Raw genomic sequence first — 40,919 nt, forward strand, 5'->3', positions numbered from 1 at the left:
GGATCGCGGTATCGATCCGCGCGAGTTCACGCTGGTCGCGTTCGGCGGCGCGGGCCCTCTGCACGCCATCGCTCTGGCGGAGGCGCTGTCGATGCGGCGCGTGCTGATTCCGCCGGCGCCGGGCAATCTGTCCGCAACCGGACTGATCCTGGCCGATATCCGTCACGACCTCGTGCGCACCATCGTCTCGGATCTCGCTGGCGCCGACCGCGACCGGCTGGTCGCCGTGCTCGGTGGGCTGTTGGACGACGCCGAGGCGGCCCTGACCGCCGAGCAGGTGACGCCGGACCGGCGCGTGCTGCTCCATTCGGCCGATCTGCGCTACCAGGGGCAGAACTATGAGCTGAACCTGCCGATCACGCCCGACCTCCTCGCCGAGGGCCGGACCGCAGCGCTCGCCGAACGCTTCCACGAGCAGCACCGCGTCGCCTACGGCTACCATCTCGCGAGCCGGCCGATCCAGATCGTCAACCTGCGCGTCACCGCGCTTGGCGTGATGCCGCCGATCGTCTGGCCGCGCCATGCGCCGGGCAGCGGCGGCGCCGAGCCGTCGGAGCATCGGCGCGTGCTGCTGCCCGGCGGCGAGGCGGCCGAGACGCCGATCTACCGGTTCGTCACGCTGCGCCCGGGACATCGGCTCATCGGTCCGGCACTGGTCGAATACCCGGGCGCGACGCTGTTCGTGCCGTCGGACTGGACGGTGGCGTTCGACGACATGCTGAACGCGCGCGCCGAGCGGGGAGCGATCTGATGGACAGCGCCACCCTCACGACGCCGCGCACGGCCGCCCGCACGGGCGCGACCGTCGATCCCGTGACGCAGGAGATCATCCGCAACGCGCTGCGCGCCGCCGCACGGCGCATCACGCGGCGCATGATCCGCTCGGCCAACTCGTTCATCGTCAAGGAGATGGAGGACTGCTCCGCCTCCATCCTCGATGCCGACGGCCAGCTTCTCGCCGAGGAAGCCGGCCCGCCGATCCAGCTCAACACGGTCGGCATCTGCCTCAAGACCATCCTCGAGCACTACGTCCCGAAGGAGGCGTGGCGGCCGGGCGATGTCGTGCTGACGAACGACACCTTCGCCGGCAACGGCTCGCTCGCCGCGACGCACGGCAACGACTACCTGGTGTTCCATCCCGTGTTCTTCGCGGGCGAGCTGGTCGCCTTCACCGGACTGATGGTGCACCACCTCGACATCGGTGCGATGCACATGGGCACGCGCGGCTGGGGCACCGAGATCTTCCAGGAGGGCGTGCGCATCCCGCCGCTCAAGCTGGTCGAGGAGGGCCGCCTCGACCAGAAGGTGATGGCGATCATCCTCACCAACACGCGCACGCCCGAGGTGCACGAGAACGACGTTCTGTCGCAGCTTTCCAGCGTGCAGGCCGCGGCCGAGGACGTGCTGGCGCTGTATCGCAAGTACGGCCGCGAGACGATGCGTGCCTGCCTCGATGACCTGCTCGACTATTCAGAGCGCCGCACGCGCGAGCAGATCGCGCTGATCCCCGACGGCACCTACAGCCATGCCGAACCGGTGCTGGATGACGGTGCCTGCGGCGGGCCGTACTGGCTGCGCCTGAAGGTCGTGAAGTCGGGCAGCGATCTGCTGTTCGACTTCACCGGTACCGATCCGCAGATCAAGGGGCCGATCAACAGCCCGCTCGCCACCACGCTCGCCGCGATCTACTACACGATGAGCTGCATCACGGCCGCCGAGATCCCGAGCAACGAGGGCTGCAAGCGGCCGATCCGCGTCGAGGCGCCGCCAGGAACGCTCGTCAATGCGCGCTCGCCGGCGGCGGTGATGCAGCGCATGGTGGTATGCCACAGCATCGTCGATCTGATCATGGGCGCGCTCGCCGAGGCGGTGCCGGAGCGCGTGATGGGGGACTCCTGCGGCTGTCTCTACAACTACAGCATGGCGATCGACCCGCGCTCGGACCGTCGCGTGATGTTCGGCGAGGTCGTGCCGGGCGGGATCGGTGCGACGGTTGGCGCGGACGGCATCAACGTGATGGCGTGCCATGTCACCAACTGCCACATCCCACCGATCGAGGCGATCGAGACCGAATCACCGGTGCGCTACCTGCGCCGCGAGCTGCGCGAGGATTCAGGCGGTGCGGGTCGCAACCGCGGCGGTGTTGGACAGGTGCTCACCTACCGGATCCTCGGCGAGGATCCGCAGCTGCATCACACCTCGCAGAAGTCAGTCTCACGACCGCAGGGCACGGCCGGTGGCCTGCCAGGCGATGGCGGACGCTGGGTCATCAACGAGGGCACGGCCGAAGAGCGCCGGCTCGCCTATGCGATCGGCGACATCGAGCAGCTGCGCGAGGGTGATACGGTGACCCACTACACACCCGGCGGCGGCGGCTACGGACCGCCGAAGGAGCGCGATCCCGAACAGGTTCGCGCCGATGTCGAGGCGGGCCTTGTCTCGGTCGAGAACGCCGCAAAGCTCTATGGTATCCGGATCGATCCGGTCACGTTCGAGATCACCGGGCTCGACCGCTGATCGCGGCGGGCCCTCCTGGATCAACACGCAACAAGGAGGCATGCACCATGTCGAGGCGTACCCTTCTAACCGGCGCCGCCGCTCTGCTCGCGACGGCGGCGGTGCCGCGCTCGCCGGCCGGCGCCACCGAGTTCATCACCTTCGGCGGCGGCAGCACCGGCGGCTCGTTCCACATCGTCTCGGCCGGCATGGCGCGCGTGGTCGAGCAGCACGTGCCGAATGTCCGAGCCACCGCTCGCGTGACCGCGGCGACGATCGAGAACACGCGGCTGCTCGGGCAGAAGCGGATCGAGTTCGCGCTTGCCGCCTCGAGCGGACCCTACGCGGCGGTCAAGGGGAAGGCGCCGTTCGCGAACGAGCGCTACGACAACATCCGCTACGTCGCGACCGGCTACTCCTCGCCGTTCCAGATCATCGTTCCGGCCAACTCGCCCGTGCGGACGGTCGCCGATCTCGCCAATCGCCGGGTCGGCGTGCTGGTCGGCATCACCGCGCAGGACTGGTTTCCGCGCATCGCCGAGGTGTACGGCATCGCCGGGCGGTTCCAGCAGTTCCAGCTGCGCGCCGCCGAGCTGATGACGTCGCTGCGCGATGGCAACATCGAGGTGGCGGTGTTCTCCGGAGCGGCGCCGACGCCGGCGATCACCGATCTCGCCACCTCCCGGTCTGTGCGCTTCATCCCGATCGGCGAGGAGAGGGCGAAGCAGGTGCTTGAGACGCACCCGTTCTTCTTCGTCGCCGACATCCCCGCCAACATCTATCCGGGGCAAACCCAGCCGGTGACGTCGCTGTTCAACCCGATCCTGCTCGTGACGCGCGCGGAATTGCCGGAGGAGCTGGTCTACGCGGTGACGAAGGTGCTGCTCGACACGCACCACGCCGATCTGAAGGCGATCCATCCTGATGCCGGCCTGTTCAACGTCGAGAACGCCGGCAAGAGCATGGTGGTGCCGATCCACCCCGGCGCGGCGCGGTTCTATGCCGAGAAGGGGATCGCGCTGCGCTGATCGCGCGTGCCCGGCCTGCGCCGCCAGGGCAGCCTGCCGGGCCCGGCCCCCCTTGGGCCAGGCCCGGGGGGGGGGGGCCGGGCGGGCCCCGGCCGGCCGCCCCGGTCGCCGCGGGCGGCCCCCGCTGCGGCCGCCTGGGCGGCGGCGGGCGATCCTGACCCTGGTCAAGCCCGGAGACCGTCGTGCCCATGCAACGCCTGTTCGAGCGCCGCGAGTACCTGGACCGGATCGACCGGGTGAAGCGCAGCATGGCGGCGCGCGGGATCGATACGCTGCTGGTCGCCTCGCCCGCCAACCAGTTCTGGCTCACCGGCTATGACGGATGGTCGTTCTACACGCCGCAGATCGTCGCGGTCAGCCTCGCCGCCGAGGAGCCGGTCTGGATCGGCCGCAAGATGGACGCGGTGGGCGCGAAGTTCACCGCGTTCCTCAAGCCCGATAACGTCGTGCCGTATCCGGACCGGTATGTCGGCTCGGACGAGCTGCACCCGATGCAGTACGTTGCCGAGGAGCTCGCCCGCCGAGGCTGGGCCGGCGGCACGATCGGGGTCGAGACCGACGACTACTACTACACCGCGCGGTGGGATGCGCTGCTGCGGCAGGGACTGGCGAATGCGCGCTTCGTTGACGCCTTCCTGCTCGTGAACCGCTGCCGCATGCGCAAGTCGCCGCGCGAGCTGGAGTTCATGCGCCAGGCTGGCAGGATCGCCGCCGCCGCGCAGCAGGCCGCGTTCGAGGCGGCCGCGGTCGGCGTGCGGCAATGCGACGTCATGGCGGAGCTCTACCGCGTCACCACCGCCGGCCTGCCGGAGTTCGGCGGCACCTTCCCGTGCAAGCCGCCCAACGCCATGGTCGGCGAGCTGTGCTCGGCGCCGCATCTCTCCTGGACCGACGATCCGCTGGTCGAAGGCGACCTGTTCTACATCGAGATGGGCGGCGTACGGCACCGCTACCATGCGCCGCTGTCGCGCTGCATCTATCTCGGCCGGCCGAGTGCCGAGATGGACCGGATCGCCAGGGTGATCGCGGAGGGGCTCGAAGCGGTGCTCGACCGCGTGAAGCCGGGCGTGGCGTGCGAGGAGCTCGCCGCGGCGTGGTCGGCGGTGATCGCACGGCACGGCCTGGAGAAGGACAGCCGCATCGGCTACCCGGTCGGGATCGGCTATCCGCCGACCTGGGGCGAACTCACCGCCAGCATCCGCGCCGGCGACCGCACGGTGCTGGAGGAGGGCATGACCTTCCACTGCATCCCGGCGCTCTGGCTCGAGACGTTCGGGATCGTGATCTCCGAGACCTTCGCCGTCACCTCTTCCGGGGCGGAGTGCTTCGCCGACCACCCGCGCATCCTGTTCGCGAAGACGTAGCGCTCCGCCGGCCGGCCAGGCGCCACCCGCGCCGCGGCGCACTACCGCGCGCGCGCCACCGCGAAATCGACCACGTCCATCAGCGCGCGCCGCTCGGCCCCGTCGGGCAGGCGCGCGAGGGATGCCTTGGCCGCTGCACCGAACGCCTCGGCGCGATGCAGCGTCTCGGCGAGCGTGCCGTGCCGGCGCATCAGCCCCTGGGCGGTGGAGAGATCGTTCGGCCCCTGCTCCTGATCCTCGATCGTGCGGCGCCAGAACGCACGTTCGCTCTCGTCGCCGGCGGCGAAGGCGAGCAGCACCGGCAGTGTCACCTTGCCTTCGCGGAAATCGTCGCCGACGGTCTTGCCGAGCGTCGCCTGGTCGGCGTCGTAGTCCAGCACGTCATCGACCAGCTGGAAGGCGAGCCCGAGATTCAGCCCGAACGCATCGAGTGCCGCCTCGTCCTCCGTATCGCGGCCGGCCACCACCGCGCCGATGCGGGTCGCGGCCGCGAACAGCGCGGCGGTCTTGCCGCGGATCACGTCGAGATAGCGCGACTCTGTCGTTGCTGTATCGTTCTGAGTCACGAGCTGGAGCACCTCGCCCTCGGCGATCGTGGCCGAGGCGCGCGAGAGGATCGCGAGCACGGGCAGCGATCCGTCCTCCACCATCAGCTCGAAGCTGCGGCTGAACAGGAAGTCGCCCACCAGCACCGAGGCCTTGTTGCCGAACACCGCGTTCGCCGAGGCAAGCCCGCGCCGCAGGGCGCTCTCGTCCACCACGTCGTCGTGCAGCAGCGTGGCGGTGTGGATGAACTCGACGCAGGCGGCGAGCTTCACGTGCCGGTCGCCGCGATAGCCGCATAGCCGCGCCGCGGCGAGCGTCAGCATCGGCCGGAGCCGCTTGCCGCCGGCGGCGACGATATGCGCGGCGAGGCGCGGGATCAGGTCCACCGGGCTCTGCATTCGCGCGACGATCACTCGGTTGCACGCCTCGAGGTCCTCGCGCACGAGCTCGGTCAGCGCCTCGAGCGCATCGTCGCGGATCGCGGCCGGCCCGTCCTCCCTCCTCCGCTCGGCCACCGCGCGCACGCGCCACTCCTGTCCTTGCTTGACCCGTTCAGCCGGAACCCAGGATATTGGCCGTGCAAAAACCGGGTCAAGGCAAGGCCGCGCCCGGCACCCCGGGGGACCAGCGTGCGGGAGCTCCTGCGCACCAACGATACCGTCCGCCTTTCGTTCCTCCGCGTGCTGCTGCGCGACGCGGGCATCGACGTGATCGTGCTGGACCAGCACATGAGCGTGCTCGAGGGCTCGGCCGCGGCGATTCCGCGCCGACTGATGGTCGCCGAGGAGGACGAGGTGCGCGCCCGACGGGTTCTGGTCGAGGCCGGGGAGTGGACCGGCACGCCGCGCTGAGCGGCGGGGCGATGCGGATGACCGAGGATGCCCTGCTCGGCGGGCGGGTGCGGCTGTGCCAGCCGGCGGAGGGGTTCCGTGCCGCGATCGATCCGGTGCTGCTGGCGGCGGCGGTGCCGGCCCGGCCGGGCGATCGGGTGCTGGAGGCCGGCACAGGCAGCGGCGCGGCCGCGCTCTGCCTGCTCGCCCGCGTCGCCGGTGCGCGTGTGGTCGGCATCGAGCGCAACGCCGCGCTCGCCGAGCTGGCGCGCACGAATGCAGCGCTGAACGGCAACGGTGACCGTTTTCTGGTCGTCACGGGCGATCTGGCGACGCGGGCGACGGCGCGCGCCGCCGCCGCGCACGGCGCGTGCGCGCACGCGATGGCCAATCCGCCGTTCCATCTCGGCGGCACCGTCTCGCCACTCGCCCCGCGCCGCGAGGCCGGGCACGAGTCGGCGGAGGTCGCGCTCGCGCTCTGGGTTGCGGCGATGGCGCGAAGGCTTGCGCCGCGGGGTACGCTCACACTGGTCCTGCCGCCGGCCCGGCTGCCCGACGCGATCGCGGCGCTCGGCGAAGCGGGCATCGGCGGTCTCGCGCTACTGCCGCTGTGGCCGCGCGCCGGGGCGGCGGCGCGGCGCGTGATCGTGCAGGGGATCAAGGGCGGGCGCGCACCCTGCCGGCTGCTGCCCGGCGTGGCGCTGCACCGCGCCGAGGGCGGCTACACCGACGCGGCCGAGCGCGTGCTGCGCGAGGCGGACGCCCTGGCGCTCAGCTGAACGCGCCCAGTCAGAGCTGGCTCGCTTCCGGGTGGCGCAGGTGCCAGAGCCGCTCATGCGCGGCCACCAGGCTCTCCATGTTCTTGCGCCGGTTCGTGTCGGGGCTGAGCGGCCGGCGCGTCAGCATCATCTCCAGGATGTGCAGCAACTGCTCGGCGACCTCGAAGTCGCCCTGGTCGCACGCATGGTGGAAGGCGATGAGGATCTTGTCCGAGAGCCGGCGGCTGTAGCGCGGCGGATGCCGCGTGGCTTCGCGGTCGCGTGCCTCGAGCTGGACGTCTTCACCACTCATGGCAACCCCTTGCCCACCGATGGACGGCGCATGTCTCCTCCCACCCTCTCCGCGCAAGTCTAGCGCGAAACAGGCCGAGCGGCGACCCGAAAACCGCGCCCGGCCCGGTCAGACCCCGGGGCGGCGGAGATGCGCGGCAATGGTGGCGGCGATCTCGGCCGGGGCGGCGCCGTGGCGGAACAGGGCAGCGAACCGCCCCTCGGCATCCATCAGGTAGACGAACGAGGAATGATCCATGGTGTAGGTGGTCGTCTCGGGCGGATGGACCTTGGCGTAGTAGACGCGATAGGCGCGCGCCACCGCGTCGATCTGCTCCGCGGTGCCCGTGAGCCCGATGATGCGCGGATCGAACAGGTCGACATAGCGCGCCAGGGCCTCGGGCGTGTCGCGCTCGGGATCGACGGTGATGAAGATCGGTGCGACTCGGGCGGCATCCTCGCCGAGCCGGTCGAGCACCTCGGCCATCACCTGCAGCTCGGTCGGGCAGATGTCGGGGCAGTGGGTGAAGCCGAAGAAGATCAGCATCATCCGGCCGCGATAGCTGGAGTCCGTGACCGCCGTGCCGGTGTGGTCGGTCAGGCTGAACGGGCCTCCGATCGAGACCGACGGCGGCACCGACATGCCGCCGAGCCGCTGCTCGATCCCGGCGTCCTGCTTCAGCCAGAGCGTGGCCCCGGTGCCGACCGCGAGCATCGCGGCGAGCCCGTAGGCGGCGAAGCGGATCGTCCGCAGCCAGCGGATGGTCGCGGGCGGGGCCCCGGCGGGCGGCTTGGGGGCGGTCATCGACGAGGTCCATACGCCCCTGCGCGCGGGCCGCCAAGCGGACGCGCCAGGACGTGATGCGCCGGTGGCGACGCTGGGCGCGCTGGCCGCGCCCTCACCCTGTCCCTCTCCCTCTCCCGTGGGAGAGGGAACCTGGCGGCGACGTTGCGTCCCCTCTCCCGCCGCGCGGGAGAGGGACAGGGTGAGGGCGCCTCACGCCGCCGCGCGCCGGGCCAGCACCCCGGACGTCACCGCATCGTGGCAACGGTCGCAGAGGCCCGGATGATCCGGATGCGCCCCGACCTCGGGCAGCACCTTCCAGCAGCGCTCGCATTTCGATCCCGAAGCCTTGGCCGGCACCACTGCCACCTCTTCGATCCCCTCGACAGTGAAGGCATTGCTGGGCGCGGCTGCGGTGAGCATCAGGCCGGAGGTGATGCAGATCTCGGCCCACCCCTCCGCGTCGAGCAGGGAACGATCTGCGTCGGGTACGGCAAGCACGGGCGCGGACTGAAGCGACGACCCGATCCGCCCCTCGGCGCGCTCGCGCTCCAGCGCGCCGGTGACGACGCGGCGAATTTCGCGGATGCGCGCCCACCGCGCGGCGAGCGCGTCGTCGCGCCAGGACGCGGGCATCTCGGGGAAGGTCTGCAGATGCACGCTCTCGTCCTCGCCCGGGAAGCGCGCGAGCCATGCCTCCTCGGCCGTGAACACCAGCACCGGGGCGAGCCAGGTAACGAGTCCGCGGAACACGTGGTCCAGCACCGTGCGGCAGGCGCGTCGGCGGAGCGAATCCGCACGGTCGCAGTAGAGCGCGTCCTTGCGGATGTCGAAGTAGAACGCGGAGAGGTCGGTGGCGCAGAACCCGTGCAGCTCGGCGAACACGCCGGTCCATTCAAAATTCCCGGTCGCCTCGCGCACGCGGAGATCGAGCTCGGCGAGCCGGTGCAGCACCCAGCGCTCGAGCTCGGGCATCTCGGCGAGCGGCACGCGCTCGGACTCGTCGAACGCGTCGAGCGCGCCGAGCAGCCAGCGCAGCGTGTTGCGGATGCGCCGGTACAGCTCCGCCTGCTGCTTCAGGATCTCCTTGCCGATGCGCAGATCCTCGGTGTAGTCGGACGCCATCACCCAGAGCCGCAGGATGTCGGCGCCGTATTCGGCGATCACCTCCTGCGGAGCGACGGTGTTGCCGAGAGACTTCGACATCTTCCGCCCCTGCTCGTCGACGACGAAGCCGTGGGTGAGGATCGCGTCGTAGGGCGCGCGGCCGCGCGTGCCGCAGGCCTCCAGCAGCGAGGAGTGGAACCAGCCGCGGTGCTGGTCCGAGCCCTCGAGATAGAGATCGGCGGGCCATTTCAACGCGTCGTTGCCTTCCAGCACGAAGGCATGGGTCGATCCGGACTCGAACCAAACTTCGACGATGTCGCGGATCTGCTCGTAGTCCTGCGCGTCGTAGTCGTTGCCGAGGAAATCCTGAGCCGGGCGTGTCCACCAGGCGTCCGAGCCTTCGGCTTCAAAGATCGCGACCGTGCGCGCCATCACCGCGGGGTCACGCAGCGGCTCTCCCGTGCGCTTGTCGACGAAGATCGCGATCGGCACGCCCCAGGCACGCTGGCGCGAGACGCACCAGTCGGGGCGCGAGGCGATCATCGAGCGTAGTCGGTTCTGGCCCTGCGCGGGGACGAAGCGCGTCGCCTCGATCGCGGCCAGCGCCGGCGCGCGCACGCCGTTCTCGCCGTCCATGGCGATGAACCACTGCGGGGTGTTGCGGAAGATCAGCGGCGCCTTGGAGCGCCAGGAATGCGGGTAGGAGTGCGTCAGCGTCCCGCGCGCGAGCAGCGCGCCGGCGTCGGCCAGCGCGGCGCAGACCGGATCGGCGGCCTCGTAGACATGGACGCCGGCGAAGAGCGGCACGTGCGGTAGGAAAAGCCCATCTGGGCCAACCGTCTCGGGTATCTCAAGGCGGTGCTGCCTGCCAAGTTCCCAGTCGTCTTCTCCGTGTCCTGGCGCGATGTGTACGAAGCCAGTGCCGGCTTCGGTGGTGACAAAGTCGCCAAGGTACACAGGCACGCGGAAGCGATAGGCCGCCTTCAGATCTTGAGCCGGGTGCCGCTCAAACGGGTGATCAGCCTGGAAGTTCCAGAGTTCTTGTCCTTTCACAACGAGTTCGATGTGGTGAGTTCGTATCCCGATTGTTGAACAGAACTCAGGCAACAAACTCAGCGCGACGATCAGCCATTCACCCTGCTGAGCGCGTGACGACGGCTCGACGTCATCGACACGAAAGATGGCGTAGTCGATGTCAGCGCCGGCAGCGATGGCGCGATTGCCAGGAAGCGTCCAAGGCGTCGTCGTCCAGATCACGATTGATGGTTCATGCTCGCGCACGGTACGCGCGACGTGTCTGACCCTTTCGTCGTCGCCACGCCCTAAAGCCTCAAAAGTTCCCACCAAAGGAAACCGCACCCAAACAGTCGTGCTCTTGTGGTCGTGGTACTCGACCTCGGCATCGGCAAGCGCGGTCTTCTCGACGGGCGACCACAGCACGGGCTTGGCGCCGCGATAGAGCGATCCGTTCAGCAGGAACTTGCCGATCTCGTTCGCGATGATCGCCTCGGAGCGGAAATGCATCGTCGCGTAGGGGTTCCACCAGTCGCCGGCGACACCGAGGCGGATGAACTCCTCGCGCTGCACGCCGAGCCAGTGCTCGGCATAGGCGCGGCACTCGGCGCGGAACGCGATGACGTCCACCTCGTCCTTGTTGCGCTTCCGCTCGCGGTACTGCTCCTCGATCTTCCACTCGATCGGCAGGCCGTGGCAGTCCCAGCCAGGGACGTAGTTGGCATCGTACCCCGCCATCTGCTTGGCGCGGTTCACCACGTCCTTCAGCACCTTGTTGAGCGCGGTGCCGATATGGATGTTGCCGTTGGCGTAGGGCGGGCCGTCGTGCAGGACGAACTTCTCGCGGCCCTTGGAGGCCGCGCGCAGCCGTGCCCAGAGGTCCATGCGGTTCCAGCGCTCGAGCAGGGCGGGCTCGCGCTTCGGCAGCTCGCCCCGCATCGGGAAAGGCGTAGTCGGCAGGAACACCGTGTCGCGGTAGTCGCGCTTGCTGTCGGTCATCGGATCGGTCCGGTTCGGATTCGTGGCGTGGGGCGTGACCCGGCGCTCTAGCGGAGCGCCGGGGCCGTAATTCGTGCGTGCCGCGACCGGTGCATGAGGGAGCGATACCGCCCCGCACCGGGGCGGTCAACGAAGGGGGCGGTGACGACAGCGCTGCGCGCGGGAGCGATCAGGGCGTGATCTCCCTCTCCCCCCCGGGCGGGATTGGGTATCGGGCGGTCTGCCGCGGGCGACGATCCCTGAGAGTGGCGTTGAGGATGGCGAGGAGCGTTCGCCCGACGGCAATCAGCTCGACCATCCTGGGCTTCCCGGCGGCGAGGAGCCGGTCGCAGAGGCGCGCAGGGCCGGTTGTGGCGGCGCGCGACCACGGCACCGGCGAACGGGGCGGCGCGCGGTCGTGTCGTGCGGCTCGACAACCTGCTCCGCCGCCGCAGCAAACCCGGCCATGCCGCGCCGAAAGGCCGCCGGATCGACCGCCTGGGACAGCCGCCAGAGGGCGTCATGGCTCGGTACCCCGTGCGCGAGCCGCGGCCCCAGCCCCGGCAGCGGCGCCTGCGTCACCCCGGATGCCGCCCTCTCGACGCCGGTCTGCGCCCCGCACACGCCCGCCGCCAGGGCGATGAACATCGCCTCGGTCAGAGGGTGACGCGGATTCGGCGCCCGAGAAACAGGGCAATCCCCGGAACACGCCGCAGGACCACCCCTCCGCCGCTCCCGGCACAGGAGCAGACCTCAGAATCCCTCCCCGCCGCGTCGTCGCGCAAGCGCCGCATCTGACGTGCCTGGAGCGGAGGTGGAGCCCATCCGCTCCCGCAGCGTGCGCGTCAGGTCGCGTAGTGGACAGCGCAGCCATAGGGCCGCGTCACGGCTTCGGGCACCGGCCGGCCGGCGGCGATGGCCTCGATCGCGTTGCGCACATAGGGCACCGCGGTCTCGATGTCCGCCTGGCGCGAGGAGGCGATGGAGTCGATCCCGCCCATGTAGAGCAGCGTCCCATCGGTGCCGATCACGAACATCTGCGGTGTCGTGCGCGCCTGGTAGGCGCGGCCGATCGTGCCCTCGGGGTCGAGGATCACGTGCGCGGGCGTGGCGTCGCGCGTCTCGCTCAGTCGGTTCGCCTCCTCCGCCGAGACATGGCCCTGCTTGCCCGGCGCGGAGGAGATGATGCTGATCCAGGTGAAGCCCTGGCTGGCGGCAAGGCGCTGGAGGTCCTGCATGTTGCCGGCACCGTAGTGCTTGCGCACGAACGGGCAGTCATGGTTGGTCCATTCCAGCACCACAACCTTGCCGCGCATGTCCGCGAGCGACACCCGTGCGCCCTTCGTGTCGGTGGCAGCGAAGTCCGGCGCCGGCCGGCCGGTCTCCGGAGCGGCGAGGGCCAGGCGCGGTGCGCCGACCGCGGCAAACGCGGCGCCCGCGGCGGCACCGGCGAACAGCGTACGTCGTGTCGTCGAGAACATCGTCATGATCGCACTCCTGATTGCGCTGTTGGAAACGTTCATCCGCCCGCGGCGCCGAGCGCGTTCAGCACGATCGCCTCGGTGAGGATCTGGGGCAGCACGACGGGATCGCCCCCGCCGGCGGGGTAGAACACGTAGATCGGCACACCAGAGCGGCCGAAGCGGCGCAGGTAGTCGGTGATCGCCGGATCCTGGCGCGTCCAGTCGCCGCTGAGATAGGCGATGCCCCGCTCGGCGAACGCGCGCTGCACCGCGCCGGTCGCGAGCGAGGTGCGCTCGTTGACGAGGCAGGTGATGCACCAGGCGGCGGTCATGTTGACGAACACCGGTCGGCCGTCGTCACGCAGCGCGGCAAGGCGCGCTGCGCTGTAGGGCTCGGCGGTTGCGGGACCAGCCGCCTCGCTGCAGCGCGTCTGCGTGGGCAGGGCGGCTTCGAGCCGCGGCACGAGCGCCAGCATCGCGATCGCCGCCGCCCCGGCGAGCGCGGTCCCGGTCCGGCGCCAGCCCCTTCCTGCGTCGCGCGTCGCCTCCCACGCCCAGGCGGCGAAGGCGATCAGCACCATTCCCGCGAGTGCCACCAGCACCCCCGAAGGTCCGGTCTGCTGCGACAGCACCCAGACCAGCCACACGGCCGAGGCGTACATCGGGAAGGCCATGGCCTGCTTCAGCCGCTCCATCCAGGCCCCGGGCCGCGGCATCAGCCCGGCAAGTGACGGCACCGCGGCGATCAGCGCGTAGGGCGCGGCGAGCCCCAGCCCCATCGCCACCATGACCGAGACGAGCACCGCCGGCGGCGCGGTCACCGCGAACCCGACCGCGGCCCCCATGAACGGCGCGGTGCAAGGGGTCGCCACGATCACCGCGAGCACCCCGGTGAAGAAGCTCCCGCCATGCCCGCCGCGCATCGCGAGCGACTGCCCCGCGCCTGCAAGCCGCCCACCGACGTGGAACACGCCCGAAAGCGACAGGCCGACCGCGAACAGCACCCAGGCGACCAGCGCGACGAACACCGGCGACTGGAACTGGAACCCCCAGCCCGCCGCGATCCCGCCGGCACGGAGCGCGAGCAGCGCGACGGCAATCAGACCGAAGCTCACGAGCACGCCGGCGGTGTAGGAGAGCGTGTGCGCGCGCACCTCCGACCGCGCCCCCGCGCCGAGCCGCACCAGCGCCAGGGCCTTCATCGACAGCACCGGGAACACGCAGGGCATCAGGTTCAGGATCAGCCCGCCGGCGAAGGCGAACAGCAGCGCCTGCCAGAACGGCAGCAGGGTTCCGGGCGGCGGGGCAGGAGCCACCGGCGCGTCGATCGTGAATGCCGTGGTCAGCACGCCGTCCGGTGCCGCCTCGGCGAGGGTGACCACGCCGGCGATGCGCTCGCCGAGCCCGGCCTCGCCGCGCACCATCTCGATGCGGAGGTCGCCGCCCTCGCGCCGCACCGTCTGGATCTCGGAATGATCGATTACGCCCCAGTCATGCGGGAAGAACACCGCTTCGCGCAGCGTCGCCTGCGCCCGCCCCGCACCCGCAAGCACCAGCGCGACGCGCGGCCCGCCGTCCTCGATCCGCGCGGCGAAGGGAGAGACGCCGGGCCGGCGCCGCTCGGCCTCGGTGAATCGCGCAAGCGTTTCAGGTCGGGCCGGCACGGGCGTCGCGGCGACCGGCAGGGTGAGCGTGAAAACCGCCTCCTCGGGGATGCAGACATCCTTGCAGACCAGCCAGCTCGCCTCGGCGCGCAGCGTGATGGTGCTGCCCGGGGCGAGGTCGCGCGGCGGATGCACCGTGACCGGCAGCGTCACCCGGTCGTGGAAGCCGAAATTGACGAGTGTGCCGTAGGGGAGTCGCTCCGGCGCCGGCCAGGCGATCCCGTCCGTGCGCCAGCCCTCCGGCAGGTCGAGCGCGATCTCGGTCGCCATGCCGGAATCACCCGGGTTGCGCCAGTAGGTGTGCCAGTCCCGCGCCATGGCGAGATCGAGCCCGATCCGGAACGTCTTGCCCGGCGCGATCGCGGCGACATCGGCCAGAAGCTCGGCGCGCACGCGCTCGGTCTCAGCCACGCCGCCGGAGGTGGCGGAGGCAGGACCCTGGACGCTGACGAGAAGCGCTGCGCCGAAGACGAGACGGCGCAGGGTATGGGACGACATCCACGGTCTCCCGTTGTCGCGGCGCGACGAGAGTTCGCTTCGCAGCGCAGCAAGGGCAAGTCAGCAGCGCGTGAGCCAGATGGCCGCGCCCCGCTTGTCGCGGCAGGGGTGGGCACCCTATAACTCCCGGCGGCGCGGGTATGATGTAATGGTAGCCTGTCAGCTTCCCAAGCTGAATGCGCGGGTTCGATTCCCGCTACCCGCTCCAGCCGCTCAGCCGATCCGCCGACCCTGCCCCTGCCAATGGGGCGCGCGCAGCAGCGTCTTGAGCACCTTGCCGACCGCGCTGAGCGGCAGCGGATCATTGCGGAACTCGACGCTCTTCGGGCACTTGTAGCGCGCGATGAGCCCCGCGCAGTGTGCGATCAGCGCGGCCGCGTCGGCGGCCGCGCCGTCGCGCAGCCGCACCACCGCGTGCACCCGCTCGCCCCAGCGCGCGTCGGGCACGCCGATCACGGCGCACTCCGCGACCGCCGGGTGGCGGCTCAGCGCGCTCTCCACCTCCGCGGTGAACACGTTCTCGCCGCCGGTGACGACCATGTCCTTCAGCCGATCGACGATGAAGACGAACCCGTCCTGGTCGAGACAGCCGAGATCGCCCGTGTGCAGCCAGCCGCCCGCGAGCGCCGCAGCGGTCTCGTCGGGGCGATTCCAGTAGCCCAGCATGACATGGTCGCCGCGCACGCAGATCTCGCCGACTTCTCCAGCCGGCAAGGGCCGTCCGCGCGGATCGAGGATCGCGACCTCGCTCGCCGCGTTGGCGTAGCCTGCGGAGCGCAGCCGGCCGGCGTGCGGCCCGGCGAGCACGTGGTTGCGCGGTGGCAGCAGTGTGAAGCCGCTCGCGGACTCGGTCTGGCCATAGCCCTGCATGAGCCCGACATGGGGAAGCCGTGCGATCGCGGTCTCGACGACGGACTCGGGGATCGGCGAGGCGCCGTAGGTGAGGGCGGTCAGGCTGGAGAGGTCGAACGACCCGAAATCCGGGTGCTCGAGCACCATGCGCAGCATGGTCGGCGCCATGCCGACGCGGGTGACGTGCTCGCGCGCTACCGTCTCCAGGAACGCGAGGGCATCGAACCGGGGCAGGAACAGACACGTGGCGCAGGTCAGCGTGCTCTTGAGCATGCCGACGAAGCCCGCGACGTGGAACAGCGGAAAGGCGAACAGCACCACGTCGCCCTGCTCCTCGCGCTGGGCGTGGGCGAGCGAGAGCGCGCTCACCACCAGGTTGCGGTGCGACAGCATCACGCCCTTGGGCCGGCCGGTGGTTCCGCCGGTGTAGATCAGCGCGGCGAGGTCGTCGCTGCCGCGCGACGATGCCTCACCGGGCTCCGCCAGGCCGAGCCAGGTGTCGTAGGCGAGCGCGCCCGGCGGCGCGGCCTCGCCGATGAACAGTCGGGGAAGGTCCGCGGGCAGGGCGGCGTCGGCCGTCTGGAGCAACGTCTGCCCGGCCTCGTCGAACACCGCGACGCGGGTTCCCGCATCGGCGAACTGCTCCGCGACCTCCGCCCCGGCGAGGCGCAGATTGACCGGCTGCAGGACGCCGCCGGCCCACGCGACCGCAAAGGTGGTCTCGAGAAAGCGGTCGCCGTTGGCGGCGAGCAGAGCGACGCGATCGCCTGGCGCGAGGCCGAGCCGGATCAGCCCGGCCGCAAGGCGGCGCGCACGATGCAGCACCTCGGGCCAGGCATGGTCGCGGCCGTGGTGGCGCGTGCCGCCGCCATGCGGCTGGATCTGCGCCGCGCGGGCGAGGAGTTGGGTCAGACGCATCAGCGCCCTTTCCGGGATGACACCATCGTGCCGAGCATACGCCGGAGGCGGTGTCGTCTCAGAGTCGGGTCCATCGGGAACTTCGTGTTTGGGGCCGTAGGGTGGAGCCGAAGGAGCCCCTGGATGCCACGCCGCAACCCGCCTGCGATCCCGGATGACATTCTGGGCCGGCTGCTGTCCGGGTCCGACCCGCGCGCCGCCCTGGCCGGGGGCGGCCTGTTGGACGGGCTGAAGAAGGCGCTCGCCGAGCGGGCGCTGAGCGCGGAGATGGACCATCACCCGACGTGCGAGGCCGCGCGGGCAACAGCCGGAACGGCTGCGGCGCCAAGACGGTGCTGACCGGCATCGGCAAACTCGACCTGCCGGTGCCGCGCGACCGCGGCTGGCGAGCCTCGACCCGCGGTTGATCGCCGCAGTGTTCCTGCACACCCAGGCCCAGGCCAACGGGCTTCCATCGCGGCTTGCCGCGATGGGCCCCGGCACCGTGCACCTCATCCGCCACGCGCTCGACTTCGTCTCCTACAAGGACCGCCGGGCCGTCGCCGCGGCGCTGAAGGAGGTCTACCGCGCGCGTGACGCGGACGCCGGCCGGGCCGTGCTGGACGCCTTTGCCGACGGCCCTTGGGGACGCAAATACCCGGCGATCGCTGCCGCCTGGCGAAGGCACTGGCCCGAGGTGATCCCGTTCTTCGCCTTCCCCGCCGAGGTGCGCAGGATCATCTACACCACCAACGCCATCGAGGCGCTGCACGCCAAGTTGCGCCGCGCGGTCCGAACCCGCGGCCATTTCCCGCACGACGATGCCGCGCTCAAGCTGCTGTTCCTCGTCTTGAACCGCGCCGCCAAGGAGTGGAGAATGCCCGCCAGGGAATGGCACGCCGCCAGGGCGCAGTTCGCCATCCTCTTCCACGACCGCCTCAACCCATGATCACCGCGGTCCCACACGAAATTCCTGACACTCCCGCCCTTTCCCCCGCCTGTTTCTGTCAGCCGCGCACCAGCATGGACCCTTACCCTGGCGCCCTCCCGCGCGGGGGGACACGTCGCGTTGACGCTGCGCACCCTCTGCCGCTCGGAAGCCCCTCCGCGATCGCCTACGGGGTGCGGGCCGCGCACAGAGCCAGGGGCTCACGCAACGCGACGGTCAACCCAATCGCGGAACCGGTAGTACGATCCGATCATCGGCAGGAACCAAGGGTACCCCGTGTAGAGCGGCCGGGTCGGGAAGCTGCGGCCGTCGAACGCGGTGACGCGGTTGCCGCCCCCGAGGATCTTCCGCCCGACCTGCGCGCCGAGATAGGACAGCATCGCGACGCCCGAGCCGTTGCAGCCCATCGCGTAGTGCAGCCCTGATGGCGTCACACCCATGTGCGGCAGGTAGTCGAAGGTAAAGGCCGTGTTGCCGGTCCAGGCATGGGTGACGCGCACGCCTTTCAGCTGCGGCCAGCGCTCCAGCATCATCGCGTGCAGCGCCGGCGCGGACACCTCCGGCCCGACCTGCGTGAAGCGCGCCCGCCCCCCATAGAGGACGCGCGTGCCATCCGGCGACATGCGGTAGTAGCAGAGCACGCGCCGCGTGTCGGAGAGCGTACGGCCGCGCGGGATCAGGCTGCGCGCGAGCTCCGGATCGAGTGGCTCGGTGGCGATGATGTGCGAGGCGAGCGGGATCACGCGCCGCTTCAGATCCGGGGTGAGGTCGCCGGTGTAGCCGTTGGTGGCGATCATCACCTCGCGCGCGGTGACGGTGCCGCGCGGCGTCTCGACCGACCAACCGGTGCCGGTGCGCGCCACGCGCAGCGCAGGGCAGCGGCCGACCAGCACCGCGCCGTGGCGTTGCGCAGCCGTCATCAGGCCGCGATGGTAGAGGCCCGGATGCAGCTTGCCGCTGCGGTCGATGCGCATGCCGCCGTAGTAGTAGTCCGAGGCGATCTCCTCGCGCTGGCGCGCGCGCGGCACCATCTCGGCCTCGGCCGCCGCTTCGGTGTTCAGGAGATCGAGCTTGGCGGCGAGCCCGTCATAGTGCTTCGGCGTGAACGCGCCAACGAAGCGGCCCGACCGCTCCCAGTGGCAGTCGATGCCCTCGCGCGCGATCACGGCCTCGATGTGCGCGAAGCTCTCGGCCGCATCGCCGATCATCTCGCGCACCACCGGGTCCATCGTGCCGTCGCGGCCCTTGGCGCCCGACATGCCCTTGCCGAGATTGATCCCGCCCGAGACGGCCCCGCCGTTGCGGGTCGAGGCGCCGTAGCCGAAATCCTCGGCCTCCAGCACGACCGGGCTCGCGCCGCCGCGGCCGAGCTCGATCGCGCAGTTCAGCCCGGTCAGCCCGCCGCCGACGATCACAACGTCGGCCCTTGCCGGCAGCTCGGCCTCGGGGTTCTCGCCGATCGGGATGTGCTCCCACCAGAAGGGGCGCGCCTTGAACTCGGGATGGAACAGCGAGCGGTCCATGGATCGTTTCCTAGCGCGTGGTGGACCCCGGCAGCGCGCCGCGGCCGAAGATCGTCGCGAGACCGAGACAGACGCAGGCCAGCAGGATCTGCAGCACCGACACTGCGGCGATGGTCGGATCGATCTCGAGCACGATGTTGTCGAACATCTTCTTCGGCAGCGTCATCGAGGCGCCAGAGAGGAACATCGCGATCACCAGCTCGTCGAACGAGGTGACGAAGGCGAGGAACCCGGCCGAGACGAGGCTCGGGCGAAGCTGCGGCAGGGTGATGCGCCAGACCGCGACCGGCCAGGACGCGCCGAGCCCCATCGCCGCCTGCTCTTGCGCCTCATCGAAGGTGCGCAGGCCCGCCGAGACCAGGATCACCACGAACGGCAGTGCCAGGATCGTGTGCGCGATCGCGATCCCGTACCACGCACCGATCAGGCGGAGCTGCGCGAACAGGCTGTAGACCGCGATCGAGATGATGATGGTCGGCACGATGATCGGCGCCGCGACCAGCCGGTCGGCGATGCGCATGCCGCGAAGGCGCGAGCGCACCAGAGCGAAGGACAGTGGCACGCCAAGCCCCATCGAGAGCGCGGTGCACAGGAACGCGACCTTGAAGCTGCGGATGGTCGACTCGATCCAGGTCGGGTCGTCGAGATAGCGCTGGTACCACTGCCAGGAGAAACCAGGCGGTGGGAACTGGAGATAGGGTGCGGATGACACCGAGATCGGAAACACCACCAACAGCGGCAGCATCAGGAACGCGAAGACCGCACCCGCGAAAACGGTCAGCGCAATCCTGCCGCCGGAGCGCTGACGCCTAGCGCGCGGCATGGGCCTGTCCTCCCGTCAGCCGACCGAGGGCGGCGTAGATCACCAGTGTGGCCGCCAGCAGCACGGTCGCGAGCGCAGCCGCAAAGGGCCAGTCGAGGAACTCGCGAACCTGCTGCTCGATCAGCATCGCGATCATGATCACGCGCCCGCCGCCGAGCAGGGCGGGGGTGATGAAGAAGCCGAGCGAGATCACGAACACCAGCGCGCAGCCGGCGAATACCCCGGGCAGCGACAGCGGCAGGGTGACGCGCAGGAACGCGCGCCAGGCCGGCGCGCCGAGCCCCTGTGCCGCACGCTTCAGATCGGGATCGATGCGCAACAGCGCGGCATAGATCGGGAACACCATGTAGGGCAGCAGCACATGCACCATGCCGATCAGCACGCCGGTCAGGTTGTGCAGCAGCGGCAGCGGCGCCTCGATCAGGCCCCAGTCGCGCAGCATCCGGTTGATCACGCCGCTGCGGCCGAGCAGCACCATCCAGGCATAGGTGCGCACCAGCACGCTGGTCCAGAACGGCAGCAGCAGGAAGAACATGCCGAGGATGAAGCCCGTTCGGCCGGCTTGCACCAGCCAGAGCGACACCGGATAGGCGAGTGCCAGACAGATCACCGTCACGAACAGGGCGATCTCCATGCTGTCCCACAGCACGGCGACGTAGAGACTGTCGAGCGCCGCCTTCTCGAACTGGGCGAGCGTGCCGTCGGCGACCGACATCGACAGCAGGCGGAGCAGCGGCCAGACAAACAGCACGCCCAGGACCAGCAGGGCCGGCGCGGCGAGCAGCAGCAGTGTCCGCTCGCGCGCCCGTTCGGGATCCGGGCGCGGGCGCGTCGGTCGCAGAATCACCTCAGCCGCCGACGACATGCACGTCCTCCGGCGCGAAGCCGAGCGGGACGGTCTGGCCCTCGGCCGCCGGCAATGGCTCGGAGGGGCGGAGCGGCAGCCGCGCGAGCAGTTCGAGCCCGCTCTCGAGCCGCAGGCGCAGCTTGACCGAGAGGCCGAGGAACACGGTCTCGACGATGCGTCCGCTCGCGCGGTTCGCCAGGCCCGCCGCCGCCGCACCGACGCGCAGCGCCTCGGGACGCAGCAGCAGCGTCGCCGTCGCGCCGTTCGCGCCGACCGGCCCGTCGAGCGCGATCCGGCCCAGCCCCGCGACCTCGGTCATGCCATCGGCCGCGGCGCGTCCCTCCAGCAGGTTCGATTCGCCAACGAAATCGGCGACGAAGCGCGTGGCCGGCCGCGCATAGACCTCGCCCGGCGTGCCGACCTGCTCGATCAGCCCGGCGTTCATCACCGCGACCCGGTCCGAGAGGATCAGCGCCTCCTCCTGGTCGTGGGTGATGAACAGCGTCGTCAACTTCAGTCGCCGTTGCAGCCGCCGCACCTCGAGCTGCATCGACTCGCGCAGCTTGCGGTCGAGCGCACCGAACGGCTCGTCGAGCAGCAGCAGGCGGGGGTTGAACACGATCGCGCGGGCCAGCGCCACGCGCTGCTGCTGCCCGCCCGAGAGCTGACGCGGCAGCCGCGCCTCGTAGCCGGAGAGCTCGACCAGCGCGAGCGCCTCGGCGACGCGCCGGTCGCGCTCGGGCTTCGCCAGCCGCCGCATCTCCAACGGAAACGCGACATTCTGTGCCACCGTCAGGTGGGGGAAGAGCGCGTAGTTCTGGAACACCATGCCGACATCGCGCTGGCGCGGTGGCGCCAGCGTGACGTCCTCGGCACCGAGGTGGACGGTGCCCTCGTCGGGGATCTCGAACCCGGCCACGACCTTCAGCAGCGTCGTCTTGCCCGAGCCCGAGGGGCCGAGGATGGTGAGCAGCTCCCCCTCGGCCACCGTCAGGTCCACTCCGGCGAGCGCGGTCACCGCACCGAACCGCCGCACCACGCCGCGCACCGTCAGGTCCACGGCGCAGCCTCCAGGTGCTCAGGTGCGGCAGGCATCATCCGCGCCGGAGCATCCAGCGGTTCCACGCCTCCTGCGCACGCTGGCCGTGCTCGGTCCACCAGTCCACGTCGAGCCAGAACTGCTTCTCGAGATTCGCCGCGGTGGTCGGCAGGTGCGGGCGCACGCTCTCCTCGACATAGTTCGGCGTGTCCGGATGCAGACCCGGATAGGCGAGCTCGGTGGCGTAGACCGCCTGGAGCTTCGGATCGGTCATCACCTGGAGAAAATGATTGCCCCAGACGGCGTTGCGCGCGCCGCGCGGGATGCCGAACGCATTCTGCTTGGCGCTGCCGCCCTGCCACTCGACTGCGACCGGCGCACCGCGCCGCGCGACGTCGTAGAAGCGGCCGTTCCAGCCCGAGGCCAGCACCACCTCACGATCGACCAGCAGCTGCGCGGGCTGCGCGCCGGTGGTCCACCACACCGTCACATGCGGACGGATCTCGTCGAGCTTGGCGAAGGCACGCTCAAGGTCGATCGGGTAGAGCTTGTCCGGCGCGACACCATCGGCGAGCAGCGCGAACTCCAGGTTGTCGACCGGATGGTTGCGCAGGGAACGCGGACCGGGGAAGCGGCGCACGTCCCAGAACTCGGCCCAGCCCTTCGGGTGCGCGTTGTTCGGGAATACGTCCGTCCGGTAGGCCATCACCGTCGAGTAGACAGACGAGGGGAAGGTGTGCGTGAAGCTGCGGACCGCCTCGGGGTAGCGCGAGAGATCGATGATCGAGAAATCGAGCTTCTCGAGCAGGTTCATCCGCTGGGCGCGCACGAAGTCCTGGCCACCGAGCTCCGTCACTGTCCACTCGACATTGCCGCTCTCCACCATCGCGCGCAGCTTGCCGAAATCGACCGGCGAGGTGTCGACGACGCGGATGCCGTGTCGCTTCTCGAACTCGGCGAAGTAGGTACGGCGGAACAGATTCGTCATCGCGCCGCCCGAGATGTTGACGACGATGCGATCGGGCTTGGCCTGCGCAAGCGCGGGCATCGGCAGCGCGGCGGCCAGGCTTGCGCCGAGCACGCCGCGCCGGGTCATGCGGATGGTCATGGCAGTCTCCCTCTCCCGTGGTTGTGGTGTGGGTCGTTGCGGACAGGATGGGCATCATGGGGTCTCCCGATGGTACAGGAACCCGCCCTCGAGCGCGTCCCCGCCGCCGGCAATGCCCAGGCGCTGGAGGCGGTAGAGATGCTTGGTGAAGGCGATCGCCTCGGCGCGGCCGAGATCCTGCGCGCGGTACGACGCCTCCATCTCCACGCGCACGGCGACAGGAGGGTGGCGGCAGATCTTGGCCGCGACCGCGCGTGCCTCGTTCATCAGCCGCTCGGGCGGGACGACACGGTTGACGAGGAACGCACGCTCGGCCTCCGCGGCGTCGATCGGCTCGCCGGTCAGCAGCATCCACATCGCCGCGGTGTGCGGCATCACGCGGAGCAGCCGCGTTGAGCCGCCGGCCCCGCCCATGCCGTACGCGATCTCGGGGAAGCCGAACCGCGCCGTGCTCGCGGCGATGCGGATGTCGGTCAGCGTCAGCAGGTAGATCAGCCCCATGCCGACGCACCAGCCGTTCACCGCGCCGATGATCGGCTTGTAGCGCTCGATCGCCAGCACGTCGCGCGACCAGGAGAAGTCGTGCGGGACCTCGCCTTCGCCGCCGTGCGGCCAGAGATGATCGGCAAGCGCCTGTTCGGAAGTGGTATCGCGCCTGGTCGTCTTGATGTCGTCGCCGGCGCAGAAGGCGCGGTCGCCGGCGCCGGTGAGGATGCCGCAGCGGATGCGCCCGTCGCGCAGGAACTCGGTCAGCGCCGCGTGCAGCTCCTTGTGCATCGCCGGCGTGGTCGGGTTGACCGCGCCGTTCTCGATCGTGAACACAGCGACCTCGCCCTCGGTCTCGTAGTGGAGCGGCATCGTTGCTATCCCTCCACGAGTGCGACCCGGTCGATCGCGCCCTCGCGCAGGTCCGCACGCTCGGCGAGCAGCACGTGCTTGGCGACCTTCTGCGAGGGGGTCTTCGGCAGGGCGTCGCGGTACTCGAGGAAACGCGGCACCTTGAAGCGCGCGAGGTCGCGCGCGCAGTGGGCGAACACCTGTGCGGGCGGCAGATCAGCCGGCGTCAGGCCCGGCTGCAGCACCAGGCACGCCTTCACCTCCTGGCCGCGATCGGCGTCGGCAACAGGGATGACGGCGGCCTCCGCGACCGCGTCGAGCTGCAACAGCACGGCCTCGACTTCGCGCGCGGCGATGTTCTCGCCCGAGCGGCGGATCATGTCCTTCAGCCGGCCAACGATATAGTGGAACCCGCGCGCGTCGCGGCGGAACAGGTCGCCGGTGCGGAACCAGCCGTCCCCACGGAAGGCATCCGCGGTCGCCTCGGGCTTGTTCCAGTAGCCCTTGAGGATGCCGGGCCCGCGGATCCAGAGCTCACCGACCTCGTCCGGGCCGAGCGCGCGGCCGGTCTCGTCGCGGATCGAGGCCTCGCGGAACGCTGCCGGCAGGCCGCAACTGCCGCTGCCGATCATCTCGGTCGCCTCGAGCGGCATGGTGAGGCCCGAGCCGATTTCGGTCATGCCGAAGCTCTCGCGCGCGATGCAGCCGAAGCGCCGCTCCAGCGCCGCGTGCATGTCCGGGCGCAGCCCATAGATCGAGACGCGCTTCAGCGGGTTGGCCGCGTCATCCGGCCGCTCGGGCAGCTTCAGCACTGGCTGGGGAAAGATGCAGTACTCCACGCCCTCGCGCCGCACGCGGTCGAGCAAGCGGCTCGCCGAGGCGCGCGGCGCCACCACCAGCCGGCCACCGAGATGCATCGCCATCAGCAGCAGCCATTGCGGGTCCATGTAGTAGAAGGGCTGGGCGGCGAGCAGCACGCGCACATCGCCCCCGCGCGCCGCCGCGACCCGGCCGAGCGTCAGCCAGTAGCGATGCGTCAGCATGCAGCCCTTCGGGAAACCGGTGGTGCCCGAGGTGTATTGCAGGTTCACCACGTCCTCGATTCCGGGCGCCTCCGTCTGGTCCGAAATCGGATCGGCCTCAAGCAGCTGTTCCCAGGCGTGCATCCCCGCGGGCGGGCGGCCGACCACGTGGATCGAGCCGTGATCCAGCAGGGGGCGTTCCTCCAGGAGATCGAGCAGCACCGGCAGCGCCTCCTCGTGCACGACAAGATGCGACGCGCTTCCGTCGCTCAGCACGTAGTCGAGCTCGCGCGCGGTGTAGCCGGTGTTGATCGGGATCATGATCGCGCCGAGGCGGGCGAGCGCCAGCCACGTGACGGGAAAGGCGGGGATGTTCGGCAGCATCACGCCGACGCGCTCGCCGCGCGTCACCCCGCGCGCGGCCAAGCCCGCAGCAACCCGCCGCGTTGCCGCGGCGACCCCTGCATAGCTGAGCTCGCGCAGCGCGGTCTCTTCCGGAACCTCGATGAAGCGCCAGACGAGGGCTGCACCATGCGTCGCCGCGGCCTGGTCGACGAAGGCGCCAAGCGAGGGTGCGAACGGCGCGGCCTCGATCCGCGCGCGCATCGCGGCATGGGCGGCGAGCATCTGGTCCATGCGCGTCAACCCCGCGCACATGATCGGCGCGCCGGCACGGTGCGGTCGTCCTCCCTTGCCATCGGCGGCAGGCTCGCCATAAATGATACTGATGTCAATGTCAGTATTGTCCGCGTCGACAGTGGCGGAAGCCGCAGGGCGCGGATCGTTCGTCTATCGCGACCAGCTGGCCGCGCGCCTCGCCGCGGTCGCGCGTGAGCCCAAGACCGTGCGTACCCGGCTCAGGCTGATGGCCGCGATCGCCACGCTGCTCGAGGAGGGCGGGTTCCACGATCTGCGCGTGGCCGACTGCGCGGCGCGCGCCGAGCTCGCCCATGGCACATTCTATCGCTACTGGCCGGACCGCAGCGCGGCCGCGCAGGACGTGCTCGGCGACTTCATGGCGACCGTACGTTCGCGTCGTCCGGTCGGCGCCGCCGGGACGGGCCTCTATCCGCGCATCGTCGCCGCCAACCGCTACTACGTGCGCGTCTATCGTGCCAATGCCGGGCTGATGCGCTGCCTGATGCAGCTCGGCAATGTCGAGCCCGCATTCGCGCGCATCGGCCAGGAGGCGAATGTCGCACTCGCGTCGCGGGTGGTGCGGGCCTGGGAGCGCGCCGACCCTGCTGCCCTCGACCTGCCCGACCACGAAAAGACCGCGCGTGCGCTTGCGTGCATCGCCATGGTCGAGGGGGTGTTGCGCGACCTCTATGTGCGTCCGGCGCTGCCGCCGCTCGCCGCGATGGACGAGGACGAGGTGGCCGACATGCTCTCGGCCTCGTGGTTCCGCATCCTGTTCGGGCATGATCCACCGGGTTCGCCCGCGCCGGGGCGGTGACTGCGCGCGGCCCGAGGCAATCCGCCGCGCGCAGGAGGGCGACGGGCTGCACCGCGTCGCGCAGGCGACCCGACCCTGCCGCCGACCCGCCGATGCCCACCCAGGCAGCGACGTCCGATCCCGGGCGGCGTGCTCAGCGCTTCAGCGCCCAGATCAGGATGCCGGCGGCGACCGAGACGTTCAGGCTCTCGATCCGCCCAGACCCGCGCAGCGTGACGCGCGCCTCGCAGGCCGCGAGCGTCTCCGGCGAGAGGCCCCGCTCCTCGTTGCCGAGTACGAGCGCGACGGGACGGTCGCGCGGGAGCGACGCCGGGTCTGCGCCCCCCTCGGCCACCGCGCCGACGGCCAGGAAGCCCGGGCGGATCGCCTCGAGCGCCGGCACCAGCGGCGCGGCGCGGTAGAGCGTCAGGTGTTCGAGCCCGCCCTCGGCCACGCGATGCGCCGAGTCGGACGGGCCCGCCTGCTTCGCATGTCCCGACAGCACGATCCGGTCGAGCCCGAAGAACGCGGCCGTGCGCGCGATCGCGCCGAGATTGTGCGTGTTGGCAATGCCGTCCAGCGCGAGCAGCAGCGGGAGGCGCTCGCGCGCGGCGAGCACCGCGGCCGGATCGAAGGCCGGGATCGCCTTCGGCCGCGCGACCGCGACGATGCCGCCGTGCTGGACGGTGCCGGCGACCCGGTCGAGTTCGGCGCGCGGCAGCATCCGGTAGGGCCGGCGGGCGGCGGCCAGCACCTTGCAGAACGGCCCGGCCGCCTCGCGCAGCGCCTCCTCGTAGAACAGCCGCTCGACCCGCTGCGGCGCGCGCGCGAACAGCGCCGAGACCGCGGCCAGCCCAGCGACGCGCACGAGGTCGGCTGCCTCCTCGCGCGGCGCGCGCTCAGGGGCGCGGGCGGGCGGGCGCGGCGGGCGGGGCGGTCCGCGGCGATCGCGCGGCGGTGGGTCTCGGCGCATGGCGGCTGCGTGCCATCGTGCGAAGGCGGCGGCAAGGGTCCGGATGGACGCCTCCGGGTGGCCGGCCTAGCGTGACCGGGTGACCGAGACCGCCCTGTCCCTCCCGACCCGGCCGCCGCGCCTGCCCGGCACGCGCGCTGTCCGCCCGCGCGCCGCCGCGAGCCTGGTGCTGCTGCGCGAGACCAGCGACGGCCCGGCCGTGCTGATGGGGGTGCGCAGCGGCGCGCACCGCTTCATGCCCAACCGCTTGGTGTTTCCGGGCGGGCGGGTCGATCCGGCCGACCACCGGGTCGCCTTCGCCGCCCCGCCGCCATCGACGCTTGCTGCCTCGTTCGGCGCGCTCGCCACCGCGCTCGCCGCCGCCGCGATCCGCGAGACCTTCGAGGAGACCGGGCTCCGTCTCGCCGCGCCCGCCCCGCGCGGGGCGCGCCTGCCGCGCGGCGGCTGGTCGCATTTCGTCGCGGGCGGCTGGCTGCCGGCGGCGGACGCGTTGGTGCCGCTGTGCCGGCTGGTCACGCCGAGCTTCAGCCCGATCCGCTTCGATGCACGGTTTCTGCTCGCCCCGGCCGAGCGGCTCTCGGGCGAGCTCCGCGGCAACGGCGAGCTGGAGTTCCTGCGCTGGATCCCGCTCGCCGAGGCCGAGGTGCTCGACCTCGCCCTGCCGCAGCGCGTGGTGCTGCGCGAGGTGGCGGACTGGCTGGCGGCGGATGCGGCCGCGCGCGCCGCACGCCGCGCGCCGCTCTGGCGCGAGACCGGACCGCATCTCGTCCGCGTGCCGCCGCTATAGCGCGATCGCCGGGTCTGCCAGCCGGTTCTCGGCCCTGAGCTTGAGCAGATGCGCGCGCACCGTCTTGGCCGCGGCCGGGCGCAGCGCCTCGGCCAGCCCTGGGTAGAGCGCCGCGACGATCGCCTCGACCGACGCCGCGCCGGCGGCCAGCGCCTCGAGAATCCCCGCCTCGCGCTCCTCGCGGTGGCGCAGCAGCGCGGCGACGTAGGGGCGAGGATCGGTGATCGGCGGGCCGTGGCCGGACAGGAAGGTCTGCTCGGGCCGCTCCAGCATGCGGCGCAGATGGATCATGTAGGCCGCCATGTCGCCGTCCGGCGGGGCGACCATGCTGGTTGACCAGGGCATGACGTGGTCGCCGCTGAACAGCACGCCCTCGCCCTCGAACGCGTAGCAGAGATGGTCCGAGGCGTGGCCCGGGGTGTGCAGGACCGCGAGCCGCCAGCCCTCGCCCGCGACCGTGTCGCCCTCGGTCAGGATCTCGTCCGGCAGGAACGGCGGATGGCCGGAGGTGATGCCGACCGTGCGCTCGGCCTGCGGGTGGCCCCAGCCGAGCACCGGGGCCCCGGTGGCGGCGGCGAGCGGGGCCGCACCGGGCGCGTGGTCCTGGTGGCTGTGGGTGACCAGGATATGCGTCACGGTCTCGCCCCTCAGCGCGTCGAGCAGGCCGCGGCGATGGGCCGGATCATCCGGCCCGGGGTCGATCACGGCGACCCGCCCGGCGCCGAGGATCCAGGTATTCGTGCCGTGATAGGTGAAGGGTCCGGGGTTGCGCACGACCACGCGGCGGACGCGCGGGTGCACCGTCTGCACCGCACCATAGGCCGGCGCCGGTTCAGTGATGAAGGCGATCGTCTCCATGGCAACCGAGAATGCCCCGGATCGCGCCGTTGCACAGCGTCCTTGTTGTGACAGGGCTCACATCGCCCGGGTGCCCCGCGGATCGATGGTGTCTCCATTCCGGCGATTGCATGGCTCTGCCGGGACGAAGAAACCAATCTGCAACCCACGGCGCAGAAGCTCTGCCGACGCGATGGAACCCCGGACATGGTACGCCTGATCCCACCTCTCCTGTTCGCCCTGATCACCCTCGGTGCGCTCGCCGCCGCACTCGACGAGGGCGTGCGACGCGATGCGCCGGGGTCCGCCTTCGTCGAGGTGCTGGTGCGCGCCCCGTCGGGCGAGGCGCACTAGGCGGCCTTACGCCTCGTCGGCCACCCGGGCCGCGGTGCCGCCCATGCTGATCATCGCCAGGAACTCGCGCCGCGTGGTCGGGTCGTCGCGGAACGCGCCGAGCATGCGGCTCGTCACCATCGACACGCCCGGCTTGTGGATGCCGCGTGTGGTCATGCACTGGTGGGCTGCCTCGATCACCACCGCGACCCCCTTCGGCTGAAGCACCTCGTTGATCGTGTTGGCGATCTGTGCGGTCAGCTTCTCCTGGATCTGCAGCCGCTTGGCATAGGCATCGACCACACGGGCAAGCTTGCTGATGCCGACCACGCGCTTGTGCGGCAAATAGGCGACATGCGCGCGGCCGATGATCGGCACCATGTGGTGTTCGCAGTAGCTCTCGAGCCGGATGTCGCGCAGCAGCACCATCTCGTCGTAGCCGTCGGTCTCCTCGAAGGTGCGGGCGAGCAACTCGTCGGGGTCGATCTCGTAGCCGCAAAAGAACTGGCTGTAGGAGCGCACCACCCGCGCCGGCGTATCGACCAGCCCCTCGCGGTCGGGGTCGTCGCCGGCCCAGCGCAGCAGCGTGCGCACGGCGGCCTCGGCCGCCTCGCGGGTCGGCCGCCGCTCGGTCAGCTGCGGCGGCGAGAGCGGGGTCGGGGTCTTGACGTTCACGGAACGGGTTCCTTTCGGACAGCGGGGTGGCGGGATGACCGTTCTTGTCGTTCTCCGGCCCGGTGCCCTGAACGGGGGCCCAAGCTGTTCGTCCTCAACAGCGCGATAGAGTGGCGCCGCGTCCGGGCAAGTCAATCACGGCCTCACGCGGGCGTGAGGCTCACTGCGCCGCGCAGACATCCGAGCCGTCGCGTGCGGCGAGCAGGTCCTCGGCGGCCTGCAGCAGCGAGAGCCGACCGGCGAACGAGAGGCCGCGCGGGTCGACGTGATCGAGATCCGGAACGAGATGCAGACGAGCGCGTGGCAGCGCCTGCGCGAGCCGCACGCTCTCGGTCCAGGGAATCACCGGGTCGCGCGCGCCGTGCACCAGGATCGCGCAGACAGGGAGCCGGCCGAGCGGGGCATCGGCGAGACTGAGGCGGCCGAGCGCGCCGCGCAGCGGGTCAGGCAGGGCGGCGATGCGGCGCGGCACCGCGTCCGGGTCGCGCTCGTCGGCGAGGGCGAGCACCGCGCGCGCCCCGACGCCGATCTCGCGCGCCGGCGGCGCAGGGCGCCCGGCGAGCCTCGCCTCGGCGACCTCGCGCAGCCAAGCGACGTCACGAGGCTCGGGCAGGGCGGCGGCGTTGGCGAGCACGAACAGCCAGAGCGCCTCGGGTCGCGGCCGCCCGAAGCGCCAGGCAGTCTCGCCGGGCGCGCGGTGGGCCCCGGCGACCAGGAAGGTCAGCATCGCGTCGGTGTCGTGATAGGCACCGAGCGTGGCGATGAAGTCCAGCCGTGGTGCGACCTCGGGCCGCAGCGCAGCGAGGAAGGCCGGCCCGGCGGCGTACGAGATCGCCGCGATCCCGGCCGGACCGGGCGCCTCGGGCAGCGCCCGCACCGCGGCCGCGACCGCCTCGGCATCCGATGCATCGGCCGAGAGACCGCGCGCCGCCGGCAGGTCCGGCACGACCACCAGGAAGCCAACGCGCGCGAGACTCTCGGCGAAGGGCACGAGGCGGGCATCGCGCCGCCCGGCCTCGGACAGTCCCGGCACCAGAACAATCCGCGCGCGGGCCGGTATGCCCGGGCGGTAGAGATCGGCCTCGGTGCCGGGCACGGCGAAGGCCTCACGCGTCGGGGCCGGCGTGGCCTGCTTGAGCGCCGAGGGGCCGGGCCCGGCCTCGATATCGGCCAGCAGCCGCGCGGGCTCGTGCACGCACGCGGCGAGCAGCGTCAGCGCGAGAACGGCACGACGCATTCGAGGTGTCCCGACCAGAGGAACTGATCGATCGGCGTCGCGCGGGCCGGCCGCCAGCCGCCGGCGGCGAGGACGCGGGCGTCGCGCGCCAGCGCCGCCGGGTTGCACGAGACGTAGACGATCCGACGCATTGGCGCCTGCGCCAGCGCTTCGCATTGCGCGCGCGCGCCGTCGCGCGGCGGGTCAAGCACCAGCGCATCGATCCCCTTGAGCTCCGCCACCAGCAGCGGCCGCGCGGCGAGGTCGCGCGTCTCAACGGCGATGCGGCCGCCGAGCCCGGCGGCAGTCGCGGCGCGGCGCAGCGCCTCGCCCGCCGCCGCGTCGCCCTCGACCGCGCGCAGGCGGAAGCGCCGCGCGAGTCTGAACGTCAGCGTGCCGATGCCGGCGTAGAGATCGACGGCCGCCGCACCCTCCGGCAGGTCCGCCAGGGCATCGAGCACGGCCGCCGCGATCGCCGCCTCGCCGGCGCGGGTCGCCTGGAGGAACGCGCCAGGCGGCGCCTCGACCGCCACCTGCGCGAAGCGGATGGTCGGCGTGCGGCGCACCACCACCGGCACCGGTGCCTCGTCGCGCGTCGCCCAGCAGAGACGGGCGAGATCGGCCGTGTCGGCGAATGCGGCGAGGCGCTCGCGCTCGTCGAGATCGGGCGCGCGCGCGCCGCGCAGCACCAGATCGGCGCCAGTGTCGAGCTGGTTCACCTGCGCCTCGGCCTCCGGGCGGAGGCAGGCGAGGCTGCGGGCGAGCGCGCGCAGACGCTCGGCGAGCGCCAGGATCGCTGGATCGAGCACGCTGCATCCCGGCGCATCGACCACGCGGCGGCTTGCGCGTTCGTGGAACCCGATCGCGCCGGCGCGGAGCGCGAGATCGGCGCGCCGCCGCGTCGCCGGCGTGGTCGTCACGAGCGCGTCGATCGGCGTGTCCGGGAAGCCGGCGCGGCGCAGCGCCTCGGCGAGCAGGTCGGTCTTCCAGCGCCGGTAGGCGGGCTCGGCGAGATGCTGCACCGTGCACCCGCCGCAGGGGCCGAAATGCCGACAGGGCGGGGAGACGCGGTCGGGCGAGTCGGAGTGCCGCGCGAGCAGCCGCGCCGCCATGCCCTCGCCGCGGCGCGCCCCGGGCGCGATGCGCACCCGCTCGCCCGGCAGCGCGAAGGGGATGTAGGCCCGGCGGCCGTCGGGGAACGTCGCGACGCCGTCGCCGCCCGCGCCAAGGCGGGCGACAACGACGTCGATCGGTGTCAGCGTCGGGCGGGCCATTGTCTGTCACCCAGGCCCTTTCCTGCACGCCGGAGTGGGAGCCCGATGGCGCTCCAGGGTCCCTCTTCCCACGCCCGTGGGAGAGGCTCAGGATGAGCGCACCGGCTCACCCGCCCGCGGCGAAGGCGGCGATCCCCGTCTGTGCCCGACCGAGGATCAGCGCGTGCACGTCGTGCGTGCCCTCGTAGGTGTTCACCGTCTCGAGGTTCATCACGTGACGGATCACGTGGTACTCATCGACGATCCCGTTACCGCCGTGCATGTCGCGGCTCATGCGCGCGATGTCGAGCGCCTTACCGCAGTTGTTGCGCTTGAGCAGTGAGATCATCTCCGGCGCGACCTTGCCCTCGTCCCACAGCCGCCCGAGCCGCAGCACCGCCTGAAGCCCCAGCGTGATCTCGGTCTGCATGTCGGCGAGCTTCTTCTGGATCAGCTGCGTCGCCGCCAGGGGCTTGCCGAACATCTTGCGTTCCAGCGTGTAGGACCGCGCCGCGTGCCAGCAGAACTCCGCGGCACCCATCACGCCCCAGGCAATGCCGTAGCGCGCGTTGTTGAGGCACGAGAACGGGCCCTTCAGCCCCTTCACACCAGGCAGCACCGCGTCCTCGCCCACCTCGACATCCTGCATCATGATCATGCCGGTGATCGAGGCGCGCAGGCTGAACTTGCCCTCGATCTTCGGCGCGGTCAGCCCCTTCATCCCCTTCTCGAGGATGAAGCCGCGGATCTCGCCGGCGTCGTCCTTGGCCCAGACCACGAACACGTCTGCGATCGGCGAGTTCGAGATCCAGGTCTTGGAGCCGTTGAGCACGTAGCCGTTCGCGGTCTTCTTCGCGCGGGTGCGCATGCTCCCTGGGTCGGACCCGGCGTCGGGTTCGGTCAGGCCGAAGCAGCCGACCCACTCGCCGGTGCGCAGCTTGGGCAGATACCTGTCCTTCTGGGCGTCCGAGCCGAACGCCGAGATCGGGTACATCACCAGCGAGGACTGCACCGAAAAGGCGCTGCGGTAGCCGCTGTCGACGCGCTCGATCTCGCGGCTGATCAGCCCGTAGGCGACGTAGGAGATGCCGGCGCAGCCGTGGCTGTCCAGCGTCGCGCCGAGGAAGCCCATGCTGCCGAACTCGTTCATGATCGCGCGGTCGAAGCGCTCATGGCGGTTCGCCTCGAGCACGCGCGTCATCAGCTTCTCCTGCGCGTAGTCGCGCGCGGAGTCGCGGATCATCCGTTCGTCCTCGGTGAGCTGCTCCTCCAGCAGCAGCGGATCCTCCCAGTTGAACTTGGCGAGGGTGCGCTTCTTGGCGACAGGCGTGATGACGTTCATGGCGGGACCTCCCCGTGGCTTCGGGGTCAGTATAGCCCGAAGGACAGGAAGGAAAGGCGGGAGGACGACGGTCGTCCCCCCGCGCCCCCCTCCGCCACCGGGCCCAGGGGGCTAGTCCTCGACATCGCGCAGGACGATCGCGTCGCCCACGGCGACCCGGCCCCCTGCCTCGACGCGCCCGTAAACGCCGAGATCGACGTGCCCGAACGCATCGCGCAGCGCAGCGACCGGGTCGCAGTCGCGCTCGGCCGTTACCGGATTCACCTGGGTCGCGGCACAGCGCGGAATCCGCTTCGTCACGGTCAGGGTCGCGCCGCCGAGCTCGATCCGCCGGCCCACCCAGTCGAACTCCGTCCAGGCCGGCACGCCCGAGAAATACACGTTCGCCCGGAACCGCAGCGGATCGAGGCTACGGCCCATCGCCCGCTCCAAATCCGCGAGCGAGGCCAGGTTGATCAGGCTCACCACCTTGTTGCGGTGATCCGAGAAGCTGTGCCCGTCGGCGACCACGAAGCGCGGCGTTCCGCGCGCCTCGGCGCCGAGGAATGCGGCCAGGGCCGCCGCGATCGCCGCGCGGCCCCGATCGGTCGTGGTGTCGCCGGCGAAGGGCGGCGCGCCGGGGGCGTGGACCAGCAGCACGCCCTTGCGCTCGTCCCACGAGGCATGCAGCGCCGCAATCGGCGCGTTCACCATCAGGCAGGCGAAGTGGCGCTTCTGGAGCCATTCGGGCGCGGCCTCGTCGAACGGCGCATCCCCGTGCGCGAGCGCAAACCTGCGGTCCCCGGGCACGGTCTCGCCGGGATCGAGATGGGTCTCGGCCAGCGCCTCGGCCGTCAGCCCCTTCACTGGATAGCGATAGATATGCTCGACGCGCACGCGCCCCTCCCGAGATGGCCTTGAGCCCGATCAAGGCACGACCCATGTCCGGTGGGCAACGGTTGTCCGGGTCGCCTGCGGGGACCGGGGCGGCTGGTCGCCTCAGAGAGGGACAGGCTGATGGACATCGAGAAGTTCACCGAGCGCGCCCGAGGATTCATCCAGGCCGCGCAGACGATCGCGATCCGCGAGTACCACCAGAGGATTGCCCCGGAGCACCTGCTGAAGGCGCTGCTGGACGACCCCGAGGGGGCCGCCACCGGCCTGATCCGCGCGGCCGGCGGCGATCCGACGCGCGCCAGGGCCTCGGCCGATGCGGCCGTGCAGCGCCTGCCGAAGGTGTCGGGCTCCGGTGCGGGCCAGCCGATGCTGACCCCCGAACTCGTGCGCGTGCTCGACGCCGCGCAGCAGGCCGCGACCAGGGCGGGCGACGAGTATGTCGCGCAGGACAGGCTGCTGGTCGGCCTCGCTGCCGATCCGGGCGCCGCCGGTGCGGCGCTGAAGGCGGCCGGGGTGACCGCGCAGGCGCTCGACCGGGCGGTCGCCGACATCCGCAAGGGCCGCAAGGTCACCACCCAGGGTGCCGAGGACACCTTCGACGCGCTGAAAAAGTATGCGCGCGACATCACCCAGCTCGCCCGCGACGGCAAGCTCGACCCCGTGATCGGCCGCGACGAGGAGATCCGCCGCGTCGTGCAGGTACTGGCGCGCCGGACCAAGAACAATCCCGTGCTGATCGGCGAGCCCGGCGTCGGCAAGACCGCGATCGTCGAGGGCTTGGCGCTGCGCATCGTCAACGGCGACGTGCCCGAGGCGCTCAAGGGCAAGCGCGTGCTGGCGCTCGATCTCGGCGCGCTGGTCGCGGGGGCGAAGTTCCGCGGCGAGTTCGAGGAGCGGCTGAAGGCCGTGCTTGCGGAGATCGAGTCCGCTGCCGGCGAGGTCGTGCTGTTCATCGACGAGATGCACGTGCTGGTCGGAGCGGGCAAGGCCGAAGGCGCGATGGACGCCTCGAACCTGCTGAAGCCCGCGCTCGCGCGCGGCGAGCTCCATTGCATCGGCGCGACCACGCTCGACGAGTACCGCAAGCATGTCGAGAAGGACGCGGCCCTTGCGCGCCGCTTCCAGCCGGTGTTCGTCGGCGAGCCCTCGGTCGAGGACACGATCTCGATCCTGCGCGGCATCAAGGACAAGTACGAGACGCATCACGGCGTGCGCATCGCCGATGCCGCCCTCGTTGCTGCCGCGACCCTGTCGAACCGCTACATCACGGATCGTTTCCTGCCCGACAAGGCGATCGACCTGGTGGACGAGGCGGCCTCGCGGCTGCGCATGCAGGTGGACAGCAAGCCCGAGGAGCTCGACGAGCTCGACCGGCGACTGATCCAGCTCAAGATCGAGCGCGAGGCGCTGAGGAAGGAGGAGGATCCGGCCTCGAAGGATCGGCTCGCGCGGTTGGAGAAGGAGATCGCCGAGCTCGAGGAGAAGTCGAACGCGCTGACCGCCGACTGGCAGGCCGAGAAGTCGCGCGTCACCGAAACGAAGGAGCTGAAGGAGAAGCTCGACCGCGCGCATGTCGACATGGAGATCGCCCAGCGCAAGGGCGACCTGACGCGCGCCTCGGAGCTGCGTTACGGCATCATTCCGGACCTGGAGAAGCGCATCGCCGCCGCCGGCGAGCAGGGCACGCTGGTCAACGAGGCCGTGACCGAGGAGCAGATCGCCGGCGTGGTGTCACGCTGGACCGGCATTCCGGTCGACAGGATGCTGGAGGGCGAGCGCGCCAAGCTGCTGGCGATGGAGGAGAAGCTGCGCCAGCGCGTGGTCGGCCAGGAGGAGGCGCTCGTTTCGGTCGCCAACGCGGTACGGCGCGCGCGTGCAGGGCTGCAGGACCCGCACCGGCCGATCGGCTCGTTCCTGTTCCTCGGCCCCACCGGTGTCGGCAAGACCGAGCTCTGCAAGGCGCTCGCCGAGTTCCTGTTCGACGACGAGCGCGCGATGGTGCGCATCGACATGTCCGAGTACATGGAGAAGCACGCCGTCAGCCGCCTGATCGGCGCGCCGCCGGGCTATGTCGGCTACGAGGAGGGGGGCGCGCTCACCGAGGCGGTGCGGCGTCGGCCCTACCAGGTGATCCTGTTCGACGAGGTCGAGAAGGCGCACGAGGACGTCTTCAACGTGCTGCTCCAGGTGCTCGATGACGGGCGCTTGACCGACGGGCAGGGACGAACGGTCGATTTCCGCAACACCATCATCGTGCTGACCTCGAACCTCGGCTCCGACGTGCTCGCCGCGCAGCGCGAGGGCGAGGATGTCGATCTGGTCCGCGGCCAGGTGATGGCGGTGGTGCGCAGCCGCTTCCGCCCCGAGTTCCTGAACCGCCTGGACGAGATCATCCTGTTCCGCCGGCTCGGCCGGGCGCAGATGGGCGCGATCGTCGAGATGCAGCTCCGTCGCCTGCGTGCGCTGCTCGCCGAACGCAAGATCACGCTCGAACTCGACGACAGCGCCAAGGCATGGCTCGCCGAGGCGGGCTACGATCCGACCTACGGCGCGCGGCCGCTGAAGCGGGTGATCCAGCGGTCGTTGCAGAACCCGCTCGCGACCATGCTGCTGGAGGGCACGATCCGCGAGGGCGAGACAGTGCGCGTCTCGACCATGGGCGACGGGCTCGCGATCAACGGGCGGCTCGCCGAGGCGGCGTGAGGGCAGGGGGGCGGCGCGCAGCCGCCCCCGCACCTCTACAGGATGAAGTTCGCCTCGGTGAGCGCGATCCGCCCGACGAGTTCGATCTCGAAGTCCGCGAGCCCATCGCCGCTGACATCGGCGGCGACGATGGTGCTGTTGCCGACATGGCCATAGCGGAGCTGGCCTGCCGTCCCGTTGAATGCCCCCGTGCCGATGAAGACGAAGTCCTGGTCACCGGCGCGCGACGGATCGGCGTCGATCGCGGAGAGGTCAATCACATCGAGCGGGCGCTGAAAGTCCAGGATCCGGTCGCGGTTGCCGGCGCCGACCCCACTGTCGAAGAGTGTTTCGTAGAGGAAAACATCCTTTCCTGCGCCGCCCGTAAGCACATCGACGCCTGTACCGCCCACCAGCACATCGTTGCCGGCACCGCCCAGCAGCGTGTCGTTGCCGTCGCCGCCGTAGAGCACATCCCGCCCGGCACCGCCGTCGAGCAGGTCGTTGCCGGCGCCGCCCCACAGCGTATTCGGTCCATCGTTCCCGATCAGCACATCGTCGAACGCGCTGCCGATCAGGTTCTCGATATTGGCGAGCGTGTCGTAACCGGCGCTGATCGTGTCCTGCGCACTGGTAATGCGCAGATCGAGCGTCACGCCGCCAGGTGCATCGGCATAGCTGGCGGCGTCGACTCCTGGTCCGCCGTCGAGCAGATCGTCGCCGGCACCGCCGATCAGGATGTCGTCTCCTTCCTCGCCGTACAGCGCGTCATTGCCTGCCGCGCCGTGCAGCGTGTCGTTGCCCGCATCACCGCGCAGCAGGTCGGCGCCCGCGCCTGCGGTGACCGTGCTGTCGCCGGTGCCGCCGATGTAGACCAGGCGCGAGGTCGTGCCGGAGGCCAGGGTGATCGTCTCGGTCTCCGCCGAGCCTGTGATGTGCAGTTCGGGCAGCGTCGGGTCGATCGCGAAGTTCGCCTCGCCGCCGCCGGTGAGCCGGACGTAGCCGGTGGTGATGCTGCCCTGCGGAATGATGGTCTCGAACACGCCGAGCTGCTCGGCCGTCATGGACACGGTCCATTGCGTGACGGCCAGCCGCTCGACATCGCGGATGATCGCCCCGGTGATGTCGCGCGTGCCCCAGGGCCGCAGCGTGTCGAGACCGCTGCCGCCGTCGATCAGCGTCCCCGGACCGATGCTGTTGAGCAGGATGAAGGTGTCGTTGTCGGCCTCGCCGAAGGCATGGTCGCCGGGGAAGACGTAGATCGTGTCATCGCCGTCGCCGCCGTAGATATAGTCGGTTCCGTAACCGCCGGAGATCGTGTCGTTGCCGCCCAGGCCGTAGATGATGTTGTTTCCGCTCAGGTCCTCCGACGTCGGCGTACGAAGGGTGCCGTTGTCGTCGACCGTCCAGGTGTCGGAGATCCAGGGGTAGCCGGAGCCGAGATTCTCGTCGGCATCCGTGCCGGTGATCACGATGTACTCCGCCATGTCACTCTCCCGCGTGCGCGACCGCCACCGTTGGGGCGCGAACAACGGAGTGACCGTGCGAGCGACCTGGAGGGCGTTGCACCGTCACCTCGCGGCCCGCAGTTTCCCGGTGCCGTGATTCTCAGAGTCGAGACGCGACGGTCGGACAGGAGGTCACGCGAACACTGAAGGCCCGGCGCGCCTGGCAGCCTGTCACCAAGCTGCAAACGCAACCGTAACACGATCGAACGGGCACATCCACGACATTGCGATTGTGCTTCCATGACGGGGACGCGACGGCTCAGTCGGCGGCGGCGAGCTCCGCCACGCCGGCAAGCGCCGTGAACCGTCGGTCGATCCGCGCGCGCTCGGTGCGGAAGGCCGCAAGGTCGCGCCCCTGGAGGTTGCGGCCGGCGAGCATCCGGATCGAGGCCGGGTTCACGGCGACGTTGTTGCGGTGGACCTCGTAGTGCAGGTGCGGGCCCGTACTCATCCCGGTCGAGCCGACCCGGCCGATCACCTGGCCCTGGCGCACGCGCGCCCCGGGCCGGATGGCCGCCGGGATGGACGAGAGATGCGCGTAGAGCGTGGAGATGCCACCCGAGTGCCGCAGGATCACCGTGCGCCCGTAATTGCCGCGCCAGCCTGCGAAGGCGACCGAGCCCTCGCCCGCGGCATAGACCGGCGTGCCGGTCGGCGCGGCGAAATCGACCCCACGATGCATGCGGCTGTAGCCGAGGATCGGGTGGCGCCGCATGCCGAAGCCGGAGCTGATCCGCGCGGCGTCGAGCGGGGTGCGGAGCAGGGCCCGGCGCACTGACTCGCCCTTCTCGTCATACCAGTCCGGCGAGCCACCGGCCGGGGCGTGGCGCCAGATCCGCACCGCCCGGTCGCGCAGGCGAAGCTCGGCATAGATCCCCTGGCCGTGCTGGATCAGCGCGCCGTCGGGGTCGCGGAAACGCTCGAACATGACCGCGAAGCGGTCGCCGGGCTGGACGTAGCGCTGGAAGTCGACGGCGTGGCTGAAGGCGCGGATCAGGTTCATGATCAGGCTTGGCGGCACGCCCTCGGCGGCCATGTCCTCGTAGAGGCTCGAGCCGATCTCGCCCTCGGCACGCACGAGGTGCCGGATCTGCTGGGTCTCCTCGACGGATGCCTCGTAGCCGCCGGTCTCGGCCTGGCGCACCTGGATGCGCCGCGTCGCGTCGGGGACGATCTCGACGGCGCGCGCGCGCGTCGGATCGGCGGGGTCGGGCACCACGACGATCTCCTGGCCCGGCCGGAGCGCGCGTGGCGGCAGATGCGGCGCGATCGCAGCCGCCACCGCGTGCGCCTCGGCCGCGGCGAGGCCGGTATCGACCAGCAGCGCCATCAGCGTGTCGCCGCGCTCGACCACCACGAGGACCGGCGCGGGCGGGGCGTGCTGCTCAATCGCGAGATCGCCGGCTGCGGCCGCGGGATCGGATGGCAGGCCGCCGGCATGCTCGTCGATGGACGCGGCGGCGGCGGTCGCGAACAGGCAGAAGGCCGCCGAGATGGCGGCGCGGCGCAGGAACATGCGGGGAGGAGCCCTTACTGGTTGCAGTGCGGGCGGCACCCTCGCCTTCGCTTCCGCGTCGTGTCAACCTGCATGCGCATGGCGGTCATGCATTGTCGCGCGGCGGGGTCGCGAGGGGTGCGACGGGACCGGTCCGTTCCGCTGATGTGGCATCGGTGGTGGCAAAAAACGGCTGAACATCAAGGCGTTGTGGTCGGTCAGAGGGCGCTTGCCAGGGGGGCATGAAAGGGCGTTAAACTGATTTGACACCGGGTCGGGGGGTGCGTATAAGCCGCGCCTCGCCGACGGGGGCACCTGATGGCGGCCGCGGCCGAAAGGCTGCGGCGCGGGGCTCCGGCTCCGGCGCTCTTTGACAAGTTCATCGCGAGAGGAAGGGATGCGTTGGCGGCGTCTGGTCGCCTCGGCGCCATCCATGGGCACTGTCCATGGGTCGGCACTACGAGGTCGTACCACGCACACGTCAAACGCATCGCCACGATGCCAAGACGCCAAATGTGTGAGTGGGGTGACCTCGTTCATCGGACGGTGGCCTTCGGGTCACGGTTCAGATGAACCTGAGAGTTTGATCCTGGCTCAGAGCGAACGCTGGCGGCAGGCCTAACACATGCAAGTCGTGCGCCCCGCAAGGGGAGCGGCGGACGGGTGAGTAACGCGTGGGAATGTGTCTTCGGGTGGGGGATAACCCTGGGAAACTAGGGCTAATACCGCATGATGTCTGCGGACCAAAGCCGCAAGGCGCCCGAGGAGCAGCCCGCGTCCGATTAGCTA

34 protein-coding genes, 1 tRNA gene, 1 rRNA gene and 2 pseudogenes are annotated in these 40,919 nt (G+C 70.8%); 13 read left to right on the forward strand and 25 right to left on the reverse strand.

The features are described from left to right. The 4 genes from ACTIFU_RS04325 to ACTIFU_RS04340 form a co-directional block, all read left to right on the forward strand. On the forward strand, positions 1-751 hold a 751-nt coding region (locus tag ACTIFU_RS04325; protein ID WP_439577062.1), incomplete at its 5' end, for a hydantoinase/oxoprolinase family protein. Further along, entirely contained in the window at positions 751-2,517 is a 1,767-nt protein-coding gene (locus ACTIFU_RS04330; protein ID WP_439577063.1) for a hydantoinase B/oxoprolinase family protein, read from the forward strand. The genes ACTIFU_RS04325 and ACTIFU_RS04330, both read left to right, overlap by 1 nt. A 47-nt stretch (positions 2,518-2,564) precedes the next feature. After that, positions 2,565-3,524, forward strand: a complete 960-nt coding sequence (locus ACTIFU_RS04335; RefSeq protein WP_439577064.1) for a TAXI family TRAP transporter solute-binding subunit — start codon at positions 2,565-2,567, stop codon at positions 3,522-3,524. Between the two features lie 188 nt (positions 3,525-3,712). Beyond that, positions 3,713-4,888, forward strand: coding sequence for a M24 family metallopeptidase (locus tag ACTIFU_RS04340; protein ID WP_439577095.1), 1,176 nt, complete (start codon positions 3,713-3,715; stop codon positions 4,886-4,888). Between the two features lie 41 nt (positions 4,889-4,929). Here ACTIFU_RS04340 and ACTIFU_RS04345 read toward each other — a convergent pair whose 3' ends face one another. Further along, entirely contained in the window at positions 4,930-5,958 is a 1,029-nt protein-coding gene (locus tag ACTIFU_RS04345) for a polyprenyl synthetase family protein (protein WP_439577065.1), read from the reverse strand. 105 nt (positions 5,959-6,063) lie between these two features. On the opposite strand from ACTIFU_RS04345, the gene ACTIFU_RS04350 reads away from it, so the two are divergent. Further along, positions 6,064-6,285, forward strand: a complete 222-nt coding sequence (locus tag ACTIFU_RS04350) for a putative signal transducing protein (protein WP_439577066.1) — start codon at positions 6,064-6,066, stop codon at positions 6,283-6,285. A 17-nt stretch (positions 6,286-6,302) separates the two neighbouring features. Next, the gene (locus ACTIFU_RS04355; RefSeq protein WP_439577067.1) at positions 6,303-7,043 is read left to right on the forward strand and encodes a tRNA1(Val) (adenine(37)-N6)-methyltransferase; all 741 of its coding nucleotides are present in this window, start codon (positions 6,303-6,305) and stop codon (positions 7,041-7,043) included. Positions 7,044-7,053: 10 nt separating this feature from the next. Here the strand turns inward: ACTIFU_RS04355 and ACTIFU_RS04360 are convergent, their stop codons facing one another. The 6 genes from ACTIFU_RS04360 to ACTIFU_RS04385 form a co-directional block, all read right to left on the reverse strand. Continuing rightward, positions 7,054-7,335, reverse strand: a complete 282-nt coding sequence (locus tag ACTIFU_RS04360; protein ID WP_439577068.1) for a hypothetical protein — start codon at positions 7,333-7,335, stop codon at positions 7,054-7,056. Between the two features lie 108 nt (positions 7,336-7,443). Further along, on the reverse strand, positions 7,444-8,118 hold the full coding sequence (locus tag ACTIFU_RS04365) for an SCO family protein (protein WP_439577069.1): 675 nt from the start codon (positions 8,116-8,118) through the stop codon (positions 7,444-7,446). 192 nt (positions 8,119-8,310) lie between these two features. Next, on the reverse strand, positions 8,311-11,217 hold the full coding sequence (ileS, locus tag ACTIFU_RS04370) for an isoleucine--tRNA ligase (RefSeq protein ID WP_439577070.1): 2,907 nt from the start codon (positions 11,215-11,217) through the stop codon (positions 8,311-8,313). Positions 11,218-11,502: 285 nt separating this feature from the next. Further along, positions 11,503-11,844, reverse strand: coding sequence for a hypothetical protein (locus ACTIFU_RS04375; RefSeq protein WP_439577071.1), 342 nt, complete (start codon positions 11,842-11,844; stop codon positions 11,503-11,505). Between the two features lie 197 nt (positions 11,845-12,041). After that, positions 12,042-12,683, reverse strand: a complete 642-nt coding sequence (locus tag ACTIFU_RS04380; protein WP_439577072.1) for a redoxin domain-containing protein — start codon at positions 12,681-12,683, stop codon at positions 12,042-12,044. 32 nt (positions 12,684-12,715) lie between these two features. Further along, positions 12,716-14,821 (reverse strand): protein-disulfide reductase DsbD family protein, encoded by a 2,106-nt coding sequence (locus tag ACTIFU_RS04385; protein WP_439577073.1) that lies wholly within the window; start codon positions 14,819-14,821, stop codon positions 12,716-12,718. Between the two features lie 134 nt (positions 14,822-14,955). On the opposite strand from ACTIFU_RS04385, the gene ACTIFU_RS04390 reads away from it, so the two are divergent. Beyond that, positions 14,956-15,029: transfer RNA gene (locus ACTIFU_RS04390), tRNA-Gly, on the forward strand. 5 nt (positions 15,030-15,034) lie between these two features. Here ACTIFU_RS04390 and ACTIFU_RS04395 read toward each other — a convergent pair. Next, positions 15,035-16,591 carry an AMP-binding protein gene (locus ACTIFU_RS04395; protein WP_439577074.1) on the reverse strand — a complete coding sequence of 519 codons (1,557 nt, stop codon included), beginning with the start codon at positions 16,589-16,591 and terminating at the stop codon, positions 15,035-15,037. Between the two features lie 123 nt (positions 16,592-16,714). Here ACTIFU_RS04395 and ACTIFU_RS04400 point away from each other — a divergent pair. Beyond that, a pseudogene (locus tag ACTIFU_RS04400) lies at positions 16,715-17,519 on the forward strand (transposase). A 200-nt stretch (positions 17,520-17,719) separates the two neighbouring features. Here the strand turns inward: ACTIFU_RS04400 and ACTIFU_RS04405 are convergent. Genes ACTIFU_RS04405 through ACTIFU_RS04435 form a run of 7 tightly spaced genes read right to left on the reverse strand, consistent with a single transcriptional unit; the run spans position 17,720 to position 25,354 of the window. Beyond that, positions 17,720-19,042 (reverse strand): NAD(P)/FAD-dependent oxidoreductase, encoded by a 1,323-nt coding sequence (locus ACTIFU_RS04405; RefSeq protein ID WP_439577075.1) that lies wholly within the window; start codon positions 19,040-19,042, stop codon positions 17,720-17,722. 10 nt (positions 19,043-19,052) lie between these two features. Beyond that, the gene (locus ACTIFU_RS04410) at positions 19,053-19,865 is read right to left on the reverse strand and encodes an ABC transporter permease (protein WP_439577076.1); all 813 of its coding nucleotides are present in this window, start codon (positions 19,863-19,865) and stop codon (positions 19,053-19,055) included. Next, positions 19,852-20,730: an ABC transporter permease gene (locus ACTIFU_RS04415; RefSeq protein WP_439577077.1), complete on the reverse strand. Its 879-nt coding sequence runs from the start codon at positions 20,728-20,730 to the stop codon at positions 19,852-19,854. Before ACTIFU_RS04415 ends, ACTIFU_RS04410 begins: the two co-directional genes overlap by 14 nt. Then, positions 20,714-21,772: an ABC transporter ATP-binding protein gene (locus ACTIFU_RS04420; RefSeq protein ID WP_439577078.1), complete on the reverse strand. Its 1,059-nt coding sequence runs from the start codon at positions 21,770-21,772 to the stop codon at positions 20,714-20,716. The genes ACTIFU_RS04415 and ACTIFU_RS04420 overlap by 17 nt, the downstream gene beginning before the upstream one ends. Before the next feature lie 34 nt (positions 21,773-21,806). Continuing rightward, on the reverse strand, positions 21,807-22,859 hold the full coding sequence (locus ACTIFU_RS04425) for an ABC transporter substrate-binding protein (RefSeq protein WP_439577079.1): 1,053 nt from the start codon (positions 22,857-22,859) through the stop codon (positions 21,807-21,809). Between the two features lie 54 nt (positions 22,860-22,913). After that, on the reverse strand, positions 22,914-23,717 hold the full coding sequence (locus ACTIFU_RS04430) for an enoyl-CoA hydratase/isomerase family protein (RefSeq protein WP_439577080.1): 804 nt from the start codon (positions 23,715-23,717) through the stop codon (positions 22,914-22,916). Positions 23,718-23,722: 5 nt separating this feature from the next. Continuing rightward, on the reverse strand, positions 23,723-25,354 hold the full coding sequence (locus tag ACTIFU_RS04435) for a class I adenylate-forming enzyme family protein (protein ID WP_439577081.1): 1,632 nt from the start codon (positions 25,352-25,354) through the stop codon (positions 23,723-23,725). A gap of 106 nt (positions 25,355-25,460) precedes the next feature. Between ACTIFU_RS04435 and ACTIFU_RS04440 the strand changes: the two genes are divergently transcribed. Further along, the gene (locus ACTIFU_RS04440; RefSeq protein WP_439577082.1) at positions 25,461-26,174 is read left to right on the forward strand and encodes a TetR/AcrR family transcriptional regulator; all 714 of its coding nucleotides are present in this window, start codon (positions 25,461-25,463) and stop codon (positions 26,172-26,174) included. A 133-nt stretch (positions 26,175-26,307) separates the two neighbouring features. On the opposite strand, the gene ACTIFU_RS04445 is transcribed toward ACTIFU_RS04440, so the two are convergent. Continuing rightward, positions 26,308-27,126 (reverse strand): TrmH family RNA methyltransferase, encoded by an 819-nt coding sequence (locus tag ACTIFU_RS04445; protein ID WP_439577083.1) that lies wholly within the window; start codon positions 27,124-27,126, stop codon positions 26,308-26,310. A gap of 79 nt (positions 27,127-27,205) precedes the next feature. Between ACTIFU_RS04445 and ACTIFU_RS04450 the strand changes: the two genes are divergently transcribed. After that, the gene (locus ACTIFU_RS04450; RefSeq protein ID WP_439577084.1) at positions 27,206-27,913 is read left to right on the forward strand and encodes an NUDIX hydrolase; all 708 of its coding nucleotides are present in this window, start codon (positions 27,206-27,208) and stop codon (positions 27,911-27,913) included. On the opposite strand, the gene ACTIFU_RS04455 is transcribed toward ACTIFU_RS04450, so the two are convergent. Next, positions 27,908-28,771, reverse strand: a complete 864-nt coding sequence (locus ACTIFU_RS04455; RefSeq protein WP_439577085.1) for an MBL fold metallo-hydrolase — start codon at positions 28,769-28,771, stop codon at positions 27,908-27,910. The genes ACTIFU_RS04450 and ACTIFU_RS04455 overlap by 6 nt on opposite strands. 186 nt (positions 28,772-28,957) lie before the next feature. Here ACTIFU_RS04455 and ACTIFU_RS04460 point away from each other — a divergent pair, with 186 nt between their 5' ends. Next, positions 28,958-29,104, forward strand: a complete 147-nt coding sequence (locus tag ACTIFU_RS04460; protein ID WP_439577086.1) for a hypothetical protein — start codon at positions 28,958-28,960, stop codon at positions 29,102-29,104. Positions 29,105-29,110: 6 nt separating this feature from the next. Here ACTIFU_RS04460 and folE read toward each other — a convergent pair whose 3' ends face one another. The 5 genes from folE to ACTIFU_RS04485 all read right to left on the reverse strand — a co-directional run bounded on the left by folE (position 29,111) and on the right by ACTIFU_RS04485 (position 34,445). Next, complete coding sequence (gene folE, locus ACTIFU_RS04465; protein ID WP_439577087.1) at positions 29,111-29,758, reverse strand: GTP cyclohydrolase I FolE; 648 nt, start codon at positions 29,756-29,758, stop codon at positions 29,111-29,113. A 160-nt stretch (positions 29,759-29,918) separates the two neighbouring features. Then, complete coding sequence (locus tag ACTIFU_RS04470; protein ID WP_439577088.1) at positions 29,919-30,995, reverse strand: alpha/beta fold hydrolase; 1,077 nt, start codon at positions 30,993-30,995, stop codon at positions 29,919-29,921. After that, positions 30,971-32,248: a class I SAM-dependent RNA methyltransferase gene (locus tag ACTIFU_RS04475; RefSeq protein WP_439577089.1), complete on the reverse strand. Its 1,278-nt coding sequence runs from the start codon at positions 32,246-32,248 to the stop codon at positions 30,971-30,973. The genes ACTIFU_RS04470 and ACTIFU_RS04475 overlap by 25 nt, the downstream gene beginning before the upstream one ends. 106 nt (positions 32,249-32,354) lie before the next feature. Next, positions 32,355-33,569, reverse strand: a complete 1,215-nt coding sequence (locus tag ACTIFU_RS04480; protein WP_439577090.1) for an acyl-CoA dehydrogenase — start codon at positions 33,567-33,569, stop codon at positions 32,355-32,357. Positions 33,570-33,680: 111 nt separating this feature from the next. Then, complete coding sequence (locus ACTIFU_RS04485) at positions 33,681-34,445, reverse strand: MOSC domain-containing protein (protein ID WP_439577091.1); 765 nt, start codon at positions 34,443-34,445, stop codon at positions 33,681-33,683. Positions 34,446-34,565: 120 nt separating this feature from the next. On the opposite strand from ACTIFU_RS04485, the gene clpB reads away from it, so the two are divergent. Then, positions 34,566-37,148, forward strand: coding sequence for an ATP-dependent chaperone ClpB (clpB, locus tag ACTIFU_RS04490; protein WP_439577092.1), 2,583 nt, complete (start codon positions 34,566-34,568; stop codon positions 37,146-37,148). Positions 37,149-37,183: 35 nt separating this feature from the next. Here clpB and ACTIFU_RS04495 read toward each other — a convergent pair whose 3' ends face one another. From ACTIFU_RS04495 to ACTIFU_RS04505, 3 genes and pseudogenes are all read right to left on the reverse strand, one after another. Further along, positions 37,184-37,744 (reverse strand): M10 family metallopeptidase C-terminal domain-containing protein, encoded by a 561-nt coding sequence (locus tag ACTIFU_RS04495; protein ID WP_439577096.1) that lies wholly within the window; start codon positions 37,742-37,744, stop codon positions 37,184-37,186. 81 nt (positions 37,745-37,825) lie between these two features. Next, positions 37,826-38,614 (reverse strand): annotated as a pseudogene (locus tag ACTIFU_RS04500) (calcium-binding protein); the annotation flags it as partial. A gap of 280 nt (positions 38,615-38,894) precedes the next feature. Next, positions 38,895-40,151 (reverse strand): M23 family metallopeptidase, encoded by a 1,257-nt coding sequence (locus ACTIFU_RS04505; RefSeq protein WP_439577093.1) that lies wholly within the window; start codon positions 40,149-40,151, stop codon positions 38,895-38,897. A gap of 550 nt (positions 40,152-40,701) precedes the next feature. Here ACTIFU_RS04505 and ACTIFU_RS04510 point away from each other — a divergent pair. Continuing rightward, positions 40,702-40,919, forward strand: a 16S ribosomal RNA gene (locus ACTIFU_RS04510); the annotation flags it as partial.

It is taken from the genome of Elioraea sp. (assembly GCF_051860475.1).
Taxonomy (GTDB): domain Bacteria; phylum Pseudomonadota; class Alphaproteobacteria; order Acetobacterales; family Acetobacteraceae; genus Elioraea.

Coding starts and splice junctions, on each gene's coding strand:
- ACTIFU_RS04385 (WP_439577073.1), bottom strand. CDS start 14,821: ATGTCGTCCCATACCCTGCGCCGTCTCGTCTTCGGCGCAGCGCTTCTC.
- ACTIFU_RS04360 (WP_439577068.1), bottom strand. CDS start 7,335: ATGAGTGGTGAAGACGTCCAGCTCGAGGCACGCGACCGCGAAGCCACG.
- ACTIFU_RS04480 (WP_439577090.1), bottom strand. CDS start 33,569: ATGAACGTCATCACGCCTGTCGCCAAGAAGCGCACCCTCGCCAAGTTC.
- ACTIFU_RS04335 (WP_439577064.1), top strand. CDS start 2,565: ATGTCGAGGCGTACCCTTCTAACCGGCGCCGCCGCTCTGCTCGCGACG.
- ACTIFU_RS04435 (WP_439577081.1), bottom strand. CDS start 25,354: ATGGACCAGATGCTCGCCGCCCATGCCGCGATGCGCGCGCGGATCGAG.
- ACTIFU_RS04355 (WP_439577067.1), top strand. CDS start 6,303: ATGACCGAGGATGCCCTGCTCGGCGGGCGGGTGCGGCTGTGCCAGCCG.
- ACTIFU_RS04415 (WP_439577077.1), bottom strand. CDS start 20,730: ATGTCGTCGGCGGCTGAGGTGATTCTGCGACCGACGCGCCCGCGCCCG.
- ACTIFU_RS04405 (WP_439577075.1), bottom strand. CDS start 19,042: ATGGACCGCTCGCTGTTCCATCCCGAGTTCAAGGCGCGCCCCTTCTGG.
- ACTIFU_RS04455 (WP_439577085.1), bottom strand. CDS start 28,771: ATGGAGACGATCGCCTTCATCACTGAACCGGCGCCGGCCTATGGTGCG.
- ACTIFU_RS04470 (WP_439577088.1), bottom strand. CDS start 30,995: ATGCGTCGTGCCGTTCTCGCGCTGACGCTGCTCGCCGCGTGCGTGCAC.
- ACTIFU_RS04375 (WP_439577071.1), bottom strand. CDS start 11,844: ATGTTCATCGCCCTGGCGGCGGGCGTGTGCGGGGCGCAGACCGGCGTC.
- ACTIFU_RS04475 (WP_439577089.1), bottom strand. CDS start 32,248: ATGGCCCGCCCGACGCTGACACCGATCGACGTCGTTGTCGCCCGCCTT.
- ACTIFU_RS04430 (WP_439577080.1), bottom strand. CDS start 23,717: ATGCCGCTCCACTACGAGACCGAGGGCGAGGTCGCTGTGTTCACGATC.
- ACTIFU_RS04380 (WP_439577072.1), bottom strand. CDS start 12,683: ATGACGATGTTCTCGACGACACGACGTACGCTGTTCGCCGGTGCCGCC.
- clpB (WP_439577092.1), top strand. CDS start 34,566: ATGGACATCGAGAAGTTCACCGAGCGCGCCCGAGGATTCATCCAGGCC.
- ACTIFU_RS04395 (WP_439577074.1), bottom strand. CDS start 16,591: ATGCGTCTGACCCAACTCCTCGCCCGCGCGGCGCAGATCCAGCCGCAT.
- ACTIFU_RS04365 (WP_439577069.1), bottom strand. CDS start 8,118: ATGACCGCCCCCAAGCCGCCCGCCGGGGCCCCGCCCGCGACCATCCGC.
- ACTIFU_RS04330 (WP_439577063.1), top strand. CDS start 751: ATGGACAGCGCCACCCTCACGACGCCGCGCACGGCCGCCCGCACGGGC.
- ACTIFU_RS04460 (WP_439577086.1), top strand. CDS start 28,958: ATGGTACGCCTGATCCCACCTCTCCTGTTCGCCCTGATCACCCTCGGT.
- ACTIFU_RS04410 (WP_439577076.1), bottom strand. CDS start 19,865: ATGCCGCGCGCTAGGCGTCAGCGCTCCGGCGGCAGGATTGCGCTGACC.
- ACTIFU_RS04340 (WP_439577095.1), top strand. CDS start 3,713: ATGCAACGCCTGTTCGAGCGCCGCGAGTACCTGGACCGGATCGACCGG.
- ileS (WP_439577070.1), bottom strand. CDS start 11,217: ATGACCGACAGCAAGCGCGACTACCGCGACACGGTGTTCCTGCCGACT.
- ACTIFU_RS04445 (WP_439577083.1), bottom strand. CDS start 27,126: ATGCGCCGAGACCCACCGCCGCGCGATCGCCGCGGACCGCCCCGCCCG.
- ACTIFU_RS04425 (WP_439577079.1), bottom strand. CDS start 22,859: ATGACCATCCGCATGACCCGGCGCGGCGTGCTCGGCGCAAGCCTGGCC.
- ACTIFU_RS04505 (WP_439577093.1), bottom strand. CDS start 40,151: ATGTTCCTGCGCCGCGCCGCCATCTCGGCGGCCTTCTGCCTGTTCGCG.